The sequence below is a fragment of the Lentzea tibetensis genome, from assembly GCF_007845675.1.
Lineage (GTDB): Bacteria > Actinomycetota > Actinomycetes > Mycobacteriales > Pseudonocardiaceae > Lentzea > Lentzea tibetensis.
This window is the reverse complement of the sequence record NZ_VOBR01000014.1, coordinates 1-56,298: the sequence shown is the minus strand read 5'-3', so window position 1 is coordinate 56,298 and position 56,298 is coordinate 1. Positions and strand designations below refer to the sequence as shown.

Annotated in this window: 58 protein-coding genes and 1 tRNA gene (1 of these 59 only partly in view); 38 read left to right on the top strand and 21 right to left on the bottom strand. The window is 69.1% G+C overall.

The genetic code is table 11. From position 1 onward, the window contains the following. The 3 genes in view from FKR81_RS22215 to FKR81_RS22205 are tightly spaced (at most 23 nt apart) and all read left to right on the top strand, a layout consistent with a single transcriptional unit that may run on beyond the window. A protein-coding gene (locus FKR81_RS22215) for a hypothetical protein (RefSeq protein WP_146354052.1) crosses the window boundary here: on the top strand, positions 1-230 show its 3' end. It extends 634 nt beyond the left edge of the window; 230 of the gene's 864 nt are visible here — the last part of the coding sequence; its start codon lies beyond the left edge, outside the window; it ends in the stop codon at positions 228-230. Continuing rightward, positions 227-2,059 (top strand): hypothetical protein, encoded by a 1,833-nt coding sequence (locus FKR81_RS22210; RefSeq protein ID WP_146354051.1) that lies wholly within the window; start codon positions 227-229, stop codon positions 2,057-2,059. The genes FKR81_RS22215 and FKR81_RS22210 overlap by 4 nt, the downstream gene beginning before the upstream one ends. Before the next feature lie 23 nt (positions 2,060-2,082). Next, complete coding sequence (locus FKR81_RS22205) at positions 2,083-2,730, top strand: hypothetical protein (RefSeq protein ID WP_146354050.1); 648 nt, start codon at positions 2,083-2,085, stop codon at positions 2,728-2,730. A 91-nt stretch (positions 2,731-2,821) separates the two neighbouring features. On the opposite strand, the gene FKR81_RS22200 is transcribed toward FKR81_RS22205, so the two are convergent. Beyond that, the gene (locus FKR81_RS22200) at positions 2,822-6,022 is read right to left on the bottom strand and encodes a penicillin acylase family protein (RefSeq protein WP_146354049.1); all 3,201 of its coding nucleotides are present in this window, start codon (positions 6,020-6,022) and stop codon (positions 2,822-2,824) included. A 126-nt stretch (positions 6,023-6,148) separates the two neighbouring features. Between FKR81_RS22200 and FKR81_RS22195 the strand changes: the two genes are divergently transcribed. Then, the gene (locus tag FKR81_RS22195; RefSeq protein WP_146354048.1) at positions 6,149-6,748 is read left to right on the top strand and encodes a peptidoglycan recognition protein family protein; all 600 of its coding nucleotides are present in this window, start codon (positions 6,149-6,151) and stop codon (positions 6,746-6,748) included. A 132-nt stretch (positions 6,749-6,880) separates the two neighbouring features. After that, on the top strand, positions 6,881-7,528 hold the full coding sequence (locus tag FKR81_RS22190) for a response regulator (protein ID WP_146354047.1): 648 nt from the start codon (positions 6,881-6,883) through the stop codon (positions 7,526-7,528). Between the two features lie 333 nt (positions 7,529-7,861). Here FKR81_RS22190 and FKR81_RS22185 read toward each other — a convergent pair whose 3' ends face one another. Both FKR81_RS22185 and bluB read right to left on the bottom strand, forming a co-directional pair. Further along, on the bottom strand, positions 7,862-9,358 hold the full coding sequence (locus tag FKR81_RS22185) for a GGDEF domain-containing protein (RefSeq protein ID WP_146354046.1): 1,497 nt from the start codon (positions 9,356-9,358) through the stop codon (positions 7,862-7,864). A 52-nt stretch (positions 9,359-9,410) separates the two neighbouring features. Beyond that, positions 9,411-10,052 (bottom strand): 5,6-dimethylbenzimidazole synthase, encoded by a 642-nt coding sequence (gene bluB, locus FKR81_RS22180; protein ID WP_146354045.1) that lies wholly within the window; start codon positions 10,050-10,052, stop codon positions 9,411-9,413. An 83-nt stretch (positions 10,053-10,135) separates the two neighbouring features. Here bluB and FKR81_RS22175 point away from each other — a divergent pair, with 83 nt between their 5' ends. Further along, entirely contained in the window at positions 10,136-10,489 is a 354-nt protein-coding gene (locus tag FKR81_RS22175; RefSeq protein WP_146354044.1) for a hypothetical protein, read from the top strand. Here FKR81_RS22175 and FKR81_RS22170 read toward each other — a convergent pair. Next, positions 10,486-11,142, bottom strand: a complete 657-nt coding sequence (locus FKR81_RS22170) for a histidine phosphatase family protein (protein WP_146354043.1) — start codon at positions 11,140-11,142, stop codon at positions 10,486-10,488. The genes FKR81_RS22175 and FKR81_RS22170 overlap by 4 nt on opposite strands. Positions 11,143-11,215: 73 nt before the next feature. Here FKR81_RS22170 and FKR81_RS22165 point away from each other — a divergent pair, with 73 nt between their 5' ends. The 9 genes from FKR81_RS22165 to FKR81_RS22125 all read left to right on the top strand — a co-directional run bounded on the left by FKR81_RS22165 (position 11,216) and on the right by FKR81_RS22125 (position 19,685). Further along, positions 11,216-11,533 carry an EthD family reductase gene (locus FKR81_RS22165; RefSeq protein ID WP_146354042.1) on the top strand — a complete coding sequence of 106 codons (318 nt, stop codon included), beginning with the start codon at positions 11,216-11,218 and terminating at the stop codon, positions 11,531-11,533. Further along, positions 11,530-12,351: a 3-hydroxyacyl-CoA dehydrogenase family protein gene (locus FKR81_RS22160; RefSeq protein WP_146354041.1), complete on the top strand. Its 822-nt coding sequence runs from the start codon at positions 11,530-11,532 to the stop codon at positions 12,349-12,351. Before FKR81_RS22165 ends, FKR81_RS22160 begins: the two co-directional genes overlap by 4 nt. A gap of 10 nt (positions 12,352-12,361) precedes the next feature. After that, on the top strand, positions 12,362-13,516 hold the full coding sequence (locus FKR81_RS22155) for a GNAT family N-acetyltransferase (RefSeq protein ID WP_146354040.1): 1,155 nt from the start codon (positions 12,362-12,364) through the stop codon (positions 13,514-13,516). A 101-nt stretch (positions 13,517-13,617) separates the two neighbouring features. Continuing rightward, entirely contained in the window at positions 13,618-15,612 is a 1,995-nt protein-coding gene (locus FKR81_RS22150; protein WP_146354039.1) for a cytochrome P450, read from the top strand. Positions 15,613-15,623: 11 nt separating this feature from the next. Further along, complete coding sequence (locus tag FKR81_RS22145; RefSeq protein WP_146354038.1) at positions 15,624-16,235, top strand: trimeric intracellular cation channel family protein; 612 nt, start codon at positions 15,624-15,626, stop codon at positions 16,233-16,235. Positions 16,236-16,304: 69 nt separating this feature from the next. Then, complete coding sequence (locus tag FKR81_RS22140) at positions 16,305-17,000, top strand: response regulator transcription factor (protein ID WP_146354037.1); 696 nt, start codon at positions 16,305-16,307, stop codon at positions 16,998-17,000. Then, positions 16,997-18,379: a sensor histidine kinase gene (locus FKR81_RS22135; protein WP_146354036.1), complete on the top strand. Its 1,383-nt coding sequence runs from the start codon at positions 16,997-16,999 to the stop codon at positions 18,377-18,379. The genes FKR81_RS22140 and FKR81_RS22135 overlap by 4 nt, the downstream gene beginning before the upstream one ends. A 9-nt stretch (positions 18,380-18,388) precedes the next feature. Continuing rightward, positions 18,389-19,297, top strand: a complete 909-nt coding sequence (gene lepB, locus FKR81_RS22130) for a signal peptidase I (RefSeq protein WP_235921696.1) — start codon at positions 18,389-18,391, stop codon at positions 19,295-19,297. A gap of 184 nt (positions 19,298-19,481) precedes the next feature. Next, a complete protein-coding gene (locus FKR81_RS22125) occupies positions 19,482-19,685 on the top strand; it encodes a hypothetical protein (RefSeq protein ID WP_146354035.1) in 204 nt (67 codons plus the stop codon). A gap of 287 nt (positions 19,686-19,972) precedes the next feature. On the opposite strand, the gene FKR81_RS22120 is transcribed toward FKR81_RS22125, so the two are convergent. From FKR81_RS22120 to FKR81_RS22105, 4 genes are read right to left on the bottom strand one after another with little or no spacing between them, the layout of a single operon-like run. Further along, positions 19,973-21,301, bottom strand: a complete 1,329-nt coding sequence (locus FKR81_RS22120) for a glycoside hydrolase family 36 protein (RefSeq protein WP_146354034.1) — start codon at positions 21,299-21,301, stop codon at positions 19,973-19,975. Positions 21,302-21,304: 3 nt separating this feature from the next. Further along, a complete protein-coding gene (locus FKR81_RS22115) occupies positions 21,305-22,192 on the bottom strand; it encodes a carbohydrate ABC transporter permease (protein ID WP_146354033.1) in 888 nt (295 codons plus the stop codon). Continuing rightward, positions 22,189-23,154, bottom strand: coding sequence for a carbohydrate ABC transporter permease (locus tag FKR81_RS22110; protein WP_235921695.1), 966 nt, complete (start codon positions 23,152-23,154; stop codon positions 22,189-22,191). Before FKR81_RS22110 ends, FKR81_RS22115 begins: the two co-directional genes overlap by 4 nt. Continuing rightward, on the bottom strand, positions 23,151-24,458 hold the full coding sequence (locus tag FKR81_RS22105) for an ABC transporter substrate-binding protein (protein WP_186763104.1): 1,308 nt from the start codon (positions 24,456-24,458) through the stop codon (positions 23,151-23,153). The genes FKR81_RS22110 and FKR81_RS22105 overlap by 4 nt, the downstream gene beginning before the upstream one ends. 242 nt (positions 24,459-24,700) lie before the next feature. Here FKR81_RS22105 and FKR81_RS22100 point away from each other — a divergent pair, with 242 nt between their 5' ends. The 8 genes from FKR81_RS22100 to FKR81_RS22065 all read left to right on the top strand — a co-directional run bounded on the left by FKR81_RS22100 (position 24,701) and on the right by FKR81_RS22065 (position 32,498). Then, complete coding sequence (locus FKR81_RS22100) at positions 24,701-26,698, top strand: beta-galactosidase (RefSeq protein ID WP_222598364.1); 1,998 nt, start codon at positions 24,701-24,703, stop codon at positions 26,696-26,698. Between the two features lies 1 nt (position 26,699). Then, on the top strand, positions 26,700-27,497 hold the full coding sequence (locus tag FKR81_RS22095; protein ID WP_146354031.1) for a DeoR/GlpR family DNA-binding transcription regulator: 798 nt from the start codon (positions 26,700-26,702) through the stop codon (positions 27,495-27,497). Continuing rightward, complete coding sequence (gene galT, locus FKR81_RS22090) at positions 27,494-28,579, top strand: galactose-1-phosphate uridylyltransferase (RefSeq protein ID WP_146354030.1); 1,086 nt, start codon at positions 27,494-27,496, stop codon at positions 28,577-28,579. Before FKR81_RS22095 ends, galT begins: the two co-directional genes overlap by 4 nt. 51 nt (positions 28,580-28,630) lie before the next feature. Beyond that, positions 28,631-30,118 carry a S1C family serine protease gene (locus FKR81_RS22085; protein WP_146354029.1) on the top strand — a complete coding sequence of 496 codons (1,488 nt, stop codon included), beginning with the start codon at positions 28,631-28,633 and terminating at the stop codon, positions 30,116-30,118. A gap of 140 nt (positions 30,119-30,258) precedes the next feature. Continuing rightward, positions 30,259-30,939 (top strand): response regulator transcription factor, encoded by a 681-nt coding sequence (locus FKR81_RS22080; protein WP_146354028.1) that lies wholly within the window; start codon positions 30,259-30,261, stop codon positions 30,937-30,939. Continuing rightward, the gene (locus tag FKR81_RS22075; protein ID WP_146354027.1) at positions 30,924-31,823 is read left to right on the top strand and encodes a sensor histidine kinase; all 900 of its coding nucleotides are present in this window, start codon (positions 30,924-30,926) and stop codon (positions 31,821-31,823) included. Before FKR81_RS22080 ends, FKR81_RS22075 begins: the two co-directional genes overlap by 16 nt. 5 nt (positions 31,824-31,828) lie before the next feature. Beyond that, entirely contained in the window at positions 31,829-32,329 is a 501-nt protein-coding gene (locus FKR81_RS22070; protein ID WP_030467661.1) for a MogA/MoaB family molybdenum cofactor biosynthesis protein, read from the top strand. Continuing rightward, entirely contained in the window at positions 32,316-32,498 is a 183-nt protein-coding gene (locus FKR81_RS22065) for a hypothetical protein (protein ID WP_146354026.1), read from the top strand. The genes FKR81_RS22070 and FKR81_RS22065 overlap by 14 nt, the downstream gene beginning before the upstream one ends. Here FKR81_RS22065 and mscL read toward each other — a convergent pair whose 3' ends face one another. The 4 genes from mscL to FKR81_RS22045 form a co-directional block, all read right to left on the bottom strand. After that, the gene (gene mscL / locus FKR81_RS22060; RefSeq protein WP_146354025.1) at positions 32,499-32,900 is read right to left on the bottom strand and encodes a large conductance mechanosensitive channel protein MscL; all 402 of its coding nucleotides are present in this window, start codon (positions 32,898-32,900) and stop codon (positions 32,499-32,501) included. A gap of 33 nt (positions 32,901-32,933) precedes the next feature. Next, on the bottom strand, positions 32,934-33,494 hold the full coding sequence (locus FKR81_RS22055) for an SAF domain-containing protein (protein ID WP_146354024.1): 561 nt from the start codon (positions 33,492-33,494) through the stop codon (positions 32,934-32,936). Positions 33,495-33,556: 62 nt separating this feature from the next. Then, on the bottom strand, positions 33,557-33,865 hold the full coding sequence (locus tag FKR81_RS22050; RefSeq protein WP_146354023.1) for an FmdB family zinc ribbon protein: 309 nt from the start codon (positions 33,863-33,865) through the stop codon (positions 33,557-33,559). A 95-nt stretch (positions 33,866-33,960) separates the two neighbouring features. Further along, positions 33,961-34,527 carry a 5-formyltetrahydrofolate cyclo-ligase gene (locus FKR81_RS22045; RefSeq protein WP_146354022.1) on the bottom strand — a complete coding sequence of 189 codons (567 nt, stop codon included), beginning with the start codon at positions 34,525-34,527 and terminating at the stop codon, positions 33,961-33,963. Between the two features lie 38 nt (positions 34,528-34,565). Here FKR81_RS22045 and FKR81_RS22040 point away from each other — a divergent pair, with 38 nt between their 5' ends. The 6 genes from FKR81_RS22040 (at position 34,566) to FKR81_RS22015 (ending at position 38,982) form a co-directional block, all read left to right on the top strand. Then, positions 34,566-35,450 (top strand): UTP--glucose-1-phosphate uridylyltransferase, encoded by an 885-nt coding sequence (locus tag FKR81_RS22040; protein ID WP_146354021.1) that lies wholly within the window; start codon positions 34,566-34,568, stop codon positions 35,448-35,450. Positions 35,451-35,467: 17 nt separating this feature from the next. Then, positions 35,468-36,691 (top strand): molybdotransferase-like divisome protein Glp, encoded by a 1,224-nt coding sequence (glp, locus tag FKR81_RS22035; RefSeq protein WP_146354020.1) that lies wholly within the window; start codon positions 35,468-35,470, stop codon positions 36,689-36,691. Further along, positions 36,688-37,344, top strand: coding sequence for a GNAT family N-acetyltransferase (locus tag FKR81_RS22030; RefSeq protein WP_146354019.1), 657 nt, complete (start codon positions 36,688-36,690; stop codon positions 37,342-37,344). The genes glp and FKR81_RS22030 overlap by 4 nt, the downstream gene beginning before the upstream one ends. Positions 37,345-37,486: 142 nt before the next feature. Beyond that, on the top strand, positions 37,487-38,197 hold the full coding sequence (gene sepX / locus FKR81_RS22025) for a divisome protein SepX/GlpR (protein WP_146354018.1): 711 nt from the start codon (positions 37,487-37,489) through the stop codon (positions 38,195-38,197). A gap of 59 nt (positions 38,198-38,256) precedes the next feature. After that, positions 38,257-38,329 (top strand) — tRNA-Ala (locus tag FKR81_RS22020). A 47-nt stretch (positions 38,330-38,376) separates the two neighbouring features. Beyond that, entirely contained in the window at positions 38,377-38,982 is a 606-nt protein-coding gene (locus FKR81_RS22015; protein ID WP_146354017.1) for a hypothetical protein, read from the top strand. Here FKR81_RS22015 and FKR81_RS22010 read toward each other — a convergent pair. Together FKR81_RS22010 and FKR81_RS22005 are read right to left on the bottom strand one after the other, a co-directional pair. Continuing rightward, on the bottom strand, positions 38,969-39,220 hold the full coding sequence (locus FKR81_RS22010) for a hypothetical protein (RefSeq protein ID WP_146354016.1): 252 nt from the start codon (positions 39,218-39,220) through the stop codon (positions 38,969-38,971). The two genes, FKR81_RS22015 and FKR81_RS22010, sit on opposite strands and share 14 nt — an antisense overlap. 188 nt (positions 39,221-39,408) lie before the next feature. Further along, complete coding sequence (locus tag FKR81_RS22005) at positions 39,409-40,326, bottom strand: SMP-30/gluconolactonase/LRE family protein (RefSeq protein WP_186763102.1); 918 nt, start codon at positions 40,324-40,326, stop codon at positions 39,409-39,411. Positions 40,327-40,617: 291 nt separating this feature from the next. On the opposite strand from FKR81_RS22005, the gene FKR81_RS22000 reads away from it, so the two are divergent. Then, on the top strand, positions 40,618-42,603 hold the full coding sequence (locus tag FKR81_RS22000) for a serine/threonine-protein kinase (RefSeq protein WP_235921694.1): 1,986 nt from the start codon (positions 40,618-40,620) through the stop codon (positions 42,601-42,603). A gap of 130 nt (positions 42,604-42,733) precedes the next feature. Here FKR81_RS22000 and FKR81_RS21995 read toward each other — a convergent pair whose 3' ends face one another. Continuing rightward, positions 42,734-43,336: a hypothetical protein gene (locus tag FKR81_RS21995; protein ID WP_146354014.1), complete on the bottom strand. Its 603-nt coding sequence runs from the start codon at positions 43,334-43,336 to the stop codon at positions 42,734-42,736. Between the two features lie 70 nt (positions 43,337-43,406). Here FKR81_RS21995 and FKR81_RS21990 point away from each other — a divergent pair, with 70 nt between their 5' ends. Together FKR81_RS21990 and FKR81_RS21985 are read left to right on the top strand one after the other, a co-directional pair. Next, positions 43,407-43,922 carry an RNA polymerase sigma factor gene (locus FKR81_RS21990; protein ID WP_222598363.1) on the top strand — a complete coding sequence of 172 codons (516 nt, stop codon included), beginning with the start codon at positions 43,407-43,409 and terminating at the stop codon, positions 43,920-43,922. Beyond that, positions 43,915-44,574, top strand: coding sequence for a hypothetical protein (locus tag FKR81_RS21985; protein WP_146354012.1), 660 nt, complete (start codon positions 43,915-43,917; stop codon positions 44,572-44,574). Before FKR81_RS21990 ends, FKR81_RS21985 begins: the two co-directional genes overlap by 8 nt. Here FKR81_RS21985 and FKR81_RS21980 read toward each other — a convergent pair. Continuing rightward, a complete protein-coding gene (locus FKR81_RS21980) occupies positions 44,561-46,099 on the bottom strand; it encodes a dolichyl-phosphate-mannose--protein mannosyltransferase (RefSeq protein ID WP_407936541.1) in 1,539 nt (512 codons plus the stop codon). The genes FKR81_RS21985 and FKR81_RS21980 overlap by 14 nt on opposite strands. A gap of 24 nt (positions 46,100-46,123) precedes the next feature. On the opposite strand from FKR81_RS21980, the gene rsmI reads away from it, so the two are divergent. Together rsmI and FKR81_RS21970 are read left to right on the top strand one after the other, a co-directional pair. Then, on the top strand, positions 46,124-46,969 hold the full coding sequence (gene rsmI, locus FKR81_RS21975) for a 16S rRNA (cytidine(1402)-2'-O)-methyltransferase (RefSeq protein ID WP_146354011.1): 846 nt from the start codon (positions 46,124-46,126) through the stop codon (positions 46,967-46,969). Next, the gene (locus tag FKR81_RS21970) at positions 46,966-47,751 is read left to right on the top strand and encodes an alpha/beta fold hydrolase (RefSeq protein ID WP_146354010.1); all 786 of its coding nucleotides are present in this window, start codon (positions 46,966-46,968) and stop codon (positions 47,749-47,751) included. The genes rsmI and FKR81_RS21970 overlap by 4 nt, the downstream gene beginning before the upstream one ends. A gap of 48 nt (positions 47,752-47,799) precedes the next feature. Here FKR81_RS21970 and FKR81_RS21965 read toward each other — a convergent pair whose 3' ends face one another. From FKR81_RS21965 to FKR81_RS44375, 5 genes are read right to left on the bottom strand one after another with little or no spacing between them, the layout of a single operon-like run. Further along, positions 47,800-48,513 carry an ABC transporter permease gene (locus tag FKR81_RS21965; RefSeq protein WP_146354009.1) on the bottom strand — a complete coding sequence of 238 codons (714 nt, stop codon included), beginning with the start codon at positions 48,511-48,513 and terminating at the stop codon, positions 47,800-47,802. After that, positions 48,503-49,426 carry an ATP-binding cassette domain-containing protein gene (locus FKR81_RS21960; protein ID WP_146354008.1) on the bottom strand — a complete coding sequence of 308 codons (924 nt, stop codon included), beginning with the start codon at positions 49,424-49,426 and terminating at the stop codon, positions 48,503-48,505. The genes FKR81_RS21965 and FKR81_RS21960 overlap by 11 nt, the downstream gene beginning before the upstream one ends. A 56-nt stretch (positions 49,427-49,482) precedes the next feature. Further along, positions 49,483-50,037, bottom strand: a complete 555-nt coding sequence (locus tag FKR81_RS21955) for a PadR family transcriptional regulator (RefSeq protein WP_146354007.1) — start codon at positions 50,035-50,037, stop codon at positions 49,483-49,485. A gap of 17 nt (positions 50,038-50,054) precedes the next feature. Next, positions 50,055-50,450 carry an ArsR/SmtB family transcription factor gene (locus tag FKR81_RS44380; protein WP_222598362.1) on the bottom strand — a complete coding sequence of 132 codons (396 nt, stop codon included), beginning with the start codon at positions 50,448-50,450 and terminating at the stop codon, positions 50,055-50,057. Next, positions 50,387-50,911 carry a hypothetical protein gene (locus FKR81_RS44375; protein WP_222598361.1) on the bottom strand — a complete coding sequence of 175 codons (525 nt, stop codon included), beginning with the start codon at positions 50,909-50,911 and terminating at the stop codon, positions 50,387-50,389. Before FKR81_RS44375 ends, FKR81_RS44380 begins: the two co-directional genes overlap by 64 nt. A 79-nt stretch (positions 50,912-50,990) precedes the next feature. Between FKR81_RS44375 and FKR81_RS21945 the strand changes: the two genes are divergently transcribed. The 4 genes from FKR81_RS21945 (at position 50,991) to FKR81_RS21930 (ending at position 56,127) form a co-directional block, all read left to right on the top strand. Further along, on the top strand, positions 50,991-51,764 hold the full coding sequence (locus FKR81_RS21945; protein WP_146354006.1) for a peptidoglycan DD-metalloendopeptidase family protein: 774 nt from the start codon (positions 50,991-50,993) through the stop codon (positions 51,762-51,764). A gap of 51 nt (positions 51,765-51,815) precedes the next feature. Beyond that, entirely contained in the window at positions 51,816-53,606 is a 1,791-nt protein-coding gene (metG, locus tag FKR81_RS21940) for a methionine--tRNA ligase (RefSeq protein WP_146354005.1), read from the top strand. A 23-nt stretch (positions 53,607-53,629) separates the two neighbouring features. Further along, positions 53,630-54,436 (top strand): TatD family hydrolase, encoded by an 807-nt coding sequence (locus FKR81_RS21935; RefSeq protein WP_146354004.1) that lies wholly within the window; start codon positions 53,630-53,632, stop codon positions 54,434-54,436. 380 nt (positions 54,437-54,816) lie between these two features. Beyond that, positions 54,817-56,127 (top strand): resuscitation-promoting factor, encoded by a 1,311-nt coding sequence (locus tag FKR81_RS21930; RefSeq protein WP_146354234.1) that lies wholly within the window; start codon positions 54,817-54,819, stop codon positions 56,125-56,127. Positions 56,128-56,298 lie beyond the last annotated feature (171 nt).

Here is a 56,298-nt window from a genome sequence, read left to right as displayed (position 1 = left end):
AGAAGGGATTCGGGCAGCAGCAGGTGGAGCGGGCGGAGGAGGCGGCCGCCGCGGTCGGCGAGCCGAAGCACTACAACACGCACAACGAGTTCTCGGGTACGGCGAGCGGGATGGTCATCCAAGCAGGTCGCGTCGGCAACGTGCACCAGACCGACAACTCGGTCAGGCAGCACGTCCAGGGCAACAACAACACCGTGTCAGGGCGTGACATCCACGGGAGCGGGCGATGACGCAGCACGTCGAGGGACACGGCAACACCGTTGCCGGACGCGATGCTTTCACGTTGTACGGCGACCAGCTCGCCAAGCAGGTGCTCATCAGGGATGAGATCACGACCGCGCAGGTCAGGGCCGTGCGCGAGCGGTTCGCCCCGCCGGTCGGTTTCCAGGCCGCGCTCGACACCCTGCGCCGCGAGTCGGTGGTGATGCTGGAGTGCTCTGGCGACGGCCTGCGCACCGCGGGCATCTGCCTGCTGAGGGAGCTCGACCTGGGCCGTGAACGGCCGATCGAGCACATCCCCGTCGACGAGGACACCGAGCTCGGGTTGCGTCGCGTCGAACCGGAAGCACTGGTGCTGGTGGACTTCCGGGCCGCCGAACGACTCGGACACGTCGAGAGGCGGTTCGAGGGCTTCAGGGCCGCCGTGACGGGTGAGGGCGGGCGCATCGTCCTCCTGTTGTCCGGCAACGAGAGCAGCGATTTTCGCCACGAGTACTGGCACCTCGTCAAGAGGCTGGACGCGCCGATCGTCCACGACGTGCTCGAAGCGCACCTGCGCGGCGAGATGCAGGAGCACCTGCCGGAGATCCTGTGCAGGTGGGTGGAGACGGCACCCGACGCACGACCGGCGGACGCGGTGCGGTTCGCCCAGCTCCTGCGCGACTTCCGTGCGCAGTCACCGGAGTTGCCGCTGTCGACGTGGCTCGCCGAAGCGATGTCGGTGTTCGAGCACTACGTCGAGGACCTCGCCGAGAGGTTCGACAAGGCGCCGCCACGCAGGCGCGGCCTGACGCTGGCGATCGCCTTGCTGAACGGCGCGAGGAACGAGGTCGTGCACGACGCCGAGAGAAGCCTGTTGAAGGTCGTGGACTACGCACCGGAATCCCTGAACCCCCTGGCCGGCGAAGGGTTCTCCGGCCGGGTGGTCGAGCTGAAGTCGGCCACGCTCAGCGGAGGCAGGGTCTCGTTCACCAAGCGCGACTACGACACCTCCGTGCTGCATCACGTGTGGCAGGGCTTCTTCGAACTGCGCGACCCCCTGGAGAAGTGGATCACGGCGATACCCGGCACCGTGCAGCTCGACGCGTCCGAGCAGGGCAAGCTGGCCGGTCGGGTGTTGGCCCTGTGCGCTGAGAACGGCAACGCGGCACTGCTCCTCAACGCCGTGGCAAAGTGGGTCCACCACGACGAGTCGCTCGCGGTCGCGCTGCTCAGCGGTGCGGCAGCCGACGACAGGATCGCTGTGCAGGTGCGCAGGAAGCTGTACAGCTGGGCCAAGGATCCGCAGCTCTCGCCGCTGCTCGGGAGGGCCGTGATCACCGTGTGCGCGGGCGACTTCGGGCGTGCCTACCCGGAGATGGCGCTGACGAGGCTGGGGCACGTCGCGAGCCACGGCAACCCGGACGTGGTCGCGAGGGCCGTCGACGCGATGCTGGGCCTGGCCACCGGTCGCCCCGCCGTGCTCAACCGAGTGGTCACGTGGTTGCGCGACGGCACTCGCGAGCAGTGGCTGATGGCGGCCGGGTTGTTGCAGAGGTTGACCGAGCGCGGCGGACCGGAGCTGACCGGCGAGCTGCTCGGCAACGCCTGGTACGAGCTGCTGAACGGGCGGGACCGCGTCGAGGTCGACCGGGTCGTGCGGGAGCGGTTGACGCTCGCGCTCGTGAACGGCGCCGGGTTGGACTCGCTGGTCCGAGCCGCTCGCGGTGATCGCGCCCTGCTCGACCTGATCGACATGGCGTCGTTCCGCTGGCTGCGCGAAGACCCCGACGAGCGCGGGTCGGTGCACGAACGGTTGCTGGCCCTGATCGACCAGCAACACCCGGCAGGAGTCGCGTGATGTTCCGGCGACGTGGGCACAGCGTGGAATCCGGACCTCTCGGTGACACCGACCAGCAACTGTGGCGCGGGCACGTCGCCAGCTCGGTGCCAGGGGTGCAGTTCGACGCGGCCTGGCTGGTCACCTGGTGGGCGGAACGGACGGAGACCCGGCACCCTGAACCGCGTGCGCTGGCAGTCGACGCGATGTACCAGCGCGCCGTCGAGCTCGCGGCCGTCGCGCCGCCGGACGAGCGCGTGGTGCGGGACCGGCTGGCCGCCGAACTCGGCAAGCAGCTGCGCGTCGAGCGGACGTCGATGTGGGTGTCGGCCAGTGCGGTGGAGGTTGCGTTGTCACCTGCGGCGGCGGAGGCCGTCGCTCGTCACCGGTCGCGGACCGCTGAGATGGCTGAGATCGCGCACCTGCGCGAGACGGTGTTCGCCGACCTGACCACCGCCGTCCTCTGGTGGTTGCAGCGCAACGACTTCCGTGTCGACGAGGTCAGGTCGGCGAGGGGCATCCTCGAGGAGATCGTCGAGCTCGTGCGGGGCGTGGACGACGTGCACTGGTCGGAGAAGCTCACCGCGGCGCTGGTGGAAGCCACACCCGACCTCGACGTGCACGACAGACACGGGTTGAACCGGCAGATCAGGAAGGTGCTCGGGTTCTACGTGGACCCACTGGCCTCGTGACGGAACGCGTCACCGTGACGGAAGTGGACTTTCCGGAAATAGCAGAGGACCTCGGCCCCTGGGGGTGGACCGAGGTCCTCTCTCGAGTGGTCTACGAGCCGTAGACCTCAAGTTCGTACAGCGAGTATCCGTAACCAGTCGCGCGTTGGGTACCCGTCATTCGGACGTATCGCGCATCCGTTGGGGCGAATGACACAACGTCGTCCCCACCGTTACCCGTCGTGGTGGCGTAGACGGACTGCCAGGTGGAGCCGTCCGAAGAGACCTCGATGCGATATCCCTTGCCGTACGCGGATTCCCACCGCAACACAGCGCGACCGACCCGTTGCACGCTGCCGAGGTCGACCTGGATCCATTGGTCGTCGTTCCAGTCCGACGCCCAGCGCGACGCCGGGTTGCCGTCCAGCACGTTCAGCGGTGGCAGGCTGTGCCAGCCCTTCTCGTGGCTCGACGCGGTGGCCGCGCGGCCCTGCGCCAGGTTCGCCAGAGAAGCGCCGCGGCGGGACGGGAACTGCACGACCTGCTGGTAGGTCGGGCGGTTCTGCCAGTGCATCTTGTCCTGCGTGATGCCGCCCATCGCGCGGTGGACGATCGTGTCGGCGCACCACTGGTCGCCCGCCGCGCAGTCCGCGTCACCGGGGTAGACCTGGTTCGCCGGCTTGGCCGCGGCCTGCTTCAGCGTGTCCAGCAGGATCTGACGGCACGCGGACAGCACGCCGTTGCCGCAGTAGGTCTGCGGGAACGGGCCCTTCACCTGGTCGCCGAGCACCTTGCGGATGTCCTTGTCCACGTGGCCCCACCAGCCGAACTGGAACGCGGAACCCTTGTGCGGCGAGCTGTTCGGGCCGCCGTGCGAGTCGGACGGTGCCTCGTCGACCTGCAACGCGCCGGTCAGTGCCGTGTAGAGGTCCTGGCCGAGCGGCTGGAACTGCGCCTGCACCAGCAGCGGCCACCACGCGTCGAGCGTGCGGATCGCCTCGGCGTGGGCGTAGGCCTTGCTGCCCTTCGCCGTTTCCTTGCGCAGGGCGCCGGAACGCTGCCAGTCCTTGAGCTTCTGCACGACCGGTGCGAGCGACGGGTCGGTGACGGCCGCGGTGTCGATGACGCGCAACAGGTTCGGCAGCACCTCTTCGCCGCGCAGGTCGGCGAGACCCGCCTCGGCCATCGCCTGGGTCAGCGACGCGCGGGTGATCTTCTTGCCGCTCGCGACCATCTTCTTCACCCGCGTGTCGAGCAGGTCACCGCGGTGCACGGACGACAGGTGGAACCCGCCCGCCGTGAAGTCGACGGCCTGCTTGTTGTTCCACGAGATGAAGTAGTCCTGGTTGATCGCGTTCGGGTGCTGCGCGAACGGCGTGTACGACGCCGTGTTGAGGTCGGGGTTCCAGCCGTCCCACTCGTACGCGGACGCGCCCCAGATCGGCAGGTTCGGGTCCACAGTGGACTTGCGCACCGGGTTGAGGCCCGAGTTGAAGTACGCGGCGTCCTTCGAGTCGACGTACAGCCAGTTGAACGCGTAGCCGATCTTGTCTACGACGCGCTGGAAGTCCTGCGCGGACTTCACCGCGCTCGGATCGTTCAGCTCCTGGAAGCCGACGATCGAGTCGACCTCGTGCATGTACGTCGAGCGCAGCGTCGAGTACGCGACCGGCTTGCCGTTGATCAACGCGCGGTGCGTCACCAGGCCGTACTTGGTGCGCCACATGACGAGCGAGTAGGAACCCTCCTTCGTCCCGTCGGCCACCGTGGGCTTCCAGGAGTTCTTGCGCTCCAGCTTCTCCAGCGGCACGCAGGCGCCGTGGAACCTGTAGTGCTGCGACGCCTTCGTGGGAGCGGAGCCGTTCGGCTCGCACAGCTCGACGGCGTAGGTGTCGACGATGTCCTGACCGGCCGACGTCGCGCTCCACGAGTAGTCGACGCCGCGGCCGAGCTGCACGTACATGCTGACGCCCGCGAACGAGACGCCGCGCGAGCGCAGGCCGGGCCCGTTGAGCTCCTGCAGCATCAGCAGCTGCGGCGCGAAGTAGCCCGCCTGCGGGCCCCACACGCCGATCGGGTTGCCGGTGTCGGTGTAGGCACCGGACACCGCGAGAGCGTTGGACATGCCGCGCCGCTTCGCCAGGTCGGCGGGCAGCACGCCGTCCTCGAACATCCCGCGCAGCTTCTCCTGCTCCGCGGGGGCGGGGACAGCGGTCGTGCCCGCACCGCCGACCTCGTCGTAGACCATCCGCTCGGGCGTCACGCTGCCCGCGTCCGGCAGCGCGACGCCCTGCGGGTTGGCCGGTGTGGCCGAATAGGGGAACGACTGTCCGTTGTGGAGGGTGAGGACGGCCTCCGGGTCGTTCTGCGCGCGGAACGAGCGCCACACCTGGTCGCCGACCGCGGCACCGTACTTGTTCTGCGCGGCCAGCTTCACGAGCGCCGACTGCACCTCACCGCCGCCGCCCGCGCCGAACAGGCCGCCGACGACCGAGGCGATCGCGACCATGTCGGTGGGCTTGAACGGCTGGATGTCGTTCCAGTTCGTGATGGAGTCCGCGTGCGCGGTGAGCACGTACTCACCGGGGAAGTTGCGGTCCTTGATGGACTTCGCGAGGTAGGCGTTGATGCCGTCGACGTAGTCCTTGACGTCCTTCAGCGCCTGCTGGCCGCGCGGGCCGGTGTTCGCGACGCGGTCGATCTGCGCCTGCAGGTCCGCCTCGGTGTAAGCGATCTGGCTGTAGAAGCCCTGTTCCAGCACGCGGTTGCCCGGTGCACCACCGGCGAACCCGCTGAGCGTGCCGCGACCGAGGTGGCGGAACAGGTCCATCAGCCACAGCCGGTCCTGCGCGGCCGCGTAGCCCGCGCCGAACTCGGTGCCCGACCGGGTGGTGCCGTTGACGTGCGCCATGCCGATCTTCTTGTCGCGCACGATCGTCACGTCGGAGCGCGGCTTGATCGTGCTCTCGACCTGGTCGGCGGGAACGCCGAACGCCGCGTCGTTGTAGAAGTCGGTCAGCTGCGCGTTCGTGAGGCCCTGGTACCCGTGCGCGAGGGCGTCGTACTTGCCGAGCTGGTCGGCCGAGTGCGCGGGACGGGTGCCGAACGCCTTGTGCGTCAGGATCTCGGCGAGTGTGGCGTTGCCGTTGTTGCCGGGCGGGAGGATGTCCTCGCACTGGCCGAGGCAGTAGTCGTCAGGAGCGAACGCCGCCTCCCGTGCTTCCTCCGCCTGTGCGGCGCTGATGACCGAGGCTGTGACGACGGCCGTGGCGAGCAGGGTGACCACGGTGCGCCTGTGGGCGGCTCTCCGCATGACGGCGAAGCTCCTCTCAGTGCAGGGCTGATGTGGCGCACGTTACTTTCCGGTAAGCAATTGCGAAAGTGTTTCGCGTTCACTCCTGTCAGGCGCTGAATCGATCAGGTGTGAGATCAAGATCAGATGCGCAGACGAACGTTCCTCCTGGGCTCCGTCGCCGTGGTCGTCCCACCGGCCGAGCTGTCGGTGCGGACGTGCCAGGACTGGCAGGCCAGACCCCCTGCGCAGGAGCTGGTGACCGTCCACCGCAGGCCGTCGCGCATCCTCGTGCACCACACGGCGACGGAGAACGTCGAGGACTACTCGATCGGTCACGCTTACGACCTCGCGCGGTGGATCCAGGACCTCCACATGGACCGCAACGGGTGGGTCGACTCCGGCCAGCACTTCACGAACAGTCGCGGCGGCGTCCTCATGGAGGGCAGGCACGGCAGTTTCGAGGCGCTGCGTGCTGGTGACCAGATAGTTGTAGGTGCACATTGTCCGGGACAGAACGACGTCGCCATCGGAATCGAGAACGAAGGTCTCTACGTGGCGGTGGAGCCACCACAACAACAGTGGGATTCACTCGTCGCGTTCTGCGCGCACGCGTGTGATCGGTACAACATTCCAGCCAGTGAGATTTTTGGGCATCGAGACTTCACGGTTACTCAGTGTCCCGGTGATGCCCTCTACGCCCTGCTGCCCCGCTTACGCAGCGAAGTCGCCGGTCAATTCCGGTAACTGTGAACGAGTCGGAACAACCGGCAAATCTCCTACCACATGATGAGATAACTGAGAATTAACGCGAGCTTGCGCGTTCGTACGCGAAGCTTGCGCCATGTGGGAGCACGGAACGCCAATGCGGGAGGCGTCGTGATCAAGGTTTTGCTGGCCGACGACGAGGATCTCGTTCGATCGGGCCTCCGCATGATCCTGAGCAGCGTCGGTGACATAGAAGTGGTCGCCGAATGCGATGACGGGCACCTGGTGGCCGACCTGGCGCGCCAGCACCGTCCTCATGTCGTGCTGTTGGACATCCGCATGCGCACCTCGGACGGCCTCGTGGCACTGCGCAGGCTCCGGACTCTTCCGGATCAGCCGAGGGTGTGCATCCTGACGACCTTCGACGTCGACGAGTACGTGAGCGAGGCGCTGCGGCTCGGGGCGTCCGGGTTCCTCCTCAAGGACACCGAGCCTGAGCAGCTGGTGAAGGCCGTGCGCGACCTCGCGCGCGGTGGAGCGGTCCTTGACCCCGGCGTCGCGGCTCGCGTGCTCGCGGCCGTCGCGGACGGTGAGCGGATGGCCGAGCCTGCTCGGCGGCTGCTGGCATCGTTGTCGGAGCGGGAACGCGAGGTGCTCGTGCTCATCGGGCAGGGCATGTCGAACGCCGAGATCGGCGGGACGCTGCACCTCTCCGAGGCCACGGTGAAGGGCTACGTGTCGTCGGTGCTGGGGAAGATCGGTGCGGTCAACCGGGTGCAGGCGGCGCTCGTGGCTTACCGGGGTGGGCTCATCGCCTGATCGCATCGGCTGATCGCTTGATCGCGAGTTGTCCACAGCGGCTGAGTTGTCCACAGATCGCCGAGTGGCAGCTTGACCTGCGGTTTTGGCGGTAGGCTGGAGCAGGGACGCCCCCCGGGATGGGTGGGGGCTGCCCTTTGGGCTCTTTCGCGCTTGGGCTCTTTCGCGCTTGCGCGCTCGTGGCGTACCGGGCTGGGCGGGCTCATCGCCCAGACGACAGGTTCGGGCCAGTACTTGATCGCCTGGCAGCTTCAGGTCAGCGCTTGGTCGCGTGTCAGGGGTGCAAGCCAGCGCTTGGTCGCGTGGCTGGCTGAGGCCTGTGCCAGCGGTAGGTCAGTTGCCGGAGACGATCTCGGGGATCTCGGCGGACGGCTCGACCTCGACGCGGTTGCGGCCGTGGCGCTTGGCCCGGTACAGGGCCATGTCCGCGGCCGCGAAGAGCTGGTCGAGCTTCGCCGGTCCGGCCGCGACGCCGATCGACACGGTCGGACGCCGTGCGGTGCCGAGCACCATCGTCCAGTCGTGGCTGTCCACCGCCGCGCGGATCCGCTCGGCCACGTTCGGGCCGACCTCGCCGTTGTTGCCCGCGTCGCCGAGCAGCACCACGAACTCGTCACCGGCCCAGCGCGCGACCAGGTCGTCCGAGCGGCACTCGCGGCGCAGCAGCTGGGCGATCTCGCGCAGCGCCGCGTCGCCCGCCGCGTGACCGGCGTCGTCGTTGACGCCCTTGAACCAGTCCACGTCCACCAGCACCAGCCACGGCACTCTGCCGCGCGCCGCGGTGGACTCCAGCAACGCCTGAGCAGCGCGTTCGAGGCCGAGCCTGTTCGCGAGGCCCGTCAACGGGTCCCGTGCGGCCGCTTCCTGCGCCGCCACCGCCAGCCGCTGCGCCTGCACGGCGACGCGGCGCTGTTCCAGCGCTTGGCCGAGGCCTTCCTGCAGCGTCTCGGTCGCCGTCCGGCCCGCCGCGACGGAACGCCGCAGCGCGGCGGCCTCGCCGACCGAGTCGCCCAGCGCGGCGCAGATGTCCGCCAGCTCGGTCGAGAACCGCAGCAGCAGAGAAGTGTCGTTGATGCGTTCGGCGCTGGTCACCGCGCGCGAGGCGTGCGTGCGGGCGTCCGCGAGGTTGTCCTGTTCACGGCGCACCACGGCGAGCACCCAGTTGCCGACCGAGATGCCCCACAGGTCGTCCGCCGCGGTCGCCAGCTCGAGCGTCTCGCACGCCACCCGCTCGGCCTTCTCCAGCTCACCGACACCGGCGAGCGAGCGGCCGAACGCGCCGAGCAGCGCGCGGTGCAGCACCTCGTCCTTGACCAGCGCGAGGCCCTCCTCGAGGTACGCGCGGGCCTCCTCGAAGATCGCGGGCGCGGCCGACGGAGCGCCGGCGCACGCGCGGAAGTTCAGCAGGCCGCCGACTCGCTGCAGGCACTGCGCGAGCGTGTCCGTGTTCCCGGCCCGGCGCGCGACCTGCACGGACAGGCGCACCATGTCCAGCGCGGCGCGGCGGTTGCCGATGCCTTCGAGCAGGTAGCCGAGAGCGCCCATGGTCTGCGCGACAGCGGGGCTGTCCGCACGATCCGCGTCGAGATCGGTCCAGCCCTCGGCGGCGAGCTCCAGCGCGAGCGGGATGCGGCCGAGCCGCCACGCCAGCACGGCCCGGTTCACCAGCACCGCGGACCGCACCCAGCGGTCGACACCGGGCGACACCTTCGTGACGACCTCGTCGAACAGGCTGTTCGCCTCAGGAAGGCGCCCAGCATTCAGCAGCGCGCGGACCTCACGGTCCAGCCGCGGAATCTGGCCCGCCACCAGCGGGTCGCGCTGTTCCACTCGTTCTCGACTCCGTTCCGACTCGCCGCGCGGCCGGTTGAGCCCCCACAGGCTACCGGGATGGTCGCGCCCTGTACCGATCGTGGTGCAGGACGTCATCGAGAGGTAGACGGTTGCGCCAACCGTGACGTTCCAGATCCGGGGTTTCCGGCAAAGAACGAACAGGGCCCACGCAGAGCCACGCGACCGGGCGCAGCCGGGCCGGGATGTCGAGCAGCCGTCGCAGCACGTCCTCCCGGTAGAAGCTCACCCAGCCGACGCCGAGCCCTTCGGCCGTGGCCGCGAGCCAGAGGTTCTGGATCGCGAGGCACACCGAGTAGAGCCCCGCGTCGGCGATCGCGTGCCGTCCCAGCACCGCAGGTGATCCGCGGTCCGGGTCGTACGTGACGACGACGCCGAGGCTCGACTCCATGACGCCTTCGACTTTGATACGGCTGAACAGCTCAGCTCGTTCACCCTCCAACCCGGCGGCGAACACGCTGCGCTCGGCCTGCACGTGGTCGCGGAACGCGCGCCGGGTGTCCTGGTTCTTCACGAGCACGAAGTCCCACGGCTGGGAAAGCCCGACGCTGGGCGCCGCGTGCGCGGCCGCCAGGATGCGGCGCAGCACGTCGTCTTGAATTTCCGCACCGGTGAACTCGCCCCTGGTGTCGCGGCGGCGGTGCAACACCTCGTACAGGTCGGCCAGGCTCATTCGTACGATCGTGCCTCACGCGAAAGCAGTAACTTCACACCGGTGAGGTGGCGCAAATCTCAGCGCGACGATAGACCGTTCTGATGCGAAGAATCGGTGGTGGCTACGGCTCGGCACTCGGATTCGGCTGCGGAGTGGCGGTGAGCGTGGTGACGGCCGCATGGCCGCTGCTCGCGCTCGTGCTGCTCGTGGCGGTCGTGCTCGTCGTCTCGCTGCACACGACGGTCGTCGGCGCGGTGCTGGCCGCGCTCCAGTGCTGGGGCCTGTACGCCACGTTCATGGTCGGCCCGTCCGGAGACCTGACGTTCACGGCCGAGACGCAGTGGGTGCTCGCGCTCATGGTGCAGCTCGCCGTGCTGGCGACGCTCGCCAGCGGAGCGGTCCGCGTCGTCAAGCTGCTGACCCGCGCATCACCGGGCACCGTCACCGCGCACTAGGGAACCGGTGGGCCCAGCTGGGTCGCACCGTCCGGCGAGTCCCGCCACTGCGTGAACGGGCGGTCGAGCCTCCACTCCGAGTCGACGAAGTCCAGCACCCTGTTCTCGCAGGTGTCCAAATTGGACAGAGACTCGAAGAGATCGACGCTCCACGAGAACAACCGGCGGCACAGCAACCGGATCGTCAGACCGTGCGACACGATCAGCACGGTCTTCGGGTGCGCCCGGTCCATCAGCATCCGGAACTGCAGCTCGCCGAGGAACGCGGCGATCCGGTCGTCGACGTCCGCACCGGACTCGCCGTTGGGCAGCCGGAAGAAGAAGTGGCCGAACGCGTGCCGCTGGTGCTTGAGCATCTCCTGCTGCACCGGGTCCTGCAGGTTGCCCCAGTCCTGCTCGCGCAGCCGCGGCTCCGCGACGATCCGCTCGGCCGCGACGTCCAGCAGCTCGAACGTCTTGCGCGTGCGCTTGTAGGGCGAGACGTACACGGCGACCGGCCCGTCACCGATCAACGCGCGCACCTGCGGCCCGACCGTGCGCGCCTGCCGTTCGCCCGTGGGCGTCAGCGGGAGCGCGTGGTCGGGTATTCGGCAGTAGGCCAGTTCGTCGACGTTGCCGAGGCTCTGCCCGTGCCGCACGAGGATGATCCGCACACCTCCATCGTGCCCGGTCGCCCCAACCGGAGCAGCGTTACAGTGCTGGGCGAGTCGACATCGGGAGTGTCACATGATCAAGTACGTCGCCCTGTACAAGAAACCCGCCGACCCGGAGGGCTTCGACCAGAAGTACTTCGAGACGCACCTGCCGATCGCCGACTCGGTGCCGGGGCTGGTCAGGGCCGAGGTCGCCAAGATCCAGCGGGTCGTCGTGCCCGGCTTCCTCGGTGACACCGAGCTGCACCTGATCGCCGAGCTGTACTTCGAGTCGAAGGAAGCGATGCGCGCGGCCTTCCAGACCCCCGAGTGGGCGACCTCCGGTGCGAACCTCACCGAGATCGGGGGCATGGAGCTGGTCAGCATGTTCACCGCCGAGGTCGTCGCGTGAAGGCCGTGGTGATCGGCGGCGGCACCATGGGCGCGGGCATCGCGCACCTGCTGCTCGCGCACGGCCACGAGGTCACGCTCGCCGAGGCGCCCGAGCGCTGCGACCACGCGTTCAAGGCCGTGAAGGCGTCACTCGCCAAGGCGCAGGAACGCGGCAAGCTCGACAACGCGGACGAGGTGTTCGCCAACCTCGCGGTGACCGGTGACTTCACGCTCCCCGGCGACGCCGAGCTGGTCGTCGAGGCCGTGCCGGAGACCGTCGAGCTGAAGCGAGAGGTCCTCACCAGGGCGGCCGACGCCTGCCCCGGCGCGGTGCTCGCGTCGAACACCTCCAGCCTGTCCATCGCGGACATCGCCGAGGGACTGCCCGGCGACCGCGTGCTGGGCATGCACTTCTTCAACCCCGTTCCGGTGCAGCAGCTCGTCGAGCTCGTCCACCACTCCGGGGTCGACCCGGTGAACGTCGCCAAGGCCCGCAAGTGGGCCGAGGAGATGGGCAAGACCGTCATCGAGGTGCGCGACTCGCCCGGTTTCGCCACGTCACGCCTGGGCGTCGCGGTCGGCATGGAAGCCATCCGGATGCTGGAGGAGGGCGTCGCGTCCGCCGAGGACATCGACACCGGCATGCGGCTGGGCTACGGCTGGCCGATGGGGCCGCTCAGGCTGACCGACCTGGTCGGACTGGACGTCCGGCTGGCGATCGCCGAGCACCTCGCCCGCGAGCTGGGCCCGAGGTTCGAGCCGCCGCAGCTGCTCAGGGACATGGTCGCCAGGGGAGAACTGGGCCGGAAGTCGAAGCAGGGCTTCTTCTCCTGGTAGTCAGTGTGGTGTGGACATTCGTGAACAGACCGAAGACGACTTCGAGCACGTCCAGCGCATCCGGAAGCTCGCCTTCGGCAGGGTGAACGAGGACGCCCCGCGGATCGAACCCGGCTCGCGGGGACTGGTCGCCGCGCTCGACGGCCGACCGGCCGGCGTGCTGGGCATCGGCGAGTACGCGCAGTTCTTCGGCGGCAGGGCCGTGCCGATGGGCGGCATCGGCGGCGTCGCCGTCGACCCGTACGCACGCGGGCGCGGCGTCGCGTCGCAGCTGCTCGACACCGCGCTGCGCACCATGCGTGAACACGGCCAGGTGCTCTCCGTGCTCTACCCGACGGTGCCCGAGCTGTACCGGACGCGCGGCTGGGACCGCGCGGGCGTCTTCGAGTGGACGACGCTGCCGATGGACCGGCTGCTCGCCGCACCCAAGCCCGGCACCCGGCTGCGGGCCGAGCCCGCCACCGAGAACACGCTCAAGGCGTTGCACGAGTGCTACGTCGGCCTCGCGCGCACCGTCAACGGCATGATCGACCGGCGGCCGCCGCGCGTCGACGTGTCCAAAGTGCTCGAGATGGACACCGTCAGCGTCCTGCCCGGCGACGACGGGACCGTGCGCGGTTACCTGACGGCGCAACGGCAGTCCGACGGCGGGCTCAAGGTGTTCGACCTCATCGGCACCGACCCGGACGCGCAGCTCTCGTTGCTCGCCGAGCTCAAGTCCTGGACGGGCATCGTGGAGAACCTCCAGATCAGGATCACCGATCCCGGGCTGCTGTCGTTCCTGACGTCGCAGCAGCTGCGCTACGACGTCGGCCGGTCCACCTGGCTGATGCGCGTGGTCGATCTGCCCGCCGCGGTCGCCGCGCGCGGCTGGCCCACGCACCTGCGCGACAGCGCCGTCGACATCGAGGTGGTCGACGAGACCGCGCCGTGGCACGCGGGCAGGCATCGCATCGTCGTCGAGGACGGCTCCGTCCGTTGTGAACCGGGTGGGTCCGGTGCCGTGACGATGACGGCGCGGGCGCTCGGGCCGTGGTTCTCCGGCATGCACGACACGCACGCGCTGCGCCGCGCCGGGCTGCTCGACGGCGACCCCGCCGACGCCGCGCTGCTCGACCAGCTCGCCGCCGCACCGGGTGTGCCGAGGCTGGCCGACTTCTTCTGAGGCCGAGGTGGTTCAGGTCACAGGTGTCGACGACATTCCGTCTCACTTGAACTAGCGGGAGGGCGCGGCCCGTTCGTCTGGCCATGGACCAAGAGGCCACTATGGACGGTGCGGTGCTGGGTGCCGGCTTCATCCGCGATCCCCACCCCACCTACGCACGGCTGCGGGCCGATGCGCCGGTCTTTCCCACCCTCACCCCGAACGGGATGAAGATCTGGGTCGTCACCCGTCACGACGACGCCAGGGACGTGCTCTCCGATCCGAGGCTGAGCAAGTCCGTGCGCGACGCGATGCACCTGTTGGACCCGGACACCGCCGAGGCGCGCAACTTCGCCGCGTTGCCCGGACCGCTGCGGGACAACCTGCTGTCGGTCGACGGACCGGACCACCTCCGGCTGCGGCGGCTGGTGAGCCGCGCGTGCACGGTGCGGCAGGTGGAGTCGTTGTGCCCCGGCATCGAGCGCATCGTCGGCTCGCTGCTCGACGGCATGGAGGGCTACGACGTCGTCGACCTGGTGTCCGCGTTCGCCGCGCAGCTGCCGGTCAAGGTGATCTGCGCGCTGCTGGGCGTGCCCGAAGAGGACAGTCCGGCGCTGCTGGAGTGGACGCAGACCATGGTGTCGCTGTCGTTCGCGCCGGTCGAGCGGGTCGCGGCGCACAGCAGGGCGTTGCACGACCACATCGCCGGTCTGGTGATGACCAAGCGCGTCGCGCCCGGCGCGGATCTCATCAGCTCGCTCATCCACCTCCGCGACACCGAGGACGAGCTCACCGAGGACGAGCTGATCTCGCTCATCGCGGTGATGATCATCGGCGGGTTCGAGACCACGTCGAACCTCATCGGCAACGCCGTGCTCGCACTGCTCCAGAACCCCGAGCAGCTGCGGATCCTTCGGCACGACCCCGACCTGGTCCGCGGCGCCGTCGACGAGCTCATCCGGTTCGACGGCTCGGTGCACACCTCGACGTTCCGCTACACCACCGAACCCGTCGAGGTCGCCGGCGTGACGATCCCGGCGGGCGCGGTCGTGTTCGTCTCGCTGCTGTCCGCAAACCGCGACGAGAGCGCCTTCGAGCACGCGGGCCAGTTGGACGTGACACGTGACGCGCGTGCACACCTCGGGTTCGGGCACGGCGTCCACTACTGCATCGGCGCCGCGCTCGCCCGCATCGAGACCGAGGTCGCGCTGCGCGAGCTGATCACCCGCTGCCCGAACCTGCGACTGGCCGTCCCCGCCGAGGAACTGCGGTGGCGGATGTCCCTGCTGAGCCGCGGCCTGGAGGCGCTTCCCCTGCGCACCAACGCCGAGCGCGACGTCTCGAGGTTCTACGACGTCTACAGCCACGTGCTGCTGAAGATCTGGGACGACAACTTCCACTACGGCTACTGGGTTTCCGACACCGACGACAGTTCCAACCGGATCGCCGCGCAACGGCTCACCGACCTGATGATCTCGTTGGTCGACGTCTCCGCGGACGATCGCGTGCTCGACCTCGGTTGCGGCGTCGGCGTGCCCGCGCTCGCGCTGGCCGACGCGACGGGCGCCGAGGTCGTCGGCATCTCGATCAACCAGGCGCAGGTGGACGAGGCCAACCGGCGCGCGGGTGGCCGTGCCTCGTTCGTGTGCGCGGACGCGCTGGCACTGCCGTTCCCGGACGCCCACTTCGACGCCGCGTGGGCGTTCGAGTCGTTGCTGCACATGGACCGGCCGAAGGCGCTGACCGAGCTGGCGCGCGTCGTGCGGCCCGGCGGGCTGGTGGTCGTCGCGGACATCATCCAGCGCGGACCGCTCAGCCAGGAGAGCGAGGCGGCGCTCGGGCCCGCGCTGGAGACGTTCGCGCTGACGCCCGTGCCGACGATCGAGGACTACCGGGTGCTGCTCACCGAGGCCGGCCTGGAGCCGGTCGAGCTGCGTGACATCAGCGAGCACACGAAGAAGACGATGGAGCGGCTCGCCGCGGGCGCCACCGAGCACCACGACGAGCTCGTCGAGCGGTTCGGCGACGAGGCGAAGGCGTACCTCGACGTGGTGCGCTCGCCGATCGCGGCGCTCCCGGAGTGGGGTTATCTCGTGGCCATCGCCCGAAGGACGTAATCTCCGCTCCCGTGCTGCTCATCGCACTGGAAATGATCGGTATCGCCGTCTTCGCGGCGTCCGGGGCCGTCGCGGCCGTCCGGGCGAGGCTCGACGTGTTCGGCGTCATCGTGGTGGCGCTGACGACCGCGCTCGGCGGCGGCATCATCAGGGACGTGCTGCTGGGCGTGCACCCGCCGACGAGCCTGCGGAACTGGCCCTACCTGCTCGTTCCCGCGCTCACCGGACTGATCGTCTTCTTCTACCACCCGCAGGTCGCCCGGCTGCGCCGCAGCGTGTTGCTGCTGGACGCGGTCGGGCTCGGCCTGTTCGTCACCTCCGGCACGACCACCGCGCTCGCGCTCGGCGCGACCCCGTACGCGGCGTGCCTGATCGGCATGACGTCCGGCATCGGCGGCGGCGCCGTGCGCGACCTGCTGCTGCGCGAGATCCCGATGGTGCTGCGCAGGGAGATCTACGCCGTCGCCGCGCTCGCCGGTGCCGTCGTCATCGTGGTCGGCCACTGGGCCCGGCTGCCCGAGGCGCCGGTGGCGCTCGCGGCGTCCGGGCTGATCGTGGCGTTGCGCCTGGTGGCGCTGTGGCGGAAGTGGAACGCGCCGGTGGCCAGGGGCCTTGAGGGTTAACACGCAACTCACATCCGCTGTTGAGGCCCTTCTCAGGCGCCTCTCAGGACGACAAGCAACACTGCAGCCATGCGCATTCTCGTTGTCGATGACGACCGGCAGATCCGCGAGTCACTGCGCCGTTCGCTCCAGTTCAACGGCTACCAGGTCGAATGCGCTGGCGACGGCATGCAGGCGCTCGAGTCGGTGACCGCGCAGCGACCGGACGCGATGGTCCTGGACGTCATGATGCCCCGGCTGGACGGGCTGGAGGTGTGTCGCAGGCTGCGCAGCACCGGCGACGACCTGCCGATCCTCGTGCTGACCGCCCGCGACGCCGTGAGCGACCGGGTGTCCGGGCTGGACGCGGGTGCCGACGACTACCTGCCCAAGCCGTTCGCACTGGAAGAACTGCTGGCCCGGCTGCGCGCGCTGCTGCGCAGGTCGGCCACGGACGCGGACGCGGCCTCGTCACCGGCCGCCGTTCTCAAGTTCGCCGATCTCGAGCTCGACCCGTCGACCAGGGACGTGCGCAGGGGTGATCGTCCGATCAGCCTCACGCGCACCGAGTTCTCGCTGCTCGAACTGCTGCTGGCGCACCCGCGACAGGTGCTGACCCGCGGCCGGATCCTGGAGGACGTGTGGGGATACGACTTCCCGACATCAGGCAACGCACTGGAGGTCTACGTCGGGTATCTCCGCCGCAAGACCGAGGCGGATGGGGAGCCGCGCCTGATCCACACGGTTCGTGGAGTGGGCTACGTCCTCCGCGAGACCCCTCCGTGAACCTGGCTCACCAGGGCCGGTTCCAGCGCGCCTCACTGCGCGCACGGGTGACGTGGCTGGCCGCGTTCTGCGTGGCCGGCGCCGTCGCCCTCGTGTCTCTCGGCGCGTACGTGGTCGTCCAGGACAACCTGGTCGACTCGCTCGACGAGAACCTGCGCCAGCGCGCCGTGTCGGCGGTGAACTCGCCGATCGTCGAGAGCGAGGTCACCTCCGTTCCCGCGGCCGTGCTGGTCGCCGGTGACGTCCGGATCGGGCTGCTGTCCGCGTCCGGCCGGATCGTGTCGCCCAAGTACTCGCCGCCGCCCCCGACGCACCCCGCCGACCTGCTGGTCGCGAAGGGCGAGCTGCCCGAGCACCTGTGGACGGACAGCAAGACCGACATGCGGGTCATCTCCGTACCGTACGGCGACGACCAGGCCATCGTCGTCGCGCAGTCGCTGCGCCAGCAGCGCACCACGCTGGCCAAGCTGAGCGTCGTGCTGCTGCTCATCGGCGGTGCGGGCGTGCTGTTCGCGGCCATCGCGGGCACCGCCGTCGCGCGCACGGGCCTGCGGCCGGTGCAGCGCCTCACCGACGCCACCGAGCGGGTCGCCAACACCGGTGACCTGACCCCGATCCCGGTGTCCGGTGACGACGAGCTGGCGCGGCTGACGCACAGCTTCAACGCGATGCTCGGCGCGGTCGCCGAGTCGCAGGAACGCCAGCGCAGGCTGGTCGCGGACGCCGGCCACGAGCTGCGCACGCCGCTGACCTCGATGCGGACCAACCTCGAGCTGCTGCTGGCGTCCGAACGACCGGACCGGCCGACGCTGTCCGACGAGGACAAGACCGAGATCCACGCCGACGTGCGCGGCCAGCTCGACGAGCTGACCACGTTGATCGGCGACCTGGTCGAGCTGGCCCGCGAGGACGCGCCGCAGGTCATCCACGAGCCCGTCGACCTCGTCGAGGTCGTCGAACGCGCACTCGACCGGGCCAGGAGGCGGGCGTCCACGACGGACGTCTCCTTTGAAGTCCGGCTCCAACCGTGGACACTTCTGGGTGATTCCAGCGCGCTCGAACGGGCCGTGCTGAATCTCCTCGACAACGCGGTGAAGTTCAGCCCGGACGGTGGCGTGGTACGTCTGGAGCTCAGGCAGAGCGGTGACGGGAGCGCGGTGATCGAGGTGGCGGACTCCGGTCCCGGCCTCGCGGACACCGATCTACCACACGTTTTCGAGCGTTTTTACCGCTCGTCCGAGGCGCGGACCCTGCCGGGATCCGGGCTCGGGCTGGCGATCGTCAAGCAGGTGGCGGCGCGGCACGGCGGCACGGCTTACGCGGGCAGAGCGCCCGAGGGCGGTGCCCTGTTCACGTTGCGCCTACCGGGACGTCCGTAAGGTGGTTGCGTGAGTCATCGAGTGAACGACGAGCCCGGCTCGACGAGCAAGCTGCGTCGGCGTGCACGATCGTCCGAATCACCCGATTCGCCCTCGGGTTCGTGGGAGTCCCTCGCGGCGCCGGCCGAGACCGTGCGCATCGGGAACACACCCGAGCCGTCCGAGGAGACCCAGCGGTACTCGCCCGCTGAGCGCGGGCCCGAGTGGGCGACGTCGGAGCGTTCCTCGTCGAAGCCGCCGAAGAAGCCGAAGAAGAAGCAGCCGTTCTGGCGCGAGCTGCTGGTCATCGCGGTCGTCGCGGTCGTGCTGACCACGGTCATCCAGACGTTCATCGCGCGCGTCTTCGTCATCCCGTCGGCATCGATGGAGACGACGCTGCACGGCTGTTCCGAGTGCGTGAACGACAAGGTGCTGGTCGACAAGATCACCTACCTGTTCGGCGACCCGAAGCCCGGTGACGTGGTCGTCTTCCGCGGCCCGCCGAACTGGACCGGTGGCCAGGAGCCGCCGAACTTCTTCGTCGGCACCGTGCAGGACCTCGGCTCGATGGTGAACCTGTCCGAGCCGAGCGGCACGGACTTCATCAAGCGCGTCATCGCCGTCGGCGGCCAGACCGTCGAGTGCTGCGACGAGCAGGGCCGCGTGCTGGTCGACGGCAAGCCGCTCGACGAGCCGTACCTGAACCTGCCCGGCGAGCAGAAGCAGGAGCCGTTCGACAAGGTGACCGTGCCCGAGGGCCGGATCTGGGTCATGGGCGACAACCGGAACAACTCCGCCGACTCGCGGCGGCACGGCGACCCGACGCCCGCGGACGGCGCCGTCCCGATCTCCAACGTGGTGGGCAAGGCCCGCGTGATCGTGATGCCGGTGTCCCGGTGGCAGACCATCTCGGACCACAACCCGCAGGGCGGCAACTAGCCCTCAGGGCCAGTCGCTCGTCGCCAGAAGCTGACGCAGGGTCCCGCCGGGGGCGGGTTCCGGCAAAGTCATGTGGCCTGGACAAGGGGCGTGCACGGCGCTCGTTGATCATGTGAGCGTCTAAGTTGCATGATCTTGTGGGAGTGCCCTGCCCGCCTTGTCGTCCTGCCCGATCCCCGCTGTGGTGGATCGGCTGGTCCCGGTGATCAAGCTCTACCCGCAGCTGGACTCGTTGCCCTGGTCCGGCCTTCCCACGCTGGAGTTCACCGATCGCGAGCACGGTCGCACCGAACGTCGCACCGTCGCGGTCGCACCACTCGGTGACCACCTCGGCTACCCGCTACCCGGTCCTCGACTTTCCCCACGCGGGGCACGCGTTCTGTGTTGAGCGCTACGTCCACCACCACGCCACCGGCGTCCGCAGCGCGCACACCGCGCTCGGGCTGACCAGCCTGACCGGTGATCACGCCCACCCCGCCCACGTCCGCACGCGGGGTTGCGGACCACGGCCCGCAACCCCACACGACCACTCCAACTCCTCGGAGTCCCCACCTGACAAGCCCGAACGACTTCGCCCTGAAGCTGAAGCAGGGGTCCCCGCCCAGGGGACCCCTGCTTTGATTCTCCCAGCCAGGTCTGACAGTTTTCGGTGCTGAGCGCGCAGTTGACGGCAAATCAGGACTGAACGAAGTACCGCGGCACGGGCTCGGAGAGCAGGCGTCGCGTGGTGGCCAGGCCCCACTCGTCGAGCTGGTCCAGCCCGTCCGACGAGCCGCGCAGCCCGCCGTACCGCGACACGTGCGCCGCCCACTCCTCGCGCCGCTCGATCTCCGGCCGCGCCACGACGCAGTCCGGGTCGTTGACCCAGAACCGGCCGTGCTGGAACGCGCGGGACACGCCGTTCAACGTCGCCCCGAACTGGCTCGGCATGGACGCGTCGCCGTTGAACGACGCGTAGGTGGGCGCGATGTCCGGCGACACGCGCATGGCGTCGAACAGGCCGATCGACGGCAGCTGCGGCGCACCGCAGCCGAGCAGGTAGGACGAGCCGATCACCTCGCGGATGAGCGACACACCGGACCGGTACGCCTCGATCGGCGACACGTCCTCATGGCGCACACCGGGGATTGCCGCGGCGTAGATGAAGTCCGTCTTGTGGAAGTCGATGCCCCACGAGGTGAACGTCGAGAACACCGCGCGCAAGTAGTCGCGCGCACCGGGGTTCGTGGTGTCCAGCGCGTACAGGTTCTGGTGCCAGTTGTACCCGGCCGACACCGGTGCGCCGTCGGAGGAACGGACCAGCCACTCGGGGTGCGACGCGAACGTCCGCGAGTTCTCGGCGACCAGGAACGGCGCGGTCCAGATGCCCGCGCGACGGCCGTTCGAACGGATCCGCTCGAAGAGTCCCGGTACGTCGGCGAAGCGGCCGGAGGGGATCAGCCAGTCACCGATCTCCGCCTGGTAGCCGTCGTCGACCTGCACCACGTCGATCGGCAGGTCCAGCGTCTTCATCAGCGCCAGGTTCGAGTCCACATCGGACTCGGTGACGTCGGTGAAGTACTGGTACCACGAGCACCAGATCGTCGGCGCGGGCCGAGGTGCGGCCAGGCCGAGCGAGGCGACGAGGTCGTCCGCCCAGTGCGTCAGAGCGGCCTCGACCGAGGTGTCCGTCCGCACCACGACTTCACCGTTGGCGGACACGACGACCTTGTCGCCGACGACCTGTGCCTGGATCGAGGGCACTTCCGTCAACGGCGAGGCCGCGGCGACCAGCGTGACCGGCGAGCCGTCACCGGGGTCGACGGCCAGCAGGCCCTCGCCCCAGAACACGTCCGTGCCCTGGGAGTTCTCGTAGCGGTACGAGCTGATCCGGTGCGGCTTGTCCACCCAGCGGTACGGCGCGGCGTCCAGCGCGTACCCGGTCGACGGTGACCACGACTGCCAGCCCTGCTCGTGCACCTGAGCGCGTGCGGGATCGACGCCGATCTCGGCAACCGTGCGCATTCACTAGCCTTTCGTGGATCCGAGGGTGAGCCCGCCGATGAAGTGGCGCTGCAGCGCGAAGAACACGATCAGGGTCGGCAACGCGACCATCATCGAGCCCGCGGCGAGCAGGTTGTTGTCGGTGAAGAACGCGCCCTTGAGGTTCAGCAACCCCGAGGTGATCGGCATCTTGTCACCGGTCTGGATCAGCACGAGTCCCCACAGGAAGTCGTTGTAGATCCAGGTGAACTGCAGCGTGGCCAGAGCCGCCAGCACCGGGCGGCACAACGGCATCGTCAGCTGCCAGTACTGCCGCCACACCGACGCACCGTCCACCCGCGCGGCCTCGGTCAGCTCGTACGGGATCGTCTTCATGTAGTTCGACAGCACGAACGTGCAGAAGCCGGACTGGAACGCGATGTGGATCAGGATGACGCCGAGCGTCGAGTCGATCAGCGACTCGCTGTCGCTCACCCACAGCGGCACCTCGATCAGCCGGTACAACCGCCACAGCGGAGTCGCGATGACCTGCTGCGGCAACAGGTTGCCCGCGGTGAAGAGCATCAGCAGCACCAGGTTGAACTTGAAGCTGAACCGCGCCACGCCGAACGCCACCATCGACGACAGGAGCAACGTGATCACCAGCGCGGGGATGGTGATGAGGAACGTGTTCAAGTAGTAGTGCGGCAGGTCGCCGATCTCCCACGCGTTGCTGTAGTTCTTCAGCGTCAACGACTTCGCGATCGAGAAGTAGCCGTTGGTCGACGTGTCGTCGTACGTGCGCAGCGAGGCGTAGAGCGCCCACAACAACGGCGCCAGGACGCCGAGGCAGGCGACCACCAGGAACGTGTGCGTGGCGATCGTGCCGATGCTGACCGACCGCTTGCGCTGGGTTGCCACTGCCGCGGTCACGACCGGCTCTCCTTGCTGAACGTCTGGTACAGGAACGTGATGATCGTGCCGAGCGAGATCGTCAGCAGCACCACCGCGACCGCGGAGCCGCGGCCGATCCGGCTGGCCTCGCCGATGATGTTGTCCGTCACCAGCACCGACAGCAGCTCGAGTCCGTTGCGCCCCTTGTTGATGACGTAGACGATGTCGAACGCGCGCAGCGCCTCGATGACCGTCACGACCAGCACGACGATGTTCACGGGCTTCATCACCGGGAACGTCACGCGGAAGAACGTCTGCCACGAGTTCGCGCCGTCCAGCGCGGCCGCTTCCTTCAGCGCCGGGTCGACGGACTTCAGGCCCGCCAAGTAGAGGATCATGATGTAGCCGGTGTGCCGCCACGCGGCGGCGACGAGCACGGCGTACAGGTTGATGTCCGTGTCACCGAGCCAGTCGATCGGCTTGCCCTCCAGCCCGAGAAGGCTGTTCAGCAGGCCGTCGTCCGGACGGTAGATCAGCTGCCAGATGAAGCCGACCAGCGCGAGCGACAGGACCACGGGCATGAACAGCGCGCTCTGGTAGACCTTGGTGAAGCGCAGCTGCCGATCCAGCAGTACGGCGAAGAACAGGCCCGCCACCGTCGGCACGACGAGCAGGAACACCAGCCAGATCAGGTTGTGCTGCACCGCGGGCCAGAAGCGCGGGTACTCGGTGAAGATCTCGACGTAGTTCTCGACACCGATCCACTCGATGTCCTCGAACCCGCCGATGCCGTCCCACGAACTGAACGACAGCACGATCGAGCCCAGCGTCGGCACCCACACGAACAGCACGTGCACGAGCGTGGGGATGCCCAGCATGAGCCCGAGCACGAGCTTGTCGGTCTTGGCCAGCGTGGTGGCCTTCTTGCGGACGCGCCGGGGCGGCGGACCCGAGGGGTCCGCCGCCCGCTTGTCGTGCGACTTTTCTTGCAAGGCAGTCACTTGAAGATGTTCTTCGCTTGGTCGGCCATGCCCTTGAGCACGGAGTCGATGTCATCGGGGTTCTTGATGAACGCGATGAGCCCGTTGGTCGCCGCCTCGGACGCGAAACCGGGGTCGGTGTCGCGGTCGAGGAACTGCGTGATGTGCTTGGCTTCCTTGATGACCTGCGCGGCCTTCTTCTGCAGCGCGTTGTAGCCGTCGGTCTTCGCGCCCGAGTTCGTCGCGACCGCCGTCGGGTCGGCCTTCAGGTACGCCAGCTGCGGCTCGGCCGTGGACAGGTACTCGAGCAGCTTGATCGCGCCGTCCTTGTTGGCCGGCTTCTTCGCCATCATGTAGCCGTCGATCGGTGCCTCGACCGTGTCCGTGCCGTGCTGCGGGTTGATCTCCGGGAACGGGAAGAAGTCGATGTCGTCCTTCTCCGCGTCGGGGAACTGCTGACCGACGAACGAACCCAGCAGGTACATGCCGGACTTCTTCTGCTGCAACGACTGCGCAGCTTCCTGCCACTCGCGGCCGAGCGCGTTCTCCTGGTGGAACGGCAGCAGCCGCTTCCAGGTGTCGAAGACGTCCTTGACGCGCTTGTCCTGCCAGTCCTCCTTGCCTGCCAGCAGGTCGACGTGGAACTGGTAGCCGTTCGTCCGGAAGTTGATCTGGTCGAACGTGCCCATGCCCGGCCAGCCCTGCTTCTGGGCGAAGGCGATCGGGATGAGACCGTCGGTCTTCATCTTGGTGCAGAGCGCGACGAGCTCGTCGAGGGTCTTCGGGGCCGCGTAGCCCTTCTCCTGCCACACGCTCTTGCGGTAGAAGAGACCCCACGGGTACTGCGTGAACGGCACGAAGTACTGCTTGCCGTCCGAGCCCGTGGACGCCTGCTTGAGCGCGTCGGAGTACGAGCTGCCGACCTTGCCCCACAGCTCGGACAGGTCACCGGTGAGGCCCTTGTCGGCGAAGAACCGCATCCGGTAGCCGGCGAACCAGGCGAGCACGTCGTCCGGCTTGCCCTGCAGGTAGTTGTTGATCTGCTCCTGGTACTGCTCGTGCTGCTTGGTGTTGACGGCGACGGTCAACCCGCCCGAGTTCTTCTCGAAGCCCTTGACCGCGGCGGTGATCGCGTCCTTCGGCACCTGGTCGGACAGGTTGTTGCCAAAGCTGACGCTCGTTGACGACGCGCCGGAGTCAGAGCCGCCGCCACAGGCAGCGAGACCGGGAAGAGCTGCGACACCCGCGCCCGCCAGCATCACCTTGAGCATGGACCGCCTACCGAGCAGCGGTAACGCGCTGGAACTGGACGAGTACCGATCCATCATCGCTCCTACGGGTGACGTCGGCTGAACCAACCGAACACTGACTCAAACAAAGTTGCGCACAATGTGTCCCCAGCCACACATCCTGTCAAGCCCTGTTACGCAGCCGTTAAACCAGGCCACTGGTCACTTCCTGGCATGACCATGCCCGAAGTTGACCTCATACCGCCGAACAGACCCAAACGAGAAGTCCTGTTTGACTGTGTTGACGTTGTGGGTGTTCGTCAGCCACCCTTGCGGCCGTGACCACTTGGCCCACCGGCATGCCCGGCCTCGGCTGGGGTGCCGATTACAACCCCGAGCAGTGGCCCGAGCACGTGTGGGCGGAGGACGTCGAGCTCATGCGCGCGGCCGGGGTCAACCTGGTCAGCGTCGGCATCTTCAGCTGGGCCCGCATCGAGGTGGCGAAGAGCGAGTACCGGTTCGACTGGCTCGACCGGATCATGGACATGCTGCACGCGGGCGGGATCCGGGTGGACCTCGCCACCGCGACCGCCTCGCCGCCGCCGTGGCTCACCGCCGAGTACCCGGAGATGCTGCCCGTCCGCGCGGACGGCGTGCGGCTCTCGCACGGCTCGCGCCAGGCGTACTGCCCGACCTCCCCGATCTACCGGGAACGCGCCACGGCGCTCGCGGCCGAGTTGGCGTCGCACTACCGCGACCACCCCGCGCTCGCCGCGTGGCACGTCGGCAACGAGTACGGCTGCCACGTCCAGCGCTGCTACTGCGACACCTGCGCCGCCGCGTTCCGCGACTGGCTCGCCGAGCGGTACACGCTGGACGAGGTGAACGACGCGTGGTCGACCGCGTTCTGGAGCCAGGGCTACACGCGCTGGGAGCAGATCCTGCCGCCGCGCGTGACGCCGACGTTCAGCAACCCCGGCCAGGTGCTGGACTACGACCGGTTCGCATCGGACGCGTTGCTGGAGCTGTACAAGGCCGAGCGCGACGTGCTGCGGATGATCACGCCGGACGTGCCGGTCACGACGAACTTCATGGTGAACTGGACGTTCGCCGCGCTGGACTACTGGAAGTGGGCGCGCGAGGTCGACTTCGTGTCCAACGACCACTACACCCAGTCCGAGTCACCCGACCGGCACGTCGAGCTGGCGCTGTCCGCGGACCTGGTGCGCGGTCTCGCAGGCGGGCACCCGTGGTTGCTGATGGAGCACTCGACGTCCGCGGTGAACTGGCAGCCGCGCAACATCGCGAAGCTGCCGGGGGAGATGCGGCGGCACTCGTTCGCGCACATCGCCCGCGGCGCCGACGGCACGCTGTTCTTCCAGTGGCGGCAGTCGCGCGGCGGATCGGAGCGCTTCCACTCGGCGATGGTGCCGCACGCCGGCACCGAGACGAAGGTGTTCCGCGAGGTCAGCCAGGTCGGCGCCGAGTACCAGCTGGCCGCTGAGGTCGTCGGGTCCACTGTGGACGCCTCGGTCGCGGTGGTCTACGACTACGACTCGCGCTGGGCGGCGCGGCAGCCGTCGCACCCCACCGCGGACTTCGACTACCAGCGCACCGTCCTGGACCTGTACCGGGCGCTGTGGGAGCTGGGCGTGACGGTCGACTTCGTGCCTCCCGGCGCGGACCTCTCGTCGTACCGCCTCGTGGTCGTGCCGTCGCTCTACGCGGTGCGCGACGCCGACGCCGCGGTGGTCACGGACTACGTGTCCGGTGGCGGGCACGCACTGGTCACCTACCTGTCCGGCGTCGCGGACGAGCACGCGCGGATCAGGCTCGGCGGCTACCCCGGCGCGTTCAGGGAGATGCTCGGCGTGTGGACCGAGGAGTTCTTCCCGCTGCGCCAAGGAGAAACCGTTTCGCTCGACGACGAATCGACCGTTTCGGTGTGGACGGAGCACCTGCACGCGCGCGGTGCTTCGGTTGTCGCGTCGTACCTGGACGGGCCGCTTCCCGGCGTGCCCGCGGTGACGCGCAACGAGCACGGCGCCGGTGTCGCGTGGTACCTGGCGTGCGGGCTGACCGGTGAGGGCCTGACCCGAACGGTCGAAGAAGCGCTGCGCGGGGCATCGGTTCCGGTGTCCCGTGCTGGACTTGAGATCGTGCGGAGAAGCAGTGCCGGAGCTGATGGGCACGTATCGTGGCTGTTCGCCGTCAACCACACCGACACCGACGCAGAGCTCGACGCGTCCGGTGTCGAGTTGTTGTCCGGCACACGTGTCTCCGGACGCCTCACCGTGCGGGCCGGGGACGTAGTCGTCCTCAGGGAAGAGGTGTGAGGTGCTGGCACGGCAACGGCAAGCGGTGATCCTGGAGGAGGTCCGGCGAACGGGGGCGGTGCGCGTCAGCGACCTCGTGGTGCGGCTGGGCGTCTCGGACATGACCGTGCGCCGCGACCTCGACGTGCTCGCGTCACGTGGACTGGTGGAGAAGGTCTACGGCGGCGCGACGTCCGTGGTCGGCCGCAGCACCGACGAGCCGGGCTTCGAGGCGAAGTCCGTCCGGCAGCTGCCGGAGAAGGAGGCCATCGCGGCCCAGGCCGCGGGCCTCGTGCGTCCCGGCACCGCCATCGGTCTGTCCGCGGGGACGACGACGTGGACATTAGCCCGCTTCCTGGACGACATCCCCGACCTGACGGTCGTGACGAACTCGATCCGGGTCGCGGACGTGCTGCAGCAGAGCGGACGCACGGACCGCACCGTCGTGCTGACGGGTGGCGTGCGCACGCCGTCCGACGCGCTGGTGGGCCCGGTCGCCGTGCAGGCGCTGCGCTCGCTGCACCTGGACGTGGTGTTCCTCGGCGTGCACGGCATGGCCGAGCGATCGGGTTTCACCACCCCGAACCTGAACGAGAGCGAAACGGACCGCGCGCTTGTCGACGCCGCCGGCCGCGTGGTCGTTGTCGCTGATCACACGAAGTGGGGAACCGTGGGCATCTCCACGATCGCCGACCTCGACGAGGCCGACGTGCTCGTGACCGACGAAGGACTGTCGGCCGACGCGCGCGCGGTGCTCGGCGACCAGGTCGGAGAACTCGTGCTCGCCCACGTACCGGGAAGCGGCGAGGAGTTGGCGTGAGGCGTACCGCGGGAAAGCTGGCGGACGGCCGGGAAATCATCTACTTCGACGACACGCAGGACGCACCACCTCGCATCGCGGTCGACACGCGGGACCTGCCCGTGACGCAACCGCTGTCCGAGGTGCGGCGCGACCCGCTGACGGGCGAGTGGGTGGCGATGGCCGCGCACCGGCAGACGCGCACCTACAAGCCCCCTGCCGACCTGTGCCCGCTGTGCCCGTCGACGCCGGGGCGTCCGACCGAGATCCCCGAGGCCGACTACGACGTGGCGGTGTTCGAGAACCGCTTCCCGTCGTTGTCCGTCGGCTCCCCCGAGGTGTCGTCCACTGTGGACGGCATGCCCCTGGTGGCCCGCGCAGCCGGTCACGGCAGGTGCGAGGTCGTCTGCTTCACCTCGTCGCACGACTCCTCCTTCGGCTCCCTGTCGCCCTCGCGCGTGCGCACGGTCGTGGACGCGTGGGCGGACCGGACCGCCGCGTTGTCCGAGATTCCCGGCGTGGAGCAGGTCTTCCCGTTCGAGAACCGGGGCGAGGAGATCGGCGTCACGCTGCACCACCCGCACGGGCAGATCTACGCGTACCCGTTCATCACGCCGCGCACCACGCAGATGCTGTCGGTGGCGACCGAGTACTTCGCCGAGCACGGCCGTGCCTTGATGGGCGACCTGCTGGCGTCCGAGCTGGCCGCCGAGACGCGCGTGGTCGCCACCAGCGAGTGCTGGGTGGCCTACGTGCCCGCCGCCGCGCGCTGGCCGGTCGAGGTGCACGTGGTGCCGCGGCGCCAGGTTCCCGACATCGCCGCTCTGTCCGATGTGGAGCGTGACGACTTCGCCGTGCTGTACCTGGACGTGCTGCGCATGCTGGACGCGCTGTACGACCGGCCGCTGCCCTACATCGCGGCGTGGCACCAGGCGCCCGTGCACGTGGGCCGGTCCGAGCTGTGGCTGCACCTCGAGGTGTTCTCGGTGAAGCGCGCCGCGGACAAGCTGAAGTACCTCGCGGGCTCGGAGTCGGGCATGGAGGTCTGGATCAACGACGCCACGCCCGAGCAGATCGCGGAACGACTTCGAACGCACAACTGATACCCAGCTGGGTTTAAGGGTTCTCTCAGGCGTGCACCACACACTATGGGCATGACCGAGAGCAACCAGCCAGCGCCGCAGCCCGAGCCGAACCCGTGGCAGCGAGACGCCGGTCAAGCTGACTCCGGCGCAGGGGTGCAGGGCTCCTCGCAGCCGGAACCCGGCCAGCCGGATCCTTTGCAGGGGGGATCCGGCCAGCCGGGGCACACTCAGCAACTGCCCGCCGCCGACGCGCGGGCAGCTCAGGAGAACGTCGCTCAACCGGGCCAGGAGAACGTCGCTCAGCCCGCTCACGAGAACGTCGCTCAGTCCAGCCACGAGAACGTCGCCCAGCCTGGCCACGAGAGCGCTGGCCAGGTCTGGGCGCACCAGGAAGGCCCCGGTCCTCAGGGGCAGCCCGGTCCGTACTACGCGCCGCCCGGCTACCAGCCGCCTCCCGCGCCGCTCGCGGGTCCCGCCGCTCGCGGCCGAAGCAAGGTCGTGGCGGGTGTCGCGGCGCTCGTGCTGGCGGTGGGAGGTCTGTCCGGCGCACTGGGCGGGTACATCGGCCACCAGTTCGCGCGGGAGACGTCGTCGGCGAACGCGCTGAACGCGCCCAAGCCGATCCAGCAGACCGGCAACGTGTCGCAGGGCTCGATCGAGGCCGTCGCGTCGCAGGTGCTGCCGTCGGTCGTGCAGATCCAGGTGACGACCGGCCGCGGCGCCGGTGAGGGCTCCGGCTTCATCACCAGCGCGGACGGCCAGATCGTCACGAACAACCACGTCATCGAGGGCGCGGTGGGCGGAGCGGGGCAGATCAAGGTCGTCTTCCAGGACGGCAAGACGGCCAGCGCCAAGGTGCTCGGCCGCGACCCCAGCTCGGACGTCGCCGTGATCAAGGCGGACGGCGTCGCCGACCTGCCCATCGTGCAGCTCGGCAGCTCGTCCGACCTGAAGATCGGCCAGCAGGTCGTCGCCATCGGGTCGCCGTTCGAGCTGTCCGGCACCGTGACGTCCGGCATCGTCAGTTCGCTCAACCGCCCGGTGTCCGCGGGCGGCGAGAGCGACAACCGCTCGCAGGCCACCGTGCTCAACGCCATCCAGACCGACGCCGCGATCAACCCCGGCAACTCCGGCGGACCGCTGGTGAACATGCAGGGCCAGGTCGTCGGCATCAACTCGGCCATCTACAGCCCCAACTCGGCCAACGGCCAGGCCGGCTCGGTCGGCATCGGGTTCGCCATCCCGATCGACCAGGCCCGGCGCACCGCCGAGGACATCGTCAAGACCGGCAAGGCCAAGCAGACCGTGCTCGGCGTCGAGGTCACCGGTGCCGAGAACGGCGGGGCCAAGGTCGGCAAGGTCACCAGCGGTGGCGCCGCCGAGAAGGCTGGGATCAAGGTCGGTGACGTCATCACCAAGTTCGGGGACCGCCGCATCGACAGCTCGGACACGCTGGTCGCGGCCGTCCGCTCGAAGGCGCCGGACGAGAAGGTGACCATCACCCTCTCCGACGGCCGCACCGTGGAAGCCACCCTCGGCGGTGTCGAGGTGGAGTAGTCGGGGGATGCTCGGCCGACCGCCGTCCGGCCGGGCATGCGACCGGGAGCCGCACCTGTGCCCGCAGGTGCGGCTTCCGCTTCTTACGGGCTGGTGACGGAATTCGGCCGGCCCCGCACGCGTGGCCTAACTTGGTCCGTGTGGAGAGGGTGCTGGTCGTCGACGACGACACGACGGTGCGCGACGTCGTGCGCAGGTATCTGGAGCACGCGGGCTACGAGGTCGAGCTCGCAGGCGACGGGGAGCACGCGCTGAGGTCGGTGCGCCGGCAGCCGCCGGACCTCGTCGTGCTCGACCTGATGCTGCCTGGCATCGACGGGCTGGAGGTCTGCCGCAGGCTGAACAACACCGTTCCGGTCGTCATGCTGACCGCGCTCGGCGAGGAGGAGGACCGCATCGCGGGACTCCAGCTCGGCGCGGACGACTACGTCACCAAACCGTTCAGCCCGCGCGAGCTGGCGTTGCGCGTCGGGTCGATCCTGCGACGTGCCAACCGCAAGGCGCCGGAGGTCCGCGAGCTCACCGACGGCGGCCTGAAGCTCGACGTCGGCGCGCACACCGCGACGCTCGACGGGCACGAGCTCTCCCTGACCACGCGCGAGTTCGACCTCCTCGCGTTCTTCATCTCCAACCCCGGCAAGGCGTTCAACCGCGCCGAGCTCCTGGAACGGGTGTGGGGCTGGCAGTTCGGCGATCAGTCCACTGTGACCGTCCACGTGCGACGGTTGCGCGAGAAGATCGAGAACGACGCCGCGCACCCGATGCGGATCAGCACGGTGTGGGGCGTCGGCTACCGGTACGACCGATGTTCAACAGACTGAGCAAGATCAGTCTCACCAGCGTGATGACCGTGATGGTCATCGTGCCGGTGCTGGCCACCGTCGGCGGGGTGCTCGCGGTCAGCGGGTTCATGTTCACCCCGGTGCTCACCACGACGCTGATCATCTGCGCGCTCGTCAGCCTCGTCACCGTGCCGATGGCGGTGGTGTTCGGCCGGGCCGTCGCGCGGCGCAGCGTGTGGGAGCGCGAGGCCGAGGCGGCGCGCAGGCAGCTCGTCGCGTGGATGAGCCACGACTTGCGCACACCGCTCGCCGGCATCAGGGCCATGACCGAGGCGCTCGCGGACGGCGTCGTGCACCAGCCGGGCGAGGTCGCCACCTACGCGAAGCAGATCAGCGTCGAGGCCGAGCACCTGGCGAAGATGGTCGACGACCTGTTCGAGCTGTCCCGCATCACCGCGGGCGCGCTGCGGCTGACGCTGTCCGACGTGCCGCTGGCGGACGTCGTCAGCGACGTCGTGGCGTCCGAGGCCCCTGTGGCGCAGCTGAAGGGCGTCCGGCTCGTCGCCGAGGCGCACACGTGGCCCGTCGTCCACGGCAGCGACCCCGAGCTGATGAGGGTCGTGCGGAACCTCGTGTCCAATGCGATCCGCCACACACCTCCGGACGGGACGGTCGCCGTCCACGTCGAAGTGGACGGCGCCGACGCACTGGTGCGTGTGGACGACGGGTGCGGAGGAATCCCCGAGAACGACCTGCCGCAGGTGTTCGAAGTGGCCTTTCGCGGCAGTCCCACCCGCAATCCGTCCGGTGCGGGACTGGGCCTCGCCATCGCGCGCGGGCTCGTCGAAGCGCACCACGGGCGCATCGCGGCGCGCAACCACGGTCCTGGCTGCCGCTTCGAAGTGCGCCTCCCGCTACGGTGATCGGTATGGAACGCAGCGCGCAGCGCCTCGGACGCGCCCTGGTCGTCATCGTCGACGACCGGGTGGCGCACGGCGAGCAGGACGACAACTCAGGCCCACTCGTCACCGAACTGCTCGAGGAAGCAGGCTTCATCGTCGACGGCACCGTCGCGGTCGAGGGTGAGGTGGTCGACATCCGGGCCGCGCTCAACACGGCCGTCATCGGTGGCGTCGACCTCGTGGTGACGGTTGGCGGCACCGGCGTCTCGCCGCGTGACGTCACTCCGGACGCCACACAGGGCGTGCTCGACCGCCCGATCCACGGCATCGCCGAGGCACTGCGTGCCTCCGGTCTCGCCGCGGGTGCTGTCGACGCGGGAATCTCGCGTGGACTCGTCGGTGTCTCGGGTAGCACCCTCGTGGTGAACCTCGCGGGGTCGCGCTCCGCCGTCCGCGACGGCATGGCGACCCTCTCGTCACTGGTGCCCTACGTCATCGAACAGCTGTCCGGTCTTGACGAAGAGTAGTGACCAGCCCCAGCCGGCCGACGACGACGCGATCGCGCGTCGTCGCCGGTTGGCCGAGGTGTTCGGCGACGTCCTCCCGGAGACCACGTCGGACGAACGCGGTTCGGATGCCGAACCCGACCGCGAGTCCTGGTACCGGGAGAACCGCCCGCCGCACCACGGCGGCTAGCTAGTCCCTCGACCTCTGCTGCGACGCGAGCAGGTCGCGGATCTCGATGAGCAGCTCGACGTCCGTCGGCTCGGACGGACCGACCTCCTCGCCGCGCTTGCGCCGCTCCTTGACGATGTTCATCGGCATGACGAACACGAAGTAGATGACGGCGGCGACGATCACGAAGTTGATGGCCGCGGTGATCAGCGCACCGAAGTCGATGGTCGACTTGTCGTTGCCGTCGACCAGGGTGACCGCGAGGCCCTTGACGTTCGAGCCGCCGAGTGCCGCGATGATCGGGTTGATGATGTTCGACGTGAACGCGGTGACGATCGCGCCGAACGCCGCGCCGATGACCACGGCCACGGCCAGGTCGATGACGTTCCCGCGCATCAGGAAGTCTTTGAATCCCTTGATCACAGCCGTACTCCTGTGCAGTTGACTACCGGGGGGCTAGCGGAGAGTAACGGCTACCGCTTGTTCCAGTGAGAGCGCGGCTAGTCGTGTTGCGTTGCGTCTCGGCAACGCCACCACCACGACCTCGTCCCGCGTCTCGCGGACCACGGCGTTCTCGGCGAGCGTCTGGCCGTCCTTGCTGACGACGTCGACCCTGCTGCCCGGCCTGACCAAGCCCGTCAGGCTCGCGTCGGCCAGCTTCACGGCCACCGCGGCCGATCCTGGTTCTGTGGCCGCGAGGTGGACGTCCGTGACCGGCTCGCCCGCTCTTGCCGGACTGTTCAACGAGCGACCCTGGAGAACCGCGGGATTGTTGAACGATCCGACCAGGGGGTTGTTGAACGACACGACCCGCAGATCGTTCGGCGAAAGAACAGCGCCGGGCGGCAGGTCGCGGGCGGCGGTGACCACGGGATGCCCGTCGTCGGGCCAGAAGCCCAGGGTGATCGCTGTCAGCACCAACGCACCGGCGACGAGTTTGCGCAGGCGGGCGGGGTGCGTGGGGCGGAAGCGGAGCAGCGAGCGGATGCGGTCCGCAGGGGTGCCGGAAAGACTCATGCCCCCGACGCTAGGGGCGCGTCAGGGGCATGAACCGAGCAACAGCTCAGGCTGTGGACAACTCAGGAGGCCTTGGCGGCGGGCGCGCTCTTCGACTCGGACTTCGTCTCCGACTTCGGCTTCGACTCGGTCTTGGCCGCGGCCGGCTTCGACTCGGTGGCCGAAGAGCCCGTGGAAGCAGGGCTCTTGCTCGACGACCGGCTGTCCGTGCGGTAGAAACCGCTGCCCTTGAAGACCACGCCGACGGCGCCGAAGAGCTTGCGCAGCTTGCCCGCGCACTCGGGGCACTCGGTGAGGGAGGCGTCGCTGAACGACTGCACAGCCTCGAACCGGTGCTCACACGCGGTGCAGGCGTACTGGTACGTAGGCACTGGACTTCGCTCCTCTGTCTGGCACTCGGCCGATGTGAGTGCCAACACGATTTTGCGCCAGGACCTTCCCGGAGCGCAAACAGCACTGGTCGAAGTCACAGCAGGCGGAGACCGACCGAGGGGGTCAGCACGGCGTTCATCCGAATGTCGTGCTCCTCGCCGGGCAGCTCCGCGACGAACTCGGAATCCCTGATCACGGCGATCAGCGGCGCCTGGACCAGCGGCAACGACCTGTCGTAGTGCCCGGCGCCCTTCCCGAGCCGCACGCCGGACCGGTCCACGGCCAGCGCGGGCACCAGCACGAGCGCCGCCGACGCGATGGCCGTCACGCCGAGCCGCGGACCGGACGGTTCGAGCAGTCTGTGCGGGCCGGGGCGCAGCCCGTCGGCACCGGTGAACTCGGCCCACTCCAGCGGCGCCGCGCCCACCACGACCGGCAGCAGCACCCGGCAGCGCAGTCCCGTCAGCATCTCGACAGAACCCGGTTCCGAGCCGACCGGCAGGAACGCGCAGATCGTCTGATCACCGGGAACGTCCAGCTCAGCGACGTGCCGGGCGAGCGCGGCGGCTTCGGCGGCGCGCACGTCAGGTGGCACGGCGCGGCGGGCGGCGAGCAGACGTGCACGCTCGGTGGCTTTCCGGTCACGAAGATCGGACGTCATGGTGGGTAACCCTAGGTAAGTCGTTAGCATCGCTGCCCATGAGCAGCGCCTTCCAGACCGCTATCGTGCCCGCTGCCGGCCTGGGCACCCGTTTCCTCCCGACCACGAAGGCCGTGCCGAAGGAACTGCTGCCCGTGGTCGACACGCCCGGCATCGAGCTGGTCGCGGCCGAGGCGGCCGAGGCGGGCGCGACGAGGCTGATCATCGTCACGTCGCCCGGCAAGGAGGCCGTCGCCGAGTACTTCCGGCCGCAGCCGGAGCTCGAGGCGACGCTCGAGGCGCGTGGCAAGTCCGACCTCGTGGCGAAGGTCCGCCGGGCCCCGAACCTGCTGCACGCCGAGACGGCGATCCAGGAGAAGGCGCTCGGGCTTGGCCACGCCGTCGGCTGCGCGGAGGGCAACCTGACCGGCGCGGACGAGGCCGTCGCGGTCCTGCTGCCGGACGACATCATCCTGCCGACCGGCGCGCTCAAGCGGATGGCCGAGGTGCGCGAGCAGCACGGCGGCAGCGTCCTGCTGGCGTTCGACATCCCGCGCGAGCAGATCTCCGCTTACGGCGTGTTCGACGTCCGTGAAACGGGTGACGACGACGTCAAGCAGGTCGTCGGAATGGTGGAGAAGCCGAAGCCGGAGGACGCGCCGTCGACGTTCGCCGCGGCCGGCCGCTACCTGCTCGACCGGGCCGTTTTCGACGCGCTGAAGCGCATCACCCCTGGTGCGGGCGGTGAGCTGCAGCTGACCGACGCCATCGCGCTGCTGATCGCGGAGGGTCACCCGGTCCACGTAGTCGTTCACCGTGGTGGGCGACACGACCTCGGCAATCCCGGGGGTTTCCTCCGCGCTGCGGTTGACTTCGCACTCAAGACCCCGGAGTACGGGCCCGACCTGCGCGAGTGGTTGCGGGAACGCCTCGACAACTCCTGAGCGCGAGGACTCACGACATGAGGTCAGTGGACGAGCAACTCGCTCGGGTGATCGGTGCCGCGGTGCGGCCCGCCCCGGTGCGAGTGGCGATCTCCGAGTCGCAGGGCTTGCTCTGCGCGGAGGAGGTCGTCGCCGAGCGCGCGTTGCCCGGCTTCGACCAGGCCGCCGTCGACGGCTACGCGGTGCGCAGCGTCGACGTCGGCCGCGCCTCCGTCGAAGCGGTGCAGCTGCCGGTCGTCGGTGAGATCGCGGCCGGGTCGAGGCAGCCGCGCAGGCTGCAGCCGGGTCAGGCCGTGCGGGTCGCGACCGGTGCTCCGCTGCCCACGCTGGCCGACGCGGTCGTGCCGCTCGGCTACACCGACGGCCACCACGCGAAGGTGACGGTCAACCGGGGCGTGCCGTCGGCGGGCTTCGTCCGCCGCACCGGCGAGGACGTGCAGACCGGTGACGTCGCCGTGCGCCGCGGCGCGTCCATCGGCGCTGCTCAGGTGGGCCTGCTGGCCGCCGTCGGGCGCAACAAGGTGCTCGTCCACCCCCGGCCGCGCGTGTCGGTGATCTCGATCGGCGAGGAGCTGGTCGACGTCGACCGCACGCCAGGCCAGGGCCAGGTCTACGACGTCAACTCCTACGCGCTGGCCGCCGCCGCCCGTGACGCGGGCGCCGAGGTCAGCCGGGTCGGCATCCAGTCGTCGGACCCGCGCAGGCTGCGCGAGGTCGTCGAGGGCAGGCTGCTGCTGTCCGAGATCGTCGTCGTCGCCGGTGGCGTCGGCGGTGCGATCGGCGACGAGGTCAGGGCCGCGCTCGCCGACCTCGGCGACCTGGACTGCACGCGCATCGCGATGCACCCCGGCTCGGCGCAGGGCTTCGGGCGGCTCGGCCCGGACGCCGTGCCGACGTTCCTGCTCCCGGCCAACCCGATGAGCGCGCTGGTCGTGTTCGAGGTGCTGGTCAGGCCGTTGATCAGGGCCGCGCTCGGGAAGAAGAACCCGTACCGCAGGGCCGTGTCGGCCCGCCTGCTCTCGCCGCTCGCGTCCACCAAGGGACGCCGCGGCTTCCTGCGCGGCCAGCTGCTGCGCGACGCGGACAACGGCGAGTACCTGGTGCAGCCGCTCGGCACGGGCGGATCGCACCTGCTCGCCTCGCTGGCGGAGGCGAACTGCCTGATCATGATCGACGAGGACGTCACGGACGTGTCCGTTGGCGAGGAAGTGCTGGTCAGCTTCCTCGCTCAGCGCGGATGAGCGCTTTCGCCGCCGAAGCCGGACGTCATCCGGGCTGGCCTGCGCGCCTGGGCCCGCTCGAGGTGAACGCGGGCGTCGTCGCGCTGCGCGGCCCGCGGTTGTTCGACGCCTCGCAGTGGTCGCGCATCCGCATCAGGGACCGCGAGTACCTGGAGAACTGGGAGCCGACCGCCACCGAGGGCTGGACCGAGCGCAACGCCGTGCTGTCCTGGCCCGCCCAGTGGTCGTCGCTGCGCGCCATGGCCCGCCGCGGCCAGGCGCTGCCGTTCATGATCACCGTCGACGGCGCCTTAGCCGGTCAGATCACCGTTGGCAACATCGTCCGCGGCTCGCTGCGCTCAGCCTGGATCGGCTACTGGGTGGCGGCCGACCGCGCGGGCGGCGGCGTCGCGACGGCCGCGGTGGCCATGCTCACCGACCACGCGTTCTCCGAGGGTGGTCTGCACCGGGTCGAAGCGACCGTCCGCCCGGAGAACGTGGCCAGCCTGCGGGTGCTGACGAAGTCGTCGTTCCGCGAAGAAGGCCTGTTCAAGCGTTATCTGGATGTTGCAGGACAGTGGCGCGACCACCTCTGCTTCGCCCTCACCGCCGAGGAGGTCTCAGACGGCCTAGTGCGCCGTTTGGTCGCTCGCGGAGAGGCCCGAATTCCCTGACGGCTACGGCTGGGCGCAGTAATCAGTTCACCCAATAGTGGGTGATACACCACACTTTGGTACGCACCGCGTTCGGCGTGCCTCCGACACTGGTGTGACTGTTGTGACTAGCGTGGTTAGCGTTCAGGGGAGGTGAACGGGGATGCCCAGCTCACTGATCATCGTTGCACTGGTTGTCGCCTGGTTGGTCGTCCTCGTGCCCATGGTGGCCCGCAAGCGCCAGGAAAACGCGCGCAGCGTGGAGGAGGACTACGACCTCATGCCTGACGCCGAGTTCGACGACTACGAAGAGTTCGACGAGTTCGAGGACGACTCGGACGTCGACGCCTCCTTCGCTGAGCGCCCCTTCCGGCCCGGCCGAGGCGGCTACGACCCCGAGACGGCGGCTGTGATCGCACAGGCCCGCTACGCCTTCCGGCGTCGCGTGGTCGCGTTCCTGCTGTTCGCGTCCATCGTGTCGGGCCTGGTCGCGGGTCTCCTGTACGCGGTGGTCTGGTGGGGTCACGCGGGCGTCGACCTGCTCCTGGTCGGCTACCTGACCTACCTGCGCCGGCAGGTGCGGATCGAAGAGGAGATCCGCGCCCGCCGCCTCGCGCGCATGCAGCAGATGCGCCGCCGTCGCGTGCCGACGCAGCGCGTCGAGACTCCGCCGTCGGTGGTCGAGGCCACCGTCGTCGAGCCGGCGGCGCAGGAGCAGGAAGAGGAGGACGCTCCGGCGTTAGCACCCTTGCCGCGCTTCGAACACCACGTCCGTCCGGGCACGATCCCGGTGGACGCCGACGATGAGGACCCGATGTTCGTCGAGCTCGACGGGCTGGAGAAGCTCCCCTACCGGGGGGCCGTTGGTGCGTAGCGGGGGGTGGTCAAACCACCCCCCATCGCTCTGCTAAGCTCTTCCCCGTAACACCGCAAGGGGCTGTAGCACAGTTGGTAGCGCGTCTCGTTCGCATCGAGAAGGTCAGGGGTTCGATTCCCCTCAGCTCCACGTAAATCAGGGCCCGTCCAATCCGGACGGGCCCTGATTCTTTTGTTGTGGCACTCACCTGCGTTGTCTGCGGTAACTACGGAGGCCCCGTCGACGGCCGTTGTCGCCATTGCGGCGCCGCCTCCGCGCGACCGTTCCTGCCGCTGCTGATCGTCACCGGCGCTGCGGCTTCCGGGAAGTCGACCGTGTGCCACGCGTTGGCGCTCCGGCCGTCGTTTTTCGCGCTGGACGGTGACGTTGTGGCTTCCGGCGCTGCCGCGGTGGCTGACGGGCGCACCGACTACGTCGCCTTCTGGCGGTACGTGCTGGACCTCGCTGGTGCTGTGGTGGAGAACGGGCTCATTCCGGTGATCTGCTGCGTAGGGCTGCCTTCGCAGGTGCTCGCCAACGCTGAATGCGCTTCGTTCGACGGCGTGCACTTCCTCGGGTTGGTCTGTTCTGAGGACGAACTGGTGCGGCGGATCGTTCAACGGCGTGGTGCTGAGTCGGCTGTTCGGCGCGTTGATCGGCACGTCGCGTTGAACGACACGCTCAAGAACGCGGAAGTGCCGCCGCCGCATTCATTGACAATCGTCGACACGACGTCTCTGAAGCCCGGAGAAACGGTGGCGCGAGCCACCGCGTGGGCGGACGGCCTGCTCACTCAGGCGTGACCCACGGGGCCAGCCGCTCGCCAGGGCGGAGGTCCTCCCGCCAGTAGCGGTAGACGATGCCCGGCACGACCTCGACCCGCTCGGCCGCGATCAGGCACCGCATGCGTGATCGGGCGCCCTCGGTGTCGAACGCGACCACCACGGCCGGCTCCTCGTCGAGGAAGGCGTGCAGCCGGCCGAGTTCGGCGCGCGTGGGTTCGCTGAACGCGGGGTCCTGGAAGGACGAAGGGTACGACACGTGCTGCACCTGGACGAGTAAGTCCGTCGCTCCGCGCGGCGCGGGCGGATCGGTTCGCGGTGGTCGTGAGCCGGCCGCACCTGGGCTTCGAACAGGTCGAGGAGAGCGGCGTGATCACGCTCGGGGACGGCTCGTACGTGGTGCTGCCGGTGGGGTAGGTGCCCCGGCGGCGGTCGGGGCGTCAGGTCCTACCGGATGGGGACGACGATCACGGTGCCGTGCGAGGTGTCCGGCACGAGCAGACGCCCGCCGCGCTCGTCGAGGTAGAAGTCGGCGGTGCTGGACCGGCCGACGTCCTTCAGCAGGACCTTGGGGTTCTCGCCGGAGCGGTCCATCTTCCAAACGGCGCCGTTGTCGAACGACGACACGTAGATCGTGCCGTCGTGCCCCTGCTCGATGCCGTCGATGCCGCGGAAGCCGGTGGCGATGACGGTGCGCTGACCGGTCGCGATGTTGGCCTCGACGACGTTGCCGTAGAAGAACTCGCCGACGAGCAGGTGGCCCGGCCTGCGGCTGGGCGCGGTGCCGTTGATGACGAGGTTCTTGCGGGACGGGCTGACGACCTCGGTGATCCGGCCGGTCAGGGTGATCTTGTAGACGCGGCCGAGCGCGGGGATGTCCAGCGCCTGCTGGCTGTCGGTCGGCCACAGGAAGCCGTTGGGGTCGCGCATCTTCGTGCGCGCGCCCATCTCGGTCACGTAGACGCCGTCCGGTGCGGGTGCCGCGTCGTTGAAGAACTCGGCCGGGTGCGGGAACTGGGCGGCCGACGCGAGCAGGCGCTTGGTGCCCGTCTTGTCGATCAGCCAGATCTTGTCGGTGTCCGTGGCCACCAGGTGGTTCTGGGTGAACGCGAGGCCGCGCGGGTTGTCGAGGCCCGTCGCGAACGTCTTCACCTCGCCGGTCGCCGGGTTGACGGTGCGGATCTCACCGTCGTTGCGGCCGAGGTCCGGTACGCCCTGGATGGACACGAAGTACTTGCCGTCCCAGCCCCTGGTGATGCTCTCCGGTCGAGGGCCGACGGTGATCGTCGTCGGGTCCGCCTGTGCGGTGCCGGGGACGACGGCCGCGACTGCGGTGAGTGTGGCGATCAGTGCCGCGATTCTCATGCGGCGGAGGTTTCCACGTCTGGTACAGACCACACCAGGAAGTGCGGCCATCCGAGACGATCGTCAGTCCGTTCGGAACAACCGCAGGTCATCCCGTCCCATTTGGCGCGGATCCGATTCGTTACAGAGCGGTGCAGCAACACGGGGCGTCCCGAGCGTCTATTTACCCGTAATCCATGTAGAGGTGTGGACCGGTACGAGGTTGCTGTGGTCATGACCGCAGACCAATCACGCACCGTAAGCTCTAACCACGCCTAGGCTGGGGACGTACCTGGAGGGTGGTGAACGGTCGTGGGGCTCGCGGAGTCCTTGCTCACGTGGCTGCACGGCTTCGCCGGTGTGCCCGTGTGTCCCGGCGACTGGGTGTGGACCACCACCGCGCTGGGGGCTGCGCTGGGCGTGTTCCCCACGGTGGGGGCGTTGATCGCCATCGCCATCAGGCGGATGGTCGGCAACTCCTACGGCCCGGTCGTCGGCGCGATCTTCGCGGTCGTCGGCGTGACCTCCTGCCTCGTGCTGCCCTGGCTGATCCTGCGGGACGCCACCGAGCTGCTGCAGACCCGCGCCCTGCCGGGTGCGAACACGCTGGACGAGTCGACCTGCTTCGACGTCGTCACGCAGGGCCGGTACCTGGTCGACGGCGCGCCGTCGATCCTCAACGTCATCCAGCACCCCGGACGCGCGCAGCTGTTCATCGCGGCCGCCGCGGCCATGGCGGTGCTGGCGCTGCTCTGCCTGATCTTCGTGATGCTCCAGGCGGGCTCGGCGTTCCGGCTCGGCCCGAACTGGCCGCGCCGGGTGTTCTGGCTGCCGTTCCTGGTGCTGTTGCTCGCTACGAGTGCTCTTCCGGTCACGCTCGTGGGTCACGTACTCCTCGGGTTCTTCCCGATTGCGATAATCGGCTCAATCGTCGTTCGGATTTTCGGGTTGACTACCGCCATGCTGAACCGCCCCGGCCGCGACCGCGAGAAGCCACAGCCCGCTGCCGCGCGCTCACCCCAGCCCTCGCCGCTGCCCCAGAACAACCAGCGCAACCAGCACGGCAACCAGCCGCACCAGAACAACCAGCACGGCAACCAGCAGCACGGCAACCAGCAGAAGCAGTACCCGCCGACGCGGGTGCAGCCCGCCGCGCAGCAGTCGAGCCAGCAGAAGCCGCCGCCGTACCAGCCGGCGCACATCCCGCCGTACCAGCCCGCGCCGATGAACCGGCCGATGACGCCGGTCCAGCAGCCGGTGCCGCAGCCCGTCGTGCAGCCGAAGCAGTACCCGCAGACGCGGGTGGCGGAGTCGCCCCAGCCGTCGCAGCCGTCCGCGCTCGCGGACACGCCGGGCCCGCTGCCGTTCGGGCCGGGTGCGGCGAACGCGCAGAGCCCCGCGCCCGCGCAGAAGTCCGGCAAGGTCTGGAATCCGGGCAACGGCCGGTTCCGCCGCGTCCGCGAGATCGGCTCGGGCGGGTTCGGCACCGTGTGGCTCGCCGTCGACGAGCAGCTGGACCGGACGGTCGCGATCAAGCTCGCGCACGCGCCGGACAACGAGACCGAGCAGCGCATGTTGCGCGAGGCCAGGGCGCTCGCGGCCGTGCGGCACCCGAACTGCGTGCGGGTCTACGACATCGTCCAGGACCCGGACGGCCTCGCACTGGTCATGGAGTACATCGACGGCAAGTCGCTGTCCGAGGTCGTGCTCGGCAACGGCCTGCTGGAGGACGCGATGGCCGCGCGCCTGTGGGCCACCATGGCCGACGCACTCGCCGCCGCGCACGAGCGGGGCGTGCTGCACCGCGACGTGAAGCCCTCCAACGTGCTCGTCGACTTGACCGGCACCGCGCACCTGATCGACTTCGGCATCGCCCGCTCCAAGGGCGACAGCACGCTCACCGCGACCGGCATGATGGTCGGCACGCCGGACTTCCTCGCGCCCGAGACGGCGCGTGGCGAGGCGGCCACCCCGTCGTCGGACTCGTGGCAGCTCGCCGCGACCATCAGCTACGCGCTGACCGGCCAGCCGCCGCGCGGGTCGCGGGAGAACCCGATCTCGTCGCTCATGGCCGCCGCGCAGGGCGAGCCGTGCACGAAGCTGCCGCAGCGCAGCGCCCACTCCAGGCTGCTGCTCGCCGCACTGGACCCGGACCCCGGCAAGCGGCCGGCGCTCGCGACCGTGCGCGGTGAGCTGACCCGGTGGATCGACCAGAGCGGCGTGAGCAAGGAGGGGCCGATGACCACGATGATCACCAAGCCCGTCCCGCCTCCGACCAGGCACATGCCGAACGGGTGAACCTCGCGCCCGGTCCGTAACGGTTGTTCAACGCTCAACGAAGTCCCCGGTGGCAAGCCATCGGGCGTCGTTCGGGCGACGCCTCGCGAAGGGTGGTGAGGCGGTTTCCGCCGATCGCCTCACCACTCACCTAAGCCTTGCCCGAACGCAACCGCCGGGTCAGCCAGAAGGCACCGCCCAGCGCCACCAGCACCCCCGCGACCACCCAGATCGGCCGCTCCGACGGCTCAGGGGCCGTCGGGGTCACCGAAGCGGCGGGCTGCGGAACGGGAACGGCCGGAATGAGGCCGGCGGGCAGCGGTGGCCGAACCTCACCCCACGTCTTCCCCGCGTCCGGCCACGGCATCATCTCGCCGCGCTCGACGGGCTTGATGTCCAGCGTCCCAGGAACGGTCAGCGTCCCGATCTCGTGGTCGGCGAACCACCCCTGCACGCCGAACACCCGGTACTTCCCGGCCGGCAGCGCGAACGAGACGGCGTAGTGCGCGGTCTCGTGCAGCCGAACCCCCTTGAACAGCACGGGTTCCCCCGAGCCGCCCGCGAACTTCAGCCCGGTCGTCCCGAGATCTCCTTCGTACGGGTGCGTGCCGTGTTGCAGCACCCAGTACCCGACGGTGTGGGCGCGGCCGGGTTCCACCGCGGCCACCGGATCGACGTACGTCACGGCCCAGCCGCCCGCGTGCGCGGGAGGCGTGACCAGCAGCAGGAGCAACACCAGCGCGACGATTCTCATGCTGCGGATACACCGGGAACCAGGTCGCGGTTCCCGGTGTAGGAAAGACATCACGGACGACGAAGAGGCGGTGGCGAGAGCCCAGCGGGGTGACCTGGACGCGTACGGCGTGCTGGTCGCCAGGTACACCGCGCTCGCGCACCGGACCGCGTACCTGCTCGGTGCCGGTGCGGACGCCGCGGACATCGTGCAGGAGGCGTTCGTGAAGGGCTTCCGCAAGCTGTCGACGTTCCGCGAGGGTGCGACGTTCCGGCCGTGGCTGCTGGCCATCGTCGCGAACGAGACCAAGAACCTGCACCGGGCGCGCAAGCGCCGCAACCTGATGGAGCTGCGCGTCCACAACACGACCGACACCGTCGACCACAACGACCCCGCCGAGCTGGTCGACGACTCGCGGGCACGACTGCTCCAGGCTCTCGAGCAGCTGCCCGAGAAGGACCGGCAGGTCGTCACGTGCCGATACCTGCTCGACCTCACCGAGGCCGAGACCGCGCAGACACTGGACATCGCCAAGGGCACCGTGAAGTCGCGGTTGTCCCGCGCGCTGGCGAAACTGCGACCGCTGCTGGAGGTGGCCCGTGACTGACGACGTCGAGGCCGCCCTGCGCGACCTCGCACCGAAGATCCACGTCCCGGAACCGCCGGACGTGGCGGACGCCGTGCGCGCCGAGATCGCGAAGGAGCCGCCGCCCAGCCGGTGGTGGGGTGCGCTGGTCGCCGCGGTGGCCGCGTTCGGCGTCGCGATCGCCGTGTCACCGGCGGTGCGGGCCGGTGTGGTCGAGCTGCTGGAGTTCGCGGGCATCGAGTTCCGCACCGAGGCGCCGCGCACGCCGACGCCGCCGCCGCTCGGAGTGCGCGAGGTGTCGCTCGACGAGGCGCGCAACCTCGTGAAGTTCGAGATCCGCGTGCCCAAGACCCTTGGCGAGCCCCAGAAGGTCACCGTCCACGATGGACGGTTCGTCACGCTGCACTACGGGGACGTGCTGCTCGACGAGTTCGACGGCACGTTCGAGTCGATCATCGGCAAGGTCGTGAACCAGTCGGACGTCGAGGCGGTCGACGGCAAGTACTGGATCCCGCGCCCGCACGAGGTCTTCTACATCGACCCCAAAGGCGCCTGGCACCGCGAGGAAGCGCGCAGCACCGGGAAAACCCTGCTCTGGCAACAGGACGGCGTGACCTACCGGCTCCAGGGCGAGCTCACGAAGGAGCGCGCACTGGAGATCAGCGCCAGCTAGGCAGCCACAGCTCCTGCTGCCACCGCTCGTTCGTGATCGGGTCGCCGTTCAGGATCGGCCACAGCCACACGAAGTTCGCCACGACCAGTCCCAGGTACAGCGCGACCACGAGCAGACCGGTGCCGCGGCGTTCGGATCCGGCACTGGCCCGGCCGAGGATCTCGCCGAGCGCCAGCGTGATCATCAGGACGAGGAACGGCGCCATCGGCGTGACGTAGAAGAAGTACATCTGCCGGTCGACCTTGAGGAACCACGGCAGCAGCCCGGCCATGTACCCGACGAGGACGGCGGCGTAGCGCCAGTCGAGCTTGCCGAACGCGCGCCAGAGCGCCCAGCCGATCACCGGGAACGCGAGCCACCACATCGCGGGCGTGCCGATCAGCATGATCGCGCCGACGCAGGTCGCGGCACCGCAGCCCTGCACGGTGCCTTCCCAGTAGTAGAGCATCGGCCGCAGGCCCATCGGCCACGTCCACGGCTTCGACTCCCACGGGTGCCGGTTCGTCGCGGACGTCACGAGCTCGGTGTGGAACTTGAAGACGGTCTTCGCGTTGTACCAGAGCGACTGCAGCAGATCCGGGATCCACAAGATGTCCTCGACCTTGGTGCCGACGACGTGCCGGTCGATGCCGGTCTCGCTGGCCATCCACGGCGTCCACGTCGCGATGTACGCGGCGACCGGCACCAGTCCGAGCGCGATGACGGACGGCAGCAGGTCCTTCGCGAACGCACCCGCCCACGGCCGCTCGACACCCGCCGCACGGCGGGCCGTCGCGCTCCACACCAGGCAGAGCAGACCGAACGCGATCATGTACCAGAGCGCGGACCACTTCACGCCGCCCGCGAGTCCCAGTGCGACACCCGCGCCGAAGCGCCACCAGCGGAAGCCGAGCCAGGGTCCATAAGGGGAGTTGTCGACAAATCCCTCGCGCACCGCGACGGCCAGCCGCGACCGCACCTGCTCCCGGTCCACCACGAGGCAGCCGAACGCGATCACCACGAACAGCGCCAGGAAGATGTCCAGCATCCCCATCCGCGACTGCACGTGCGACACGCCGTCCGCGATCAGCAGCAGACCGGCGATCGCGCCGAGCAGGTCGGACCGGGTGAGCCTGCGGGCGATCCGCACGATCAGCAGGATCGTCAGCGTGCCCGCGACGGCGGACGCGAACCGCCAGCCGAGCCCGTCGTAGCCGAAGATCCCCTCGCCGATCGCCATGAGCTGCTTGGCGAACGGCGGGTGCACGATCAGCTCGTAGCCGGGGTTGTCCTCGTAACCCCCGTTGCGGAGCACCTGCGCCGCCTGCGGCACGTAGTGCTTCTCGTCGAAGATCGGGGTGCCCTTGTCGGTCGGGTAGCCCAGGTTCCAGAACCGGACGACCGCGCCGATCAGCGTCACGGCCAGCGTCACCAGCCAGCCGCGCAGGCGGTTCGCGGGCATCGGCAGGTCGAGCTGGGCCGCGCGGTCGGAGCGGGGCTCCTCGACGGATTCGGTCAGCTCGCCTGGCGGTACGAGGACTGTCACGCCGCCGATCGTAGGGTGAACCACGTGAGTCCCGTATCTGGATCAGGCCGCTTGGTCCTCGCCGCCACCCCGCTCGGCGACATCCGCGACGCCTCCGCACGTCTCGTCGACGCGCTGCGGACCGCCGATGTCATCGCCGCCGAGGACACCCGGCGGTTCCACTCGCTGGCCAACGCCTTGCAGGTCAAGCCGTCCGGACGGGTGATCAGCTTCTACGACCAGGTCGAGTCCGCGCGGCTGCCCGGCCTCGTCGAGGCGCTGCACGGCGGCCAGACCGTGCTGCTCGTCACCGACGCGGGCATGCCGAGCGTGTCCGACCCCGGCTACCGGCTCGTCGCCGCCTGCGTCGCCGAGGACATCGTGGTCACCTGCCTGCCCGGCCCGTCGGCGGTGACGACCGCGCTCGCCGTGTCCGGGCTGCCGTCCGACCGGTTCGCGTTCGACGGCTTCCCGCCGCGCAAGCAGGGCGAACGCAAGCGCTGGTTCGAGCCGCTGAGGACCGAGCCGCGCACGGTCGTCTTCTTCGAGGCCCCGCACCGGCTCGCGGACACCCTGGCCGACGCCGTGGACGTGCTCGGCGCGGACCGGCAGGCCGCGGTGTGCCGCGAACTGACCAAGACCTACGAGGAGGTCCGCCGCGGCACCCTCGCCGAGCTCGCAGAATGGGCCGTCGAGGGTGTGCGCGGCGAGATCACCGTGGTGCTCGCGCCCGCGCCGCCGTCCGAGGCGCCGGACATGGCGACGCTGGTCGCCGAGGTCAAGCAGCGCGCCGCCGACGGTGAACGGCTGAAGTCCGCCGCCGCCGAGGTGGCGGAGGCTGCGGGCGTCAGCAAGAAGGCCCTCTACGACGCGGCCGTGAAGAGCCCTTGAGCACCCACGCCACCACGCCTGACGGGGTCCGCATCGCCTATCAGGTCCGGGGTGAGGGGCCGCCGCTCGTGCTGCTGGCGGGCCAGGCGAACAACCACCACTGGTGGGACGGGGTGCGCGACGACTTCCACGCCGCCCGCAGCACCGTCACGCTCGACTACCGCGGCACGGGGGAGAGCGACAAGCCCGACCGGCCGCACAGCACCGAGGGCTTCGCGCAGGACGTGATCGCCGTGCTCGACGACCTCGGTGTCGACCGGGCCGACGTGTACGGAACGTCCATGGGCGGACGCGTGGCCCAGCACCTCGCGGCCCGCCATCCGCACCGCGTGCGCGCACTGGTGCTCGGCTGCACGTCGCCCGGTGGCTCGCACGGCGTCGAACGCGACAACGACGTGCGCAGGTCGCTGGTGCAGCAGCAACCGGGTGCGGCGCGGCAGGCCCTGCTCGAGCTGATGTACACCCCGGCCTGGCTGGCGACCCACCTCGGCCCGTACCAGGTGCTCGGCGACCCGGCCATGCCCGCCCACGCCCAGCGTCACCACCTGGTGGCCAGCAACCGGCACGACGCGTGGGACCTCCTGCCCGGCATCAGCGCACCGACCCTGGTCGTGCACGGCAGCGACGACCTGCTCAACCCGGCCGCCAACGCTCCCCTCCTCACGAGCCGCATCCCCGGCGCCCGGCTGCACGTGCTCCCAGGAGCGCGGCACGCCTATTTCGACGAGTTCCGCGCCGTCGCGAGCCCGCTCGTCCTGGACTTCCTCACCGCGGTGCCGTGAGGGGAGCTTTCCCAGCGCTGACCGCTCGGAAAGCTCCCCTCATGGCGTTCAGGCGGCTTCGCGGCGGAAGGTGCGGGTGCCGAAGAGGACGGCCGCGCACACGAGCAGCACGGTCGCGCCCAGGCCGAGCAGCACCGAGCCGCTGGTGAAGATCGCGCGTTCGGCGTCGACGACGTGGCTCAGCGGGTTCGCCCGCGAGAGCCAGTACAGCCAGCGCGGCCCGTTCGACATGGGCAGCAGCACGCCCGAGAGCAGCATCAGCGGCACGACGGTCGACGAGATGACCGACGCGAGCACGTACTCGTACTTCGCCCTGAGCGCGACCGCGTAGGACACGGAGCCGACCGCGACGCCGAGCAGCGCCACGAGCCCGATGCCGAGCAGCACCGCGCCGACCGACGTCTCGAAGCCGAACAGCAGCGCCACCAGCACGATCAGCACGGCCTGCACGACCAGCAGCACCACGTCCTTCAGCACCCGGCCGACGAGCAGCGCGACCCGGCTGACCGGCGTCACCTGGAGCCGCTCCAGCACACCCGCGTGCATCTCGGGCATCAGCGAGAAACCCGCGTACGCGGTGCCGAACAACGTCATCTGCACCAGCAGGCCGGGCACGAACCACTGCCAGCCGTCGTCGCCGAGCAGCGGGCCGAACAGGCCCAGGTAGAGCAGCGGCTGGGCCAGCCCGACGACGATCATCGCGGGGCTGCGCAGCGCGGGCCGCAGCGAGCGGAGGAACACGAGCCAGATCTCACGCAGCACGGTCGTCCTCCCGCAGCGAGCGGCCGGTCATGGTCAGGAACACGTCGTCGAGCGTCGGCCGGTGCACCTGCACCGAGCGCAGCTCGACCCCGTCCGCGTCCAGCGAGCGGAGCAACGACGGCAGCGCGCGGTCGCCGTCCGGGACGCGGAAGCTGACCACGTCACCGTCGACGGTCGCGCCGTCGAACCGAGGCGCGATCCGCGCGGCCTGCGGCGTGCCGAGCACGACGAGGTCGCCGGACACGCGGTTCTTCAGCTCGTCCGGCGAGCCCTCGGCGACGATCGCGCCGTGGTCGATGACCAGGACCCGGTCGCACAGGAAGTCCGCCTCGTCCAGGTAGTGCGTGGTCAGGAAGACCGTCACGCCGAGCCCCCTGATGTGCTCCCACAGGTTGCGCCTGCTCTGCGGGTCGAGCCCGGTGGACGGCTCGTCGAGGAACACCAGCGCCGGCCGGTGGATCAGCCCCATCGCGATGTCGAGCCTGCGCTGCTGGCCACCCGACAACGTTGCGACCAGCCGCTTCTCCAGCCCGGTCAGGTCGAGCCGCTCCAGCAGGCCGGCGGCTCGGCGCCTCGACTCGTGCCGGGACAGCCCGTGGAACCGGCCCTGCAGCTCCAGCTCCTCGCCGACGCGCTGGTCCTGGCCGCCGCCGGGCTGCTGGCCGACGTACCCGATGCGCTCGCGCACCCCGGCCGGGTCGGTCAGCAGGTCGCACCCGGCGACGAGCGCCTCGCCCGCCGTCGGCGTCAGCAACGTCGTGAGCATGCGCAACGTCGTGGACTTGCCCGCGCCGTTCGGACCGAGGAACCCGACGAGCTCCCCTTCAGCGACGTCGAGATCGACCCCTCGCACGGCCTCGACCGGTCCCTGCCTGGTCTCGAAGCGGCGCGCGAGCCCGCGTGCCTTGATCATGCGAAACCCCCTCTAATCAAATTTGATTAGAGGTTAGGGCAACTCGTCAAGTTTGACTAGTCGACGAGGTCGTACTCGCCCGCCCTGAGCCGTTCCAGCAGCTCACTCGTCCACTTGACCTGCGCCTCGATGCTCACGAGCCAGAACCGGGCCAGCTCGCTGACGTGCGCGGGCTTGCCCATGTCCGGGTACGAGCCCACGGCGTGCTCCATCGCGGGAACCTGGGCCTCGAGCCCGGCCAGCCGGTGTTCGAGCAGCACGATCGCCTGCCGCCGGGGGAGCAGGGTGATCAGCGCGACGCCCGCGCTGAGCTGGTCCGGCGCCGATCCCGCGTTCACGAGCGCGTCGCTGATCATCGTGATCAGGTCGTGCGAGCCCGCGTCGGTGATCCGGTAGATCGTGCGGGCCGGGCCGTCGCCGCCCTCCTCGGTGCCGGTCGACTCGACCAGTCCGTCCTTGGCCAGCGACTTCAGCGCGTGGTAGATCGAGCCGGGCTGCACGTTCGCCCACCGGTCCGCCGACCAGCTCTGCAGCTCGCGCCGCACCTGGTAGCCGTGTGCCTCGCCGGCGAGCCGCACGACCCCCAGCACCAGCATCCTGGTCGCGGACACCCCGTCCCCCTACGTTCTCATCGGTCGAGCAGGCGGCGGCCGAGCGGCGCGGCCGTGTGGACGACCAGGTTCGCATGTCTGCACGTGGTGATCAGCCCGGCTTCCCGCAGCACCCTGGTGTGCTGGCTGATGTTGCCCGCGGTGACGTCGAGCCGCCGCGCGAGCTCGCCGGTCGTGAGGTGCGCGCCCGCCAGCAGGTGCAGCAGCTCGGACCTCGTGCGCCCGATCAACGCCGAGAGCGGTCCCGGCGTGACGGCCAGGTCGTGCTCGACCGGGTAGACCAGCAGCGGCGTCGATCTGGCGACGTCGACGAGCGTGACCGGCGCGCCCCAGCAGAAGTACGACGGGATCAGCAGCAGGCCCCGGCCGTCCAGGTGGATCTCCCGGTCGACCAGGTACGCGGTCTCCAGCACCGGGCGCGGACCGTCCGCCAGTGCGGCTGGATCACCGCGTCGAAGTACGTCCGCAGCCCGTCGGTCAGTGCGCTCATGTGGTCACCCAGATCCCGCGCCCACGCCGGAAGCGCGCGCTGCGTGCCGATGTGCGCGATCTCCTCGCGGAGCTGGTGGTCCGGTGTGGACCGGACCGCGTCGAGTCCGGCGTCGAAGCCGTCGAGTGCCGCGAGCGGGGTCAGGAAGTCCGGGAACGCGCCGGGCCGGGTGAGCTCTGCCAGCATCCGCTCGCCGCCGGACAGCGGTCTGCTCGCGAGCTCCCGCCGCGCCTGCCCGCGCCACGCGACGACGTCGAGCGCCGGACCGGGATCGCGCAGCGAGTACGCGCTCAGCACCAGCTCCCAGAGCGGGTCGGGAGCGGTCGCGAGCCGCAGCTTCGCGAGGTCCTCGCTGGTGAAGTGGATGCGCAAGTCCCCGGCCATGCCAAGCCCCCTGATTCGACGTTGAGTTCTGACTAAACGTCATCGACTCGTCGCACAGCGTCATCTGACACTCAACGCCATGAACATCAAGTGGTCGAGCCCGGTGCTCGCTCTCCTCGCCCTGTCGACCGTTCTCGTCGTCCCTGCACACGCGGACGAACGTCCGCCGTTCCTCCTGCCGTTCGCCTGCGGCCAGGAGTGGGTCGCCGCGACCCGCTCCGACCACAGCCCGAACCCGAACAGCCTCGACTTCACGAAGGTCGGCGGCGGCTCGAACGGTCAGCCGATCGTCGCGGCGGCCGCCGGGCGGGTGACCTTCGCGGGCTGGGACAGCGGTGGCGGCTGGATGGTCAACATCAGCCACGCGAACGGGTGGGGCACGACGTACCTGCACATGATCGAGAGACCGTCGGTCGGCAACGGTCAGAACGTCTACCAGGGGTTTCAACTCGGCAAGGTCGGCAGCACCGGCAACTCGTCCGGCCCGCACCTGCACTTCCAGCAATGGCGCACCAGCCCGTCCAACACCGTGCGGTCGGAGTTCAACGGCTGGCAGGTCACCGTCGGGGTCGGCCGGTCGCAGCGGTTGAAGAGCCAGAACTGCACGCCGCTCGAGATGAAGAACGCGGCCAACACGAAGTGCCTCGACGCGGCAGCGGGCGGGGGCAGCGGTGCCGCCGTGACGCTCTACGACTGCTGGGGCGGGAACAACCAGAAGTGGGTCTGGGAGGGCAACCAGCTGAAGAACTCCGCCAACGGCAAGTGCCTGGACGCCGAGGCGGGCGCGGCCAACGGGGCCAGGGTGATGGTCTACGACTGCTGGGACGGGCGGAACCAGCAGTGGTGGAACTGACCTGTCCTATGCAGTGAAAAGGTGATGGCGGGGGCTCTCTAGGCTGTGCCCATGAGTGCCCCCGTACTGACCGCGGTGGCCTGGCCTTACGCCAACGGCCCCCGTCACATCGGTCACGTCTCCGGATTCGGTGTCCCGTCCGACGTCTTCTCCCGCTACATGCGAATGTCCGGACACCGGGTGCTCATGGTCAGCGGTACCGACGAGCACGGGACGCCCATCTCGGTCCAGGCCGAGAAAGAGGGCCTGACGACCCGTGAGCTCGCGGACAAGTACAACCGCGTGATCACCGAGGACCTCCAGGGCCTCGGACTCGGCTACGACCTGTTCACCCGCACCACGACCGGCAACCACTACCAGGTGGTGCAGGAGCTGTTCCTGTCGCTGTGGCGCAACGGGTACGTCATCCCGAAGACCGAGCTGGGCGCGATCAGCCCGTCGACCGGCCGCACGCTGCCCGACCGCTTCATCGAGGGCACCTGCCCGATCTGCGGCTACGACGGCGCGCGCGGCGACCAGTGCGACAACTGCGGCAACCAGCTCGACCCGGCCGACCTGAAGAACCCGCGCTCGAAGATCAACGGTGAGACGCCGAAGTTCGTCGAGACCGAGCACCTGTTCCTCGACCTGCCGCAGTTCATCGGTTCGCTCGGCGAGTGGATGCAGACCCGCACCGAGTGGCGCCCGAACGTCCTCAAGTTCAGCCAGAACCTGATCAAGGACCTGCGGCCGCGCGCGATCACCCGCGACCTCGACTGGGGTGTGCCGATCCCGCTCGACGGGTGGCGCGAGCAGCCGATGAAGCGGTTCTACGTGTGGTTCGACGCGGTGATCGGCTACCTCTCGGCGAGCGTCGAGTGGGCGCGGCGCAGCGGGAACCCCGATGCCTGGCAGGAGTTCTGGACGGGTGACGCCCAGAGCTACTACTTCATGGGCAAGGACAACATCGTCTTCCACTCGCTGATCTGGCCGTCGCTGCTGCTCGGGCAGAACGGCGCGGGCGACAAGGGCGGCGAGGCGGGCGCGTTCGGCACGCTGAACCTGCCGACCGAGGTCGTGTCGTCGGAGTACCTGACGATGAGCGGCTCGAAGTTCTCGACGTCGCGCGGCACGGTCATCTACGTCACGGACTTCCTGAAGCAGTTCGGGCCGGACGCGCTGCGGTACTTCATCTCCGTCGCGGGTCCCGAGAACCAGGACACCGACTTCACCTGGGAGGAGTTCGTCCGCCGGACGAACTTCGAGCTGGCGAACGAGTGGGGCAACCTGGTCAACCGCTCGATCTCCATGGCGCACAAGAACGTCGGCGCGATCCCGAAGCCGATCTCGCAGACCACGGCCGACCACGAGCTGCTCGGGCTGTCGAAGGCCGCGTTCGACACGGTCGGCGCGCACCTGCGGCGGTCGCGGTTCAAGCAGGCGTCGTCCGAGGCGATGCGGGTCATCAGCGCGGCGAACAAGTACCTGTCCGACCAGGAGCCGTGGAAGCTCAAGGACGACCCGGACCGGCGCGACACCGTGCTGCACACCGCTCTGCAGGTCGTGCAGGACGCGAACACGCTGATGACGCCGTTCCTGCCGCACTCGGCGCAGAAGGTGCACGAGGCGCTGGGTGGCACGGGTGTGTGGGCCGCGCAGCCGCAGATCCAGGAGGTCGACGACCTCGACGTGCCCGAGCGCTCCTACCCGGTGCTCACCGGTGACTACGCGGGCGAGCAGGCCAAGTGGGAGTCGACGCCGATCGAGGTCGGCCGTCCGCTGGAGAAGCCGTCTCCGCTGTTCGCGAAGCTCGACCCCGAGCTGGGCGAGACCGGGCCGGAGTGGGCCCCGATCGTCAAGTGAGCCAGCCGAAAGAGCGACCGCCGGTGCCGGAACCCCTTCCGGTGCCGGTGGTCGACGCGCACACCCACCTCGACGCGTGCGGCGCGACGACGCCCGCTCTGGTCGCCGAGATGCTGGACCGGGCCAACGCGGCCGGCGTCTCGCGGGTGATCACCGTCGCGGACGACATGGCCGCCGCGCGGTGGGCGGCCGAGGCGTCCACATGGGACTCCCGCGTGTTCGCCGCGGTCGCCGTTCATCCGACCAGGACCGCCCAGTTCGGTGAGTCCGAGAAGGCTGAACTGGAGAAGCTGGCGCAGGGGTCCCGCGTCGTGGCCATCGGCGAGACCGGTCTCGACTACTACTGGGACTACTCGCCACCGGAGGCCCAGAAGGCCGCTTTCCGTTGGCACATCGAGCTTTCCAAGCGCGTCGGCAAGCCGTTGATGATCCACGACCGGGACGCGCACGACGACATCCTGCAGATCCTGGACGAAGAAGGTGCGCCGTCCACAGTGGTCTTCCACTGCTTCTCGGGTGACGCGGAGTTCGCCCGGAAGTGCGTCGAGCGCGGGTTCGTCCTGTCGTTCGCCGGGCCGGTGACCTTCCGCAACGCGCGCGCGTTGCGCGAGGCGGCCCAGCTGGTGCCCCAGGACCAGCTGCTCGTCGAGACCGACGCGCCGTTCCTCACGCCCCATCCGTACCGCGGTCGCCCGAACGAGCCCTACTGCGTGGCGTACACGGTCCGGGACCTCGCCACGCTCCGTTGTGAAGATGTGAACGAACTCTCTTCCGCGGTCACCCGAAACGCCCAACGAGTCTTTGACCTCGGTGACTCAAATGGTGAGTAGTGCGAACGGAGCACGGCGTTGCACCACCGAAGGGGTGGCTCAGGTCACAAGATCTGCCGGGGTGTTTGCGCAACGTCCCCGACCCCGTTACTGTCCCGTGACCGTGCCACGAAGTAGCTAGTTGCTTCGCGGCACGCCCGCAGTCGGGGCGGGATCCCAGCCAGAAGCGAGAAGACGCGAGACCACGTAGGAGGCGTTGCCGGGAACCTTCGAGCTCCAACTCGAATGATCGCGTCAACACCAACTGTGCGGTGGCCTCGAGCTTCCGCAATGGAGGTATCGACCCTGTGACACGCGGAAGACAGTCCGAGTCCTACGACTTCAACGAGGACACGGACTGGTTCACCCCCGTCGACAGCCCGAAGACGGCTGTCGGCCTGATGGATCACCCGAGCTTTCCCGCTGACGCGTTGAGCATCACGCCGGCGGACGTGCTCGAGGTGCTCGGCCCGGACGCGAACGACCTGCTCGCGTCGGCCAACGTCGATGTCGACGAGTTGATCCGGCTCATCAACGCCGAGACCACCGTCATGGCGCCCCTCGTCTTCCCCGCGGAGGACCAGGACGACGCGCCCGCCGCGATCGTGGAGGTCGCGACCAACTGGAAGCGCCGCTTCCTCAAGGCCGCCGTCGCCACCGTGCTGGTGTCGCTGTCCGGCGGCGGTGTCACGGCGATGGCGATGGACAAGTCCGTCACCGTCGACGTGGACGGCAAGGCCGCCACCGTCCACTCGTACGAGTCGACCGTCGGCGAGATCCTCGAAGAAGAGGGCATCAAGGTCGGCGAGCACGACGTGCTGTCGCCGTCCATGAACGCCACCGTCTCCGACGGCGGCAAGATCACCCTCGACCGCGGCCGCCTGCTCAAGATGAGCGTCGACGGCCAGCAGAAGGAAGACTGGGTTCGCTCGGTCACCGTCGAGGAAGCCGCCAAGCAGATGGGCGTCCCCGTCGAAGGCGCGTGGTTCTCCGCGCCCGCCGGCCAGGACGTGCCGCTCGAGGGCATGAACCTCGAGGTCAAGACCCTCAAGACCATCAAGCTGTTCGACGGTGCCAACGAGCCGCGTGAGATCAAGTCCACCGCGGTCACCATCGACGAGCTGCTGAAGAACGAGAACCTCACGCTCGGCCCCGAGGACGCCGTCGCGTCCGGTGTGGACGTGAAGCTCACCTCCGGCGCCGAGGTGCACATCTCGCGCACCGGCGTCACCGTCATCAACGCCAACGAGCCTGTTGCGCCGCCGGTCGAGGAGACCACCGACGCCAACATGATGCGTGGCGAGCAGAAGGTGCTCGACCCCGGTGAGGCCGGCGAGCAGATCGTCACCTACCGGGTGACTGTCAAGAACGGCAAGGAGATCGCGCGCGAGAAGCTGGGCGCCAAGGTCACCAAGGAGCCCAAGGTCAAGAAGGTCGTCAAGGGGACGAAGATGCCCCCGGACGGTGAGACCTGGGATCGGCTTGCTCAGTGTGAGGCCGGGGGTAACTGGGCCATCAACACTGGGAACGGGTACTACGGCGGACTGCAGTTCGATGCTGGTACTTGGCGGTCCAACGGTGGTACTGCGTTCGCTGCGTTGCCGCATCAGGCTTCTCGGGAGCAGCAGATCGCTATCGCTACCAAGGTTCGGGATGCCCGTGGTGGGTACTCGGCGTGGCCCGGCTGCCGCGCGAAGCTCGGCTTGCCGTAGAGCGTCTTGGTTTTTGGGGCCCCGTCCTTTTTGGGCGGGGCCCTTTTTGTGTGCTGCTCGTGGGTTAAGTGGTTGGGGCGCTGCCCCTCTTGGGTTCTATTGATCGTTGCAACACCTGGGTTGTGAGCAGGGGTTGCAGTGGTCGAGAACCGGAAGTGTCGTGCATCGCAG

Bases quoted from the DNA above. Each gene is read 5' to 3' on its own strand.
- FKR81_RS22210 (WP_146354051.1), top strand. From the start codon at position 227: ATGACGCAGCACGTCGAGGGACACGGCAACACCGTTGCCGGACGCGAT.
- FKR81_RS22200 (WP_146354049.1), bottom strand. From the start codon at position 6,022: ATGCGGAGAGCCGCCCACAGGCGCACCGTGGTCACCCTGCTCGCCACG.
- FKR81_RS22195 (WP_146354048.1), top strand. From the start codon at position 6,149: ATGCGCAGACGAACGTTCCTCCTGGGCTCCGTCGCCGTGGTCGTCCCA.
- bluB (WP_146354045.1), bottom strand. From the start codon at position 10,052: ATGAGCCTGGCCGACCTGTACGAGGTGTTGCACCGCCGCCGCGACACC.
- FKR81_RS22175 (WP_146354044.1), top strand. From the start codon at position 10,136: ATGCGAAGAATCGGTGGTGGCTACGGCTCGGCACTCGGATTCGGCTGC.
- FKR81_RS22165 (WP_146354042.1), top strand. From the start codon at position 11,216: ATGATCAAGTACGTCGCCCTGTACAAGAAACCCGCCGACCCGGAGGGC.
- FKR81_RS22150 (WP_146354039.1), top strand. From the start codon at position 13,618: ATGGACGGTGCGGTGCTGGGTGCCGGCTTCATCCGCGATCCCCACCCC.
- FKR81_RS22140 (WP_146354037.1), top strand. From the start codon at position 16,305: ATGCGCATTCTCGTTGTCGATGACGACCGGCAGATCCGCGAGTCACTG.
- FKR81_RS22120 (WP_146354034.1), bottom strand. From the start codon at position 21,301: ATGCGCACGGTTGCCGAGATCGGCGTCGATCCCGCACGCGCTCAGGTG.
- FKR81_RS22105 (WP_186763104.1), bottom strand. From the start codon at position 24,458: ATGGATCGGTACTCGTCCAGTTCCAGCGCGTTACCGCTGCTCGGTAGG.
- FKR81_RS22085 (WP_146354029.1), top strand. From the start codon at position 28,631: ATGACCGAGAGCAACCAGCCAGCGCCGCAGCCCGAGCCGAACCCGTGG.
- FKR81_RS22075 (WP_146354027.1), top strand. From the start codon at position 30,924: ATGTTCAACAGACTGAGCAAGATCAGTCTCACCAGCGTGATGACCGTG.
- FKR81_RS22070 (WP_030467661.1), top strand. From the start codon at position 31,829: ATGGAACGCAGCGCGCAGCGCCTCGGACGCGCCCTGGTCGTCATCGTC.
- FKR81_RS22055 (WP_146354024.1), bottom strand. From the start codon at position 33,494: ATGAGTCTTTCCGGCACCCCTGCGGACCGCATCCGCTCGCTGCTCCGC.
- FKR81_RS22045 (WP_146354022.1), bottom strand. From the start codon at position 34,527: ATGACGTCCGATCTTCGTGACCGGAAAGCCACCGAGCGTGCACGTCTG.
- FKR81_RS22040 (WP_146354021.1), top strand. From the start codon at position 34,566: ATGAGCAGCGCCTTCCAGACCGCTATCGTGCCCGCTGCCGGCCTGGGC.
- glp (WP_146354020.1), top strand. From the start codon at position 35,468: ATGAGGTCAGTGGACGAGCAACTCGCTCGGGTGATCGGTGCCGCGGTG.
- FKR81_RS22030 (WP_146354019.1), top strand. From the start codon at position 36,688: ATGAGCGCTTTCGCCGCCGAAGCCGGACGTCATCCGGGCTGGCCTGCG.
- sepX (WP_146354018.1), top strand. From the start codon at position 37,487: ATGCCCAGCTCACTGATCATCGTTGCACTGGTTGTCGCCTGGTTGGTC.
- FKR81_RS22005 (WP_186763102.1), bottom strand. From the start codon at position 40,326: ATGAGAATCGCGGCACTGATCGCCACACTCACCGCAGTCGCGGCCGTC.
- FKR81_RS21995 (WP_146354014.1), bottom strand. From the start codon at position 43,336: ATGAGAATCGTCGCGCTGGTGTTGCTCCTGCTGCTGGTCACGCCTCCC.
- FKR81_RS21960 (WP_146354008.1), bottom strand. From the start codon at position 49,426: ATGATCAAGGCACGCGGGCTCGCGCGCCGCTTCGAGACCAGGCAGGGA.
- FKR81_RS44375 (WP_222598361.1), bottom strand. From the start codon at position 50,911: ATGGCCGGGGACTTGCGCATCCACTTCACCAGCGAGGACCTCGCGAAG.
- FKR81_RS21945 (WP_146354006.1), top strand. From the start codon at position 50,991: ATGAACATCAAGTGGTCGAGCCCGGTGCTCGCTCTCCTCGCCCTGTCG.
- metG (WP_146354005.1), top strand. From the start codon at position 51,816: ATGAGTGCCCCCGTACTGACCGCGGTGGCCTGGCCTTACGCCAACGGC.
- FKR81_RS21930 (WP_146354234.1), top strand. From the start codon at position 54,817: ATGGATCACCCGAGCTTTCCCGCTGACGCGTTGAGCATCACGCCGGCG.